The 54,453-nt window shown below is 71.3% G+C and carries 57 protein-coding genes, 2 tRNA genes, 2 pseudogenes and 1 riboswitch (1 of these 62 only partly in view); of the genes and pseudogenes, 33 read left to right on the top strand and 28 right to left on the bottom strand.

Translation table 11 applies throughout. The features are described from left to right. Positions 1–954 carry the 5' portion of a PTS transporter subunit EIIC gene (locus HW130_RS28205; RefSeq protein ID WP_177152561.1) on the bottom strand. The gene continues 306 nt to the left of window position 1, outside the view, so only the first 954 of its 1,260 coding nucleotides appear in the window; the start codon lies at positions 952–954; the stop codon falls past the left edge of the window. Positions 955–1,192: 238 nt separating this feature from the next. On the opposite strand from HW130_RS28205, the gene HW130_RS28200 reads away from it, so the two are divergent. From HW130_RS28200 to rdgB, 4 genes are all read left to right on the top strand, one after another. Beyond that, entirely contained in the window at positions 1,193–1,426 is a 234-nt protein-coding gene (locus HW130_RS28200) for a glucose PTS transporter subunit EIIB (protein ID WP_177152560.1), read from the top strand. A 169-nt stretch (positions 1,427–1,595) separates the two neighbouring features. Then, positions 1,596–2,333, top strand: a complete 738-nt coding sequence (gene rph, locus HW130_RS28195; RefSeq protein ID WP_177152559.1) for a ribonuclease PH — start codon at positions 1,596–1,598, stop codon at positions 2,331–2,333. Positions 2,334–2,451: 118 nt separating this feature from the next. Next, on the top strand, positions 2,452–2,835 hold the full coding sequence (locus HW130_RS28190) for a hypothetical protein (RefSeq protein ID WP_177152558.1): 384 nt from the start codon (positions 2,452–2,454) through the stop codon (positions 2,833–2,835). An 11-nt stretch (positions 2,836–2,846) separates the two neighbouring features. After that, on the top strand, positions 2,847–3,449 hold the full coding sequence (gene rdgB, locus HW130_RS28185; RefSeq protein WP_177152557.1) for an RdgB/HAM1 family non-canonical purine NTP pyrophosphatase: 603 nt from the start codon (positions 2,847–2,849) through the stop codon (positions 3,447–3,449). A gap of 63 nt (positions 3,450–3,512) precedes the next feature. Here rdgB and HW130_RS28180 read toward each other — a convergent pair. The 4 genes from HW130_RS28180 to bcp all read right to left on the bottom strand — a co-directional run bounded on the left by HW130_RS28180 (position 3,513) and on the right by bcp (position 5,605). After that, a tRNA-Leu gene (locus tag HW130_RS28180) sits at positions 3,513–3,596 on the bottom strand. Next, on the bottom strand, positions 3,596–4,312 hold the full coding sequence (locus tag HW130_RS28175; protein WP_177152556.1) for an HNH endonuclease signature motif containing protein: 717 nt from the start codon (positions 4,310–4,312) through the stop codon (positions 3,596–3,598). The genes HW130_RS28180 and HW130_RS28175 overlap by 1 nt, the downstream gene beginning before the upstream one ends. Then, positions 4,309–4,995, bottom strand: coding sequence for an HNH endonuclease signature motif containing protein (locus HW130_RS28170; protein ID WP_177152555.1), 687 nt, complete (start codon positions 4,993–4,995; stop codon positions 4,309–4,311). Before HW130_RS28170 ends, HW130_RS28175 begins: the two co-directional genes overlap by 4 nt. Before the next feature lie 142 nt (positions 4,996–5,137). After that, complete coding sequence (gene bcp / locus HW130_RS28165; protein WP_177152554.1) at positions 5,138–5,605, bottom strand: thioredoxin-dependent thiol peroxidase; 468 nt, start codon at positions 5,603–5,605, stop codon at positions 5,138–5,140. Positions 5,606–5,730: 125 nt separating this feature from the next. On the opposite strand from bcp, the gene HW130_RS28160 reads away from it, so the two are divergent. From HW130_RS28160 to HW130_RS28150, 3 genes are all read left to right on the top strand, one after another. Beyond that, the gene (locus HW130_RS28160) at positions 5,731–6,051 is read left to right on the top strand and encodes a DUF3618 domain-containing protein (RefSeq protein WP_177152553.1); all 321 of its coding nucleotides are present in this window, start codon (positions 5,731–5,733) and stop codon (positions 6,049–6,051) included. A 43-nt stretch (positions 6,052–6,094) separates the two neighbouring features. Next, positions 6,095–6,451: a co-chaperone GroES gene (locus HW130_RS28155; protein ID WP_177152552.1), complete on the top strand. Its 357-nt coding sequence runs from the start codon at positions 6,095–6,097 to the stop codon at positions 6,449–6,451. 59 nt (positions 6,452–6,510) lie between these two features. Beyond that, a riboswitch (guanidine-III (ykkC-III) riboswitch) is annotated at positions 6,511–6,579 on the top strand. Between the two features lie 31 nt (positions 6,580–6,610). Continuing rightward, entirely contained in the window at positions 6,611–6,931 is a 321-nt protein-coding gene (locus tag HW130_RS28150; protein ID WP_177152551.1) for a multidrug efflux SMR transporter, read from the top strand. Here the strand turns inward: HW130_RS28150 and HW130_RS28145 are convergent. Further along, positions 6,925–9,417, bottom strand: a complete 2,493-nt coding sequence (locus tag HW130_RS28145; protein WP_177152550.1) for a transglycosylase domain-containing protein — start codon at positions 9,415–9,417, stop codon at positions 6,925–6,927. The two genes, HW130_RS28150 and HW130_RS28145, sit on opposite strands and share 7 nt — an antisense overlap. Before the next feature lie 152 nt (positions 9,418–9,569). On the opposite strand from HW130_RS28145, the gene HW130_RS28140 reads away from it, so the two are divergent. Genes HW130_RS28140 through HW130_RS28125 form a run of 4 tightly spaced genes read left to right on the top strand, consistent with a single transcriptional unit; the run spans position 9,570 to position 12,880 of the window. Continuing rightward, positions 9,570–10,370, top strand: coding sequence for an ABC-2 family transporter protein (locus tag HW130_RS28140; RefSeq protein WP_177152549.1), 801 nt, complete (start codon positions 9,570–9,572; stop codon positions 10,368–10,370). After that, on the top strand, positions 10,363–11,166 hold the full coding sequence (locus tag HW130_RS28135) for an ABC transporter permease (RefSeq protein ID WP_309140605.1): 804 nt from the start codon (positions 10,363–10,365) through the stop codon (positions 11,164–11,166). Before HW130_RS28140 ends, HW130_RS28135 begins: the two co-directional genes overlap by 8 nt. A gap of 15 nt (positions 11,167–11,181) precedes the next feature. Further along, the gene (locus HW130_RS28130; protein ID WP_177152548.1) at positions 11,182–12,138 is read left to right on the top strand and encodes an ATP-binding cassette domain-containing protein; all 957 of its coding nucleotides are present in this window, start codon (positions 11,182–11,184) and stop codon (positions 12,136–12,138) included. Positions 12,139–12,151: 13 nt separating this feature from the next. Continuing rightward, on the top strand, positions 12,152–12,880 hold the full coding sequence (locus HW130_RS28125) for a DUF1707 domain-containing protein (RefSeq protein WP_375256599.1): 729 nt from the start codon (positions 12,152–12,154) through the stop codon (positions 12,878–12,880). A gap of 93 nt (positions 12,881–12,973) precedes the next feature. Here HW130_RS28125 and HW130_RS28120 read toward each other — a convergent pair whose 3' ends face one another. Then, entirely contained in the window at positions 12,974–14,218 is a 1,245-nt protein-coding gene (locus HW130_RS28120) for an SGNH/GDSL hydrolase family protein (protein WP_177152547.1), read from the bottom strand. 101 nt (positions 14,219–14,319) lie between these two features. Here HW130_RS28120 and HW130_RS28115 point away from each other — a divergent pair, with 101 nt between their 5' ends. Next, positions 14,320–15,906, top strand: a complete 1,587-nt coding sequence (locus tag HW130_RS28115; RefSeq protein ID WP_256356386.1) for a DUF445 domain-containing protein — start codon at positions 14,320–14,322, stop codon at positions 15,904–15,906. 260 nt (positions 15,907–16,166) lie between these two features. Here HW130_RS28115 and HW130_RS28110 read toward each other — a convergent pair whose 3' ends face one another. Next, positions 16,167–16,469 carry a hypothetical protein gene (locus tag HW130_RS28110; RefSeq protein WP_177152546.1) on the bottom strand — a complete coding sequence of 101 codons (303 nt, stop codon included), beginning with the start codon at positions 16,467–16,469 and terminating at the stop codon, positions 16,167–16,169. Between the two features lie 74 nt (positions 16,470–16,543). Then, positions 16,544–17,485: a CHRD domain-containing protein gene (locus HW130_RS28105; RefSeq protein ID WP_177152545.1), complete on the bottom strand. Its 942-nt coding sequence runs from the start codon at positions 17,483–17,485 to the stop codon at positions 16,544–16,546. Between the two features lie 180 nt (positions 17,486–17,665). Here HW130_RS28105 and HW130_RS28100 point away from each other — a divergent pair, with 180 nt between their 5' ends. Next, the gene (locus HW130_RS28100; protein WP_177152544.1) at positions 17,666–18,277 is read left to right on the top strand and encodes a hypothetical protein; all 612 of its coding nucleotides are present in this window, start codon (positions 17,666–17,668) and stop codon (positions 18,275–18,277) included. A 61-nt stretch (positions 18,278–18,338) separates the two neighbouring features. Here the strand turns inward: HW130_RS28100 and HW130_RS28095 are convergent, their stop codons facing one another. The 5 genes from HW130_RS28095 to HW130_RS28075 form a co-directional block, all read right to left on the bottom strand. Then, positions 18,339–19,520, bottom strand: coding sequence for an alpha/beta fold hydrolase (locus tag HW130_RS28095; protein ID WP_177152543.1), 1,182 nt, complete (start codon positions 19,518–19,520; stop codon positions 18,339–18,341). Between the two features lie 97 nt (positions 19,521–19,617). Continuing rightward, positions 19,618–20,823, bottom strand: coding sequence for an FAD-binding oxidoreductase (locus HW130_RS28090; protein ID WP_177152542.1), 1,206 nt, complete (start codon positions 20,821–20,823; stop codon positions 19,618–19,620). Between the two features lie 254 nt (positions 20,824–21,077). After that, complete coding sequence (locus HW130_RS28085; protein ID WP_177152541.1) at positions 21,078–21,854, bottom strand: amino acid ABC transporter ATP-binding protein; 777 nt, start codon at positions 21,852–21,854, stop codon at positions 21,078–21,080. Beyond that, entirely contained in the window at positions 21,851–22,834 is a 984-nt protein-coding gene (locus HW130_RS28080; RefSeq protein WP_177152540.1) for an amino acid ABC transporter permease, read from the bottom strand. The genes HW130_RS28085 and HW130_RS28080 overlap by 4 nt, the downstream gene beginning before the upstream one ends. Further along, positions 22,831–23,784 (bottom strand): ABC transporter substrate-binding protein, encoded by a 954-nt coding sequence (locus HW130_RS28075; protein WP_177152539.1) that lies wholly within the window; start codon positions 23,782–23,784, stop codon positions 22,831–22,833. The genes HW130_RS28080 and HW130_RS28075 overlap by 4 nt, the downstream gene beginning before the upstream one ends. 273 nt (positions 23,785–24,057) lie before the next feature. Between HW130_RS28075 and HW130_RS28070 the strand changes: the two genes are divergently transcribed. Beyond that, complete coding sequence (locus tag HW130_RS28070) at positions 24,058–24,996, top strand: LysR family transcriptional regulator (RefSeq protein WP_177152538.1); 939 nt, start codon at positions 24,058–24,060, stop codon at positions 24,994–24,996. Positions 24,997–25,035: 39 nt separating this feature from the next. Here the strand turns inward: HW130_RS28070 and HW130_RS28065 are convergent, their stop codons facing one another. The 6 genes from HW130_RS28065 to HW130_RS28040 form a co-directional block, all read right to left on the bottom strand. Then, complete coding sequence (locus HW130_RS28065; protein ID WP_177152537.1) at positions 25,036–25,242, bottom strand: hypothetical protein; 207 nt, start codon at positions 25,240–25,242, stop codon at positions 25,036–25,038. A gap of 56 nt (positions 25,243–25,298) precedes the next feature. Continuing rightward, positions 25,299–25,676 (bottom strand): hypothetical protein, encoded by a 378-nt coding sequence (locus tag HW130_RS28060; protein ID WP_177152536.1) that lies wholly within the window; start codon positions 25,674–25,676, stop codon positions 25,299–25,301. Between the two features lie 66 nt (positions 25,677–25,742). After that, positions 25,743–26,189: a hypothetical protein gene (locus tag HW130_RS28055; protein ID WP_256356385.1), complete on the bottom strand. Its 447-nt coding sequence runs from the start codon at positions 26,187–26,189 to the stop codon at positions 25,743–25,745. Between the two features lie 124 nt (positions 26,190–26,313). Further along, a complete protein-coding gene (locus HW130_RS28050) occupies positions 26,314–26,463 on the bottom strand; it encodes a hypothetical protein (protein WP_177152535.1) in 150 nt (49 codons plus the stop codon). Positions 26,464–26,477: 14 nt separating this feature from the next. Continuing rightward, the gene (locus tag HW130_RS28045) at positions 26,478–26,750 is read right to left on the bottom strand and encodes a hypothetical protein (protein WP_177152534.1); all 273 of its coding nucleotides are present in this window, start codon (positions 26,748–26,750) and stop codon (positions 26,478–26,480) included. A 294-nt stretch (positions 26,751–27,044) separates the two neighbouring features. Next, a complete protein-coding gene (locus HW130_RS28040) occupies positions 27,045–28,226 on the bottom strand; it encodes a helix-turn-helix domain-containing protein (RefSeq protein ID WP_177152533.1) in 1,182 nt (393 codons plus the stop codon). A gap of 101 nt (positions 28,227–28,327) precedes the next feature. On the opposite strand from HW130_RS28040, the gene HW130_RS28035 reads away from it, so the two are divergent. Then, on the top strand, positions 28,328–28,900 hold the full coding sequence (locus tag HW130_RS28035; RefSeq protein ID WP_375256598.1) for a flavoprotein: 573 nt from the start codon (positions 28,328–28,330) through the stop codon (positions 28,898–28,900). A 167-nt stretch (positions 28,901–29,067) separates the two neighbouring features. Here the strand turns inward: HW130_RS28035 and HW130_RS28030 are convergent, their stop codons facing one another. Beyond that, positions 29,068–32,202, bottom strand: a complete 3,135-nt coding sequence (locus tag HW130_RS28030; protein ID WP_177152532.1) for a DEAD/DEAH box helicase — start codon at positions 32,200–32,202, stop codon at positions 29,068–29,070. Between the two features lie 66 nt (positions 32,203–32,268). Further along, on the bottom strand, positions 32,269–33,273 hold the full coding sequence (locus HW130_RS28025) for an SEC-C domain-containing protein (RefSeq protein WP_177152531.1): 1,005 nt from the start codon (positions 33,271–33,273) through the stop codon (positions 32,269–32,271). Between the two features lie 112 nt (positions 33,274–33,385). Between HW130_RS28025 and HW130_RS28020 the strand changes: the two genes are divergently transcribed. Then, the gene (locus tag HW130_RS28020; RefSeq protein WP_177152530.1) at positions 33,386–34,117 is read left to right on the top strand and encodes a class E sortase; all 732 of its coding nucleotides are present in this window, start codon (positions 33,386–33,388) and stop codon (positions 34,115–34,117) included. A gap of 103 nt (positions 34,118–34,220) precedes the next feature. Here the strand turns inward: HW130_RS28020 and HW130_RS28015 are convergent, their stop codons facing one another. Next, a complete protein-coding gene (locus HW130_RS28015; RefSeq protein ID WP_177152529.1) occupies positions 34,221–35,309 on the bottom strand; it encodes a sugar ABC transporter substrate-binding protein in 1,089 nt (362 codons plus the stop codon). On the opposite strand from HW130_RS28015, the gene HW130_RS28010 reads away from it, so the two are divergent. From HW130_RS28010 to HW130_RS27995, 4 genes are all read left to right on the top strand, one after another. Further along, on the top strand, positions 35,200–35,457 hold the full coding sequence (locus HW130_RS28010; RefSeq protein WP_177152511.1) for a hypothetical protein: 258 nt from the start codon (positions 35,200–35,202) through the stop codon (positions 35,455–35,457). The genes HW130_RS28015 and HW130_RS28010 overlap by 110 nt on opposite strands. Before the next feature lie 104 nt (positions 35,458–35,561). Then, entirely contained in the window at positions 35,562–35,891 is a 330-nt protein-coding gene (locus HW130_RS28005; protein ID WP_177152528.1) for a DUF6412 domain-containing protein, read from the top strand. Positions 35,892–35,986: 95 nt separating this feature from the next. Next, positions 35,987–36,727 carry a YidC/Oxa1 family membrane protein insertase gene (locus tag HW130_RS28000; protein ID WP_177152527.1) on the top strand — a complete coding sequence of 247 codons (741 nt, stop codon included), beginning with the start codon at positions 35,987–35,989 and terminating at the stop codon, positions 36,725–36,727. A 133-nt stretch (positions 36,728–36,860) separates the two neighbouring features. After that, the gene (locus tag HW130_RS27995) at positions 36,861–37,721 is read left to right on the top strand and encodes a fumarylacetoacetate hydrolase family protein (RefSeq protein ID WP_177152526.1); all 861 of its coding nucleotides are present in this window, start codon (positions 36,861–36,863) and stop codon (positions 37,719–37,721) included. A 117-nt stretch (positions 37,722–37,838) separates the two neighbouring features. On the opposite strand, the gene HW130_RS27990 is transcribed toward HW130_RS27995, so the two are convergent. Both HW130_RS27990 and HW130_RS27985 read right to left on the bottom strand, forming a co-directional pair. After that, complete coding sequence (locus HW130_RS27990) at positions 37,839–38,351, bottom strand: heme-degrading domain-containing protein (RefSeq protein ID WP_177152525.1); 513 nt, start codon at positions 38,349–38,351, stop codon at positions 37,839–37,841. Further along, positions 38,348–39,436: a Gfo/Idh/MocA family oxidoreductase gene (locus HW130_RS27985; protein WP_177152524.1), complete on the bottom strand. Its 1,089-nt coding sequence runs from the start codon at positions 39,434–39,436 to the stop codon at positions 38,348–38,350. The genes HW130_RS27990 and HW130_RS27985 overlap by 4 nt, the downstream gene beginning before the upstream one ends. A 76-nt stretch (positions 39,437–39,512) precedes the next feature. On the opposite strand from HW130_RS27985, the gene HW130_RS27980 reads away from it, so the two are divergent. The 7 genes and pseudogenes from HW130_RS27980 to HW130_RS27950 all read left to right on the top strand — a co-directional run bounded on the left by HW130_RS27980 (position 39,513) and on the right by HW130_RS27950 (position 44,428). Next, entirely contained in the window at positions 39,513–40,643 is a 1,131-nt protein-coding gene (locus tag HW130_RS27980; protein ID WP_177152523.1) for an ROK family transcriptional regulator, read from the top strand. Between the two features lie 141 nt (positions 40,644–40,784). Next, the gene (locus HW130_RS27975) at positions 40,785–41,627 is read left to right on the top strand and encodes a hypothetical protein (RefSeq protein ID WP_218184054.1); all 843 of its coding nucleotides are present in this window, start codon (positions 40,785–40,787) and stop codon (positions 41,625–41,627) included. A gap of 30 nt (positions 41,628–41,657) precedes the next feature. Continuing rightward, positions 41,658–42,012, top strand: a pseudogene (locus HW130_RS27970) (GntR family transcriptional regulator); the annotation flags it as partial. Then, positions 41,996–42,217: pseudogene (locus tag HW130_RS27965) on the top strand (hypothetical protein); the annotation flags it as partial. The pseudogenes HW130_RS27970 and HW130_RS27965, both read left to right, overlap by 17 nt. Before the next feature lie 73 nt (positions 42,218–42,290). Next, complete coding sequence (locus HW130_RS27960; protein WP_177152522.1) at positions 42,291–43,070, top strand: HAD-IIA family hydrolase; 780 nt, start codon at positions 42,291–42,293, stop codon at positions 43,068–43,070. A 94-nt stretch (positions 43,071–43,164) separates the two neighbouring features. Further along, positions 43,165–43,743: a hypothetical protein gene (locus tag HW130_RS27955; RefSeq protein WP_177152521.1), complete on the top strand. Its 579-nt coding sequence runs from the start codon at positions 43,165–43,167 to the stop codon at positions 43,741–43,743. A gap of 1 nt (position 43,744) precedes the next feature. Continuing rightward, a complete protein-coding gene (locus HW130_RS27950; protein ID WP_177152520.1) occupies positions 43,745–44,428 on the top strand; it encodes a class F sortase in 684 nt (227 codons plus the stop codon). A gap of 58 nt (positions 44,429–44,486) precedes the next feature. Here the strand turns inward: HW130_RS27950 and HW130_RS27945 are convergent, their stop codons facing one another. The 3 genes from HW130_RS27945 to HW130_RS27935 all read right to left on the bottom strand — a co-directional run bounded on the left by HW130_RS27945 (position 44,487) and on the right by HW130_RS27935 (position 48,282). Further along, the gene (locus HW130_RS27945; RefSeq protein WP_177152519.1) at positions 44,487–45,032 is read right to left on the bottom strand and encodes a hypothetical protein; all 546 of its coding nucleotides are present in this window, start codon (positions 45,030–45,032) and stop codon (positions 44,487–44,489) included. A 20-nt stretch (positions 45,033–45,052) separates the two neighbouring features. Continuing rightward, positions 45,053–47,938: a DNRLRE domain-containing protein gene (locus HW130_RS27940; RefSeq protein ID WP_177152518.1), complete on the bottom strand. Its 2,886-nt coding sequence runs from the start codon at positions 47,936–47,938 to the stop codon at positions 45,053–45,055. Positions 47,939–48,208: 270 nt separating this feature from the next. Then, positions 48,209–48,282 (bottom strand) — tRNA-Lys (locus HW130_RS27935). 202 nt (positions 48,283–48,484) lie between these two features. Between HW130_RS27935 and HW130_RS27930 the strand changes: the two genes are divergently transcribed. The 6 genes from HW130_RS27930 (at position 48,485) to HW130_RS27905 (ending at position 54,381) form a co-directional block, all read left to right on the top strand. Continuing rightward, entirely contained in the window at positions 48,485–49,765 is a 1,281-nt protein-coding gene (locus tag HW130_RS27930; RefSeq protein WP_177152517.1) for a peptidoglycan-binding protein, read from the top strand. Positions 49,766–49,840: 75 nt separating this feature from the next. Continuing rightward, positions 49,841–51,025 (top strand): SPFH domain-containing protein, encoded by a 1,185-nt coding sequence (locus HW130_RS27925; protein WP_177152516.1) that lies wholly within the window; start codon positions 49,841–49,843, stop codon positions 51,023–51,025. A 120-nt stretch (positions 51,026–51,145) separates the two neighbouring features. Then, on the top strand, positions 51,146–51,733 hold the full coding sequence (locus HW130_RS27920; RefSeq protein WP_177152515.1) for a lytic polysaccharide monooxygenase: 588 nt from the start codon (positions 51,146–51,148) through the stop codon (positions 51,731–51,733). 105 nt (positions 51,734–51,838) lie between these two features. Further along, positions 51,839–53,095: a sensor histidine kinase gene (locus HW130_RS27915; protein ID WP_177152514.1), complete on the top strand. Its 1,257-nt coding sequence runs from the start codon at positions 51,839–51,841 to the stop codon at positions 53,093–53,095. Then, on the top strand, positions 53,074–53,724 hold the full coding sequence (locus tag HW130_RS27910) for a response regulator transcription factor (protein WP_177152513.1): 651 nt from the start codon (positions 53,074–53,076) through the stop codon (positions 53,722–53,724). Before HW130_RS27915 ends, HW130_RS27910 begins: the two co-directional genes overlap by 22 nt. A 174-nt stretch (positions 53,725–53,898) precedes the next feature. Continuing rightward, positions 53,899–54,381, top strand: coding sequence for a phospholipase (locus tag HW130_RS27905; RefSeq protein WP_177152512.1), 483 nt, complete (start codon positions 53,899–53,901; stop codon positions 54,379–54,381). Positions 54,382–54,453 lie beyond the last annotated feature (72 nt).

Below are 54,453 nucleotides of genomic sequence, written 5' to 3'. Positions count from 1 at the left end.
GATCGGCTCGGTCACGCCCGTCACAAACGACGTCAGGCCGACGGAGAACATCAGGCCGGCCACCCGCTTGCGGTGCTCCGGGCGGGCGCAGTGCGTGATGGCCAGGGCCGCCGCCGGCAGGCCGAACATCATGATCGGGAAGAAGCCGGACATGAACTGGCCGGCGGACGGGTCCTCGGCGAAGAAGCGCGTCAGGTCGCCCTGCACCACCGTGCCGTCCGGCTGGGTGTACTCGCCCGCCTGGAACCAGAAGAACGTGTTCAGGAACTGGTGCATGCCGATCGGGATGAGCAGCCGGTTCGCGACGCCGAAGATGCCCGCGCCCCAGGCCCCGAGATCGATCAGCTGCCTCGAGAACGAGGTCAGCGCGTCGCCCACCGGGTCCCACAGCAGCCCGAACAGCACGCCCAGGACGCAGCAGACGAAGGCCATGATGATCGGCACGAGCCGTCGGCCGTTGAAGAATCCGAGCCAGTCCACCAGCTTCGTGCGGTGGTAGCGCTGCCAGATGACCGCCGTCAGCAGGCCGATCAGGATGCCGCCGAGGACCCCGGGGTTCTGGGGCGTGCCCTCGGGCATCTCCTCGGTGACCGACCCGTCGACGGGAAAGGCCTTGAGGACGTTGTGGTAGACGAGGAAGCCCGCCACGGCGGCGAGCGCGGTCGAACCGTCGGACTTCTTGGCGAAGCCGATCGCGACGCCGATGCAGAAGAGCAGCGGGAGGCCGAGGTTGCCGTCGAGGATGCCGGTGCCGCCCTGGATCAGGACGTCGGACGTCTTGTCCCAGAAGTCGCCGTGGAGATACGCGGCGAACAGGTTGCCGAGACTGACGAGCAGGCCCGCGGCGGGCAGGACGGCCACCGGGAGCTGCAGGCTGCGGCCCACTTTCTGGAGCCCCTGGAAGAGCCCGCTCCGCCACTTGTGCCGCGGCGCGGCCGCGCTCTCGGTGCTCATCGGCGTCCTCCCGGAACAGCCCCTGTTTGGCAGGCGTCGCAGACTGGTGTAGACCAGTCGGCATACGGTTCCGGCGCCTCGCGAAGGGCAGGGCGCCGGTGATCGTCATCATTCGGTACGAGACGGTTACTCGCCCGTGAAGATGGGCCAACCGTGCGTTACCGTGACAAAGCGGACCGACCAGGATCAACGGTGGGCCGAGACAGCGCTCAGCGCGCTCGAACGCAGGGAGAATCACATGGCCAGCAAGGCTGAGAAGATCGTCGCCGGGCTCGGCGGGATCGACAACATCGAAGAGATCGAGGGCTGCATCACCCGTCTCCGCACCGAGGTCGCCGACCCCAGCCTGGTCGACGAGGCCGCGCTCAAGGCCGCCGGCGCCCACGGCGTCGTGAAGATGGGCACCGCGATCCAGGTCGTCATCGGCACCGACGCCGACCCGATCGCGGCCGACATCGAAGACATGATGTGAGGGACGCACGCGAGGCCGCCGGGGACGCGAGGCCGCCCGGTGCGGTCGACGACGATGCCGCCGACGCTTGAGCCGCGCCGGTCCCGGGCAGTCCGGCGCCGGACCGCGAGGGGCCTGATCCGGACCACCGGAACGGGCCCCTCACCCATGTGCCGATAGGCTCGGCACCATGTCACGCATCGACGGCCGAACCCCCGAACAGCTCCGCCCCGTCACCATCGAACGCGGCTGGAGCAAGCACGCCGAGGGCTCCGTCCTCATCTCCTTCGGCGACACCAAGGTCTTCTGCACCGCCTCCTTCACCGAGGGCGTGCCCCGCTGGCGCAAGGGCAGCGGCGAAGGCTGGGTCACCTCGGAGTACTCGATGCTCCCGCGCTCCACCAACACCCGCGGCGACCGCGAGTCCGTGCGCGGCAAGATCGGCGGACGCACCCATGAGATCAGCCGGCTCATCGGCCGCTCCCTGCGCGCCGTCATCGACTACAAGGCCCTCGGCGAGAACACCGTCGTCCTCGACTGCGACGTCCTCCAGGCCGACGGCGGCACCCGTACCGCCGCGATCACCGGCGCCTACGTCGCCCTCGCCGACGCCGTCACCTGGGCGCAGGGCAAGAAGCTGATCAAGCCCGGTCGCAAGCCGCTCACCGGTACCGTCGCCGCCGTCAGCGTCGGGATCGTGGACGGCACCCCCCTGCTCGACCTCTGCTACGAGGAGGACGTGCGCGCCGAGACCGACATGAACGTGGTCTGCACCGGCGACGGACGCTTCGTCGAGGTCCAGGGCACCGCCGAGGCCGAGCCCTTCGACCGCAAGGAGCTCAACGCCCTCCTCGACCTCGCCACCGGAGGCTGCGCCGACCTCGCCGCGCTCCAGGCCGAGGCGCTCGGAACCGGACAGCCGGCGTAACACTTCGCGTAGCGCCTTTCTCCCGGTGGCGCAGCAACCGGGAGCGCCCGCCGGGCGTCGTTAGAGTCACGGGCGCACGGGCCGAACCGTGCGCCCGTCCGTACCTGGGAGGACCTGCATGTCTGCGCGCCGCCGCATAGCCATCACGATCGCCACAGCCGCTCTGCTGGTGCCCGCAGCCGTCGGCTGCAGCGCACTCAACACGGCGATGGACTGTGTCGAGACCGCCGACGCCATCGCCACCAGCGTGGACAAGCTTCAGCAGGCCGCCTCCAGCGCGGCCGAGGACCCCACCCAGGCGCGGCAGGCCCTCGACGACATCGACCGCGAGCTGGACAATCTCGGCGACAAGACCGACAACGCCGACCTCAGCAAGGCCGTCGACGACCTCGCCGCCGGCGTCGACAACGTGCGCAAGTCCATCGACGGCGGCGACACGACTCCCGACCTGAAGCCCGTCACCGACGCGGCCGCCGAGATCGGCAAGGTCTGCACGCCGTAGATACTGGGGTCATGACGCGCCTGATTCTCGCCACCCGCAGCGCCGGGAAGATCACCGAACTGAAGGCCATCCTCGCCGACGCGGGCATCACCCACGACCTCGTCGGCGCCGATGCCTACCCCGACCTCCCCGACGTCAAGGAGACCGGCGTCACCTTCGCCGAGAACGCGCTCCTCAAGGCCCACGCGCTCGCCCGCGCCACCGGCCTGCCCGCCGTCGCCGACGACTCCGGCCTCTGTGTCGACGTCCTCGGCGGCGCGCCCGGTATCTTCTCCGCCCGCTGGGCCGGCACCCACGGCGACGACAAGGCCAACCTGGACCTGCTGCTCGCCCAACTCTCGGACATCGACACTCCGCATCGCGGCGCCCACTTCGCCTGTGCGGCCGCGCTCGCCCTGCCGGACGGCACGGAACGCGTGGTCGAGGGCCGCCTCCGCGGCACCCTGCGCCGCTCCCCGCGCGGGACCAACGGATTCGGCTACGACCCGATCCTCCAGCCCGAGGGCGAGACGCGGACGTGCGCGGAACTGACGCCGGAGGAGAAGAACGCGATCAGCCACAGGGGGAAGGCGTTTCGCGCGCTGGTGCCGGTGGTGCGGGAGTTGTTGGGCTGAGCTCGGACCGGCCGCATGAAACGGCCTGCGAATCGAACCTTCGATTCGCAGGCCGTTTGCGGGTGCGGCGGAAGGGATTCGAACCCTCAAGCCGTTTCACGGGCCACAGATCCTAAGTCTGCTGTGTCACCATTGCACCACCGCCGCTAGCCATATGTCATGTTAGCGGGCAGGCGGTCGCGGCGGTGCGGGTGGTCCCGGCGTGAGGCTTGCCGCTTGCTTCCCCGGCACCAGGTACCCGTGATCGCATGGCAGTTGGGGCACAGCAGCCGCAGGTTCTCGGCGCGGTCGTCGCTCCAGTCGCCGTTGATGTGGTCCACTTCCAGCGTCATCGGACGACCGAGCCATACGGGGCCGGTCCCGCACTCGTCGCATTGCTCGGGAACACCGATCTCGTGCAGCGCCCGACGGAGCGGTGCTGACCGGGTGCGGCGCTTTCCGTCGTGCTTCACGAGCAGCGCCTCGGCCTTCCTGCGGGGAGTCGTGCCCGGCTTACCCCGCTGATGCGCCTGCCCCAGGAAGTGCGAGGTGTCCACCCCCTCTTCCGTGAGCCACCGGCGAAGCAATGCCCGCTGCTGGCCGTTGTCAGGGCGGCCAAGCCGTCGCAGTGCTTCCGCAACGGAGAAGGAGTCGGCCACGACAGTGCGGAGCCGGTCGGCTGCCGGTCGTGTTTTCGCCGTATGGGGTCCGCAGTGACGGAAGTGCGAGACATCGATCCCGAAGTGTGCGAAGCGCCGCAGCAGATAGCGGCGCAGCTTGCCGTATGGACGGGTGCCTAAGAAGGTGATGACCTCGTCGATGTCCGCGCACCGCTCGGCCGCCTCGGCAAGCCGCTCTCGCGTGTACCGCTGCACCTGGCTCATCCGGCGTCACCGCCGAAGCGGGACGGCCGGGATGCGGCTGCGTGGCGCGCCTTGCCGCGGCCGCGGTAAGTGTCCGTACCCGAATGGCAGTTGGGGCAGAGAAGCCGCAGGTTCTCGATGCGGTTGTTTCGCCAGTTGCTGTCGATGTGGTCCACCTCCAAGGGGAGTGGATGGCCACGCCACGTTGGCTCGATGCCGCAGAGTGAGCATCGGTTTTCGACGCCGAGTTGCAGCATGGCTCGCTTGAGACGGCTGCTCTGCTCTCGGCGGGCTTTGGCCGGGTCCTGCTCCACAAGCAGTTCTTGGGGCGAGCGGTGTCGTCGCTTTTCAGACCTGCCTGGGCGGGAGTGCACGTGGAAGTGCGAGGTGTCGATGCCGAGCGCCTTTACCCGGCGGCTGATGTGAGTGTGGTGGCCTCCCACGACCTCCAGTCCGAGTCTGCGCAGGACCTCGCACATATTCATCGAGGCGGCCACAGCGGCCTCGAGGATTTCTTTGGTCCAGCGGGCCCCTTCACGCTCGAAGTGCGATGTGCCTACTTCCATTCGCTTCATACGCTCGTGGATGTAGCGCCGTGACGGCCCCTTCGGATCCACCCCCAGCTTCGTCAACGCCTCCGACAGCGTCCGTGACGAGCCCGCCGCCTCGGCAAGGCGCTCGCGCGTGTATGGACTGACCGGCATCGTTCGCCCCCCCGTCCCGGCCACGTGTTCGCGGCCTCGCACGGAGTAACGAACCGAATATCGGATGGTCACGTCCGAAATGCGGAACGGCCCGTGCCGCTTACTTGGGCAAGCGGTACGAGCCGTCCATGGCCGAGGCGCCTCAGATGCCCAGGTCCTTGATGATCTTCGCGACATGGCCCGTCGCCTTGACGTTGTAGAGGGCGCGCTCGACCTTGCCCTCCTCGTCGACAACGACCGTGGAGCGGATGACGCCCGTCACCGTCTTGCCGTAGAGCTTCTTCTCGCCGAAGGCGCCGTACGCCTCCAGGACCTCCTTGGAGGGGTCGCCGACCAGCGTGACCCTGAGGCTCTCCTTCTCGCGGAACTTCGCGAGCTTCTCCGGCTTGTCGGGCGATACGCCGATGACGTCGTAGCCGGCGCCGGCGAGCACCTCCAGGTTGTCGGTGAAGTCGCAGGCCTGCTTGGTGCAGCCGGGCGTGAGCGCCGCCGGGTAGAAGTAGACGATCACCTTGCGGCCTTTGTGGTCGGCGAGCGAAACCTCGTTGCCGTCGGCGTCGGGCAGGGTGAAGGCAGGGGCGGTGTCGCCGGGCTGGAGTCGCTCGCTCATGGTTCTCCTCGTCAGACACGGGGTGTACGCCCTCGAGCGTAATGGGGGTGCCGTGGGGTGCGGGCGACGGCGAGCTGACAGACTGTCGATGAAGGACTACCGGACACGACGACGGAGGCGGCGCGGTGTCGGACACCAGGACCCCAGCGCAGATCGAGGCGGACATCGTCCGCCGACGCGAGCAGCTCGCCGAGATGCTCGACGAGATCGGTGTGCGCATGCACCCCAAGACGGTCATCGGCGACGCGAAGGCGAAGGTCGCCTCCAGCGTGGACCGTACGGCGGGCCGTGCCTTCGTCGCCGTGAACCGCGCGGTGTCGGACCTGAAGGCGCAGTTCGTCACCGACGAGGGCGCGCCGCGGCTGGAGCGTGTGGTGCCGGTGGCGGTCGTCGCCGTGGGTCTGGTGGGCCTGCTGGCCGTGTCGGCCCGCAGGCGACGGGCGTGACCCGGCGGTGCACGAAGGGCTGAGGGGCAGGTAGGTTCGACGTGTGAGCACCAACAGTCATGAGCACAGCACCCAGCACGACAAGCTTCCGATCCGGATGCTGCACGACCGCGTGCTGGTCAGGACGGACATCCCGGAGGGCGAGCGGCGCTCCAGCGGCGGCATCGTGATTCCGGCCACCGCCGCGGTGGGCCGGCGGCTGGCCTGGGCCGAGGTCGTCGCGGTGGGACAGAACGTGCGCACGGTGGAGCCGGGCGACCGGGTGCTGTACGACCCGGAGGACCGGGCCGAGGTCGAGGTGCGGGGCGTGGCGTACGTCCTGATGCGCGAGCGCGACCTGCACGCGGTGGCGGCGGACCGTTTCCAGGGGTCGGAGGACTCCACGGGCCTGTACCTGTAGGCGAAGGGAGCCCCGGACGGGGCCGCAGGGGCTGGTGGCGGAGGTCACCAGCCCTTTTTGTACGCCCTTTGCTACGTTGGAGGGCCCGACGAGACGCGCCGTACCGGGTTACGCAAAGACGACGCACCCCGTGTTGTTCCGCGTCTCGGAGGTGCTGTCATGGCCTGGGTTCTGCTTGTTGTCGCCGGTCTGCTCGAGGTCGGCTGGTCGATCGGGATGAAGTTCACCGACGGGTTCACCAGGCTCTGGCCGAGCGTGTTCACCGGTCTCGGGATCGTCGCCAGCATGGTGCTGCTGTCCCATGCTGCGAAGACGCTGCCCATCGGTACGGCCTACGGCGTCTGGGTGGGCATCGGCGCCGCCGGCGCGGCCGTGGTGGGCATGCTGGTGCTGAACGAGCCGGTGACGGCGGCCCGGATCTTCTTCGTCTGTCTGCTGCTGGTGGCCGTCGTGGGGCTGAAGGCCACCTCGGGTCACTGAGGCGCGCCGGAGTGGTGGACGTCCGTCGGGCTGCCGGTGGCGGGTGTCCCGCCCGGCCCGCCCGCGGTGGGACCGGGTGTGCCGGGGGTGCCGCTCGGGCTTGCCGCGGTGGGGCCGGGGGTGCCGGGGGTGCCGAGGGTGGTGCTCGGGGTCCCGTCCGGGACGCCCGCGGTGGGGCTCGTGGTGACTGTTCCGCCGGCGCCCGGGCCTGTGGTGCCGGTGGCAGGAGCGCCCGTCACCGGCCCGCCCGTCACCGGCCCGCCGGCGCCCGGGCCGCCCGCCGAGGGGCCGGGGCTCGCCGGGCCGCCGCGCCCCCACGACCCGCCCTCGTTCCAGCCGCCCGTGCGGCCGCGGCCTCCGGGGTCCCGGGGCCCGGTCGCATCCCCGTCGTCCCGCGGGTCGAACGGGGGCCGGTTCTTCTCGATGTCCTCCACCACCTTCAGCTCGAAGTCCCGTACCGGGCTGCCCTGCAGTGCCGCGGCCGTGTACCGGGCCCAGATCTCGGCGGGAGCGCCGCCGCCGTTGATCCGGGTCTGCCCCAGCGCCCCGTACAGCGGCGTCTGCGCGCCGGTATCGGGGTTCTGGCCCATCACGGCGACGACGGTCACCAGATCGGGCGTGTAGCCCGCGAACCAGGCGGCCCGGTCCTCCTCGGCCGTGCCGGTCTTGCCCGCCGCCGGCCGGCCGGCCGCTCCGGCCGCCGTCCCCGTGCCGCCGTCGACGACGCTGCGCAGGATGGCGGTGGTGGTGTCGGCGGCCTCGCGGGAGACGACGCGGCGCATCCGCTGCGCGGGCAGGTCGACCTCGACGCCGTTCTTGGTGACCTTTTCGACCAGCGTGTACGTGCCGTGCCTGCCGTGGTTGGCGAGCGTGGCGTACGCCTGCGCCATGTCGAGGACGCTGGCGGTCGCCGTGCCCAGCGCGATCGACGGCGCGGCCGTCAGGTCCGGCGTGGTCGCGGGCAGGCCGAGGGCGACCGCCGTCCGCCGGACCCTGGCCGGGCCGACGTCCACGGCCATCTGCGCGTAGACGGCGTTGACGGACTCGTCGGTGGCGCGGCTGACGGTGACCCGGCCGTAGGACACGTCGTCCTCGTTGGCGGGCGCGTACGGCGCGCCGGTCCAGCCCTGGACGCGACGAGCGGTCGTGCCGTCGTAGACGGTGTTGGGCGTGATGGGGCGGCCCTCCTGGGTGGTGGAGCCGTGCTCGACGGCCGCGGTGAAGACGAACGGCTTGAAGGCGGAGCCGACCTGGTAGTCGCGGCGGGTGGCGTTGTTGACGAACTGCTTGGTGTAGTCGACGCCGCCGTACATGGCGAGGACCTTGCCGGTGGCCGGGTCGATGGAGACGCCGCCGACACGGACGTTGCGATCGGCCTCGCGGGCGGTGTCGAGCCGGGAGGTGACCTGGTCGTCGACGGCGTCGGTGAGGGCGTCCTGCTTGCCCGGCTCCAGGGTGGTGGTGATCCGGTAGCCCCCGGTGGCGAGGGTGTTCTCGTCGACGATCCCCTTGCGGCTGAGGTACTCCTCGACCGCCTGGACGACGTAGCCGCGCTGTCCTGACAGGCCGTCGGCGGCGCTGTCGCGCCGCGGCGCGGGGAAGGCCATCACGGCGCGCGCGGCCGGGCTCAGCCACTTCTCCTTGACCATGCCGTCGAGCACGTAGTTCCACCGGCCCTCTGCCGCGGGCCGGTTGCCGGGGTGGGTGGCGACGTCGTACGCGCTGGGCGCCTTGAGGAGAGAGGCGAGATAGGCGCCCTCGGCGGTGTCGAGGTCGGTGACGTCCTTGCCGTAGTACGCCTGGGCGGCGGCCTGGATGCCGTAGGCGTTGCGGCCGAAGTAGCTGGTGTTCAGGTAGCCCCGGAGGATCTCGCTCTTGCTCACCTCGCGGCCGAGCTTCACCGCGATGAAGAACTCCTTCAGCTTGCGGGTGACGGTCTGTTCCTGGCCCAGGTAGTAGTTCTTGACGTACTGCTGGGTGATCGTGGAGCCGGACTGCTTGCCCTTGCCGGTGGCGGTGTTCCAGGCCCCGCGGAGCATCGCCTGGGGATCGACCGCCGGCTTGGAGTAGAAGTCGCGGTCCTCGGCGGCGAGGACCGCTTGCTGGACGCCGAGCGGGACCTGGGAGAGGGAGACGTTCTCCCGGTTGATCTCGCCGTCGCGGGCGATCGGCGTGCCGTCCTTGTAGAGGTAGACGTTGCTCTGGGCGACCGCGGAGGCGTTGGCCGGGGGGATGTCGACGAGCAGGTACCCGGTCAGGAATCCGCCGATGAGCAGGAGCGCGCAGAGCAGGAGGGCGCCGAGCGTCATGCGCCAGGTCGGGATGACGCGGCGCCAGCCGGTGCGCCGGCGGGGGCGCTTGCCGCCGTCCTCCGTTTTCTCCGCCCTCTCCGGCTTCCCCGCCTTCTCCGTCTTCCTCGCGGGTGCTGCCGGCGTCGGAACTGTCGCGTCGCGGGGTGTCCAGCCCTGCTGCGGCTCGTCGCTCATTCCCCCATAGTGCCCTTTTTGTCCCGATAATCATCGCAACCCGGTGCTTCCGGCCGGAAAAGCACTCGCACCCCGGCGACGGGCTCGGCTAGTGTCGTGCGCTTTGGCGTCCGGCGGGGCAGGACGCATCGTCCGCGGGGGGAGGAGCTGTTGTGCGGCTGTACGCGGTCGTCGCGGCGGGTGGGTTCCGGCGCTATGCGACGTACCGGGTGGCGACGGCGGCGGGGGTGTTCACCAACACCGTCTTCGGCTTCATCGTGGCCTACACCTATATCGCTCTGTGGGACGAGCGTCCTCAGCTCGGCGGATACGACCTCTCCCAGGCCCTCACCTATGTGTGGCTCGGCCAGGCGCTGCTGATGACCTGCGCCATGATGGGCGGCGGCTTCGAGGACGAGCTGATCGAACGCATCCGCACCGGCGACATCGCCGTCGACCTCTACCGCCCCGCCGACCTCCAACTGTGGTGGCTCGCGGGAGACCTGGGCCGGGCGGCCTTCCACCTGCTGGGACGCGGCATCGTGCCCATGGTGCTCGGCTCGCTCGCCTTCGACCTGGTGATGCCCGCGTCCCCGCTGACCTGGCTGGCCTTCCTCCTCGCGGTCACGCTGGGCGTGATCGTGAGCTTCGCCGTCCGCTTCCTCGTGGCCCTGTCCGCGTTCTGGCTGATGGACGGGGCGGGGGTCATGCAGATCTGCTGGCTGGCGACGCTCTTCTTCTCCGGGATGCTGCTGCCCCTCAACCTCTTCCCCGGCGTCCTCGGCGAGGTGGCGCGGGCCCTTCCCTGGTCCTCTCTGCTCCAGGTCCCCGCCGACGTCTTCCTCGGCAGGCACACCGGCTGGGACCTGCTGGGCGCGTACGCCTTCCAGGCCGGCTGGGCGATCGCGCTGCTCGCCGCCGGACGCCTGCTGCAGTCGGTCGCGACACGACGGGTGGTGGTCCAGGGTGGCTGAGGCGCTGCGGGCGTACGGGCTGATCGTGGCCATGTGGGTTCGTTCCACGATGGCGTACCGTGCCTCGTTCGCGATGACGACGTTCGGCAACTTCGCCGCCACCGGCTTCGACTTCGTGACGATCCTGCTGATGTTCTCCCACGTCGACGCGCTCGGCGGCTACTCGCTGCACGAGGTCGCGTTCCTGTACGGGACCACCAGCACGGCCTTCGGCCTCGCCGACCTGGTCATGGGGTCGATGGACCGGCTGGGCCGGCGCGTGCGCGACGGCACGCTGGACACCCTGCTGGTGCGGCCCGTGCCCGTCCTCGCCCAGGTCGCGGCCGACCGGTTCGCGCTGCGCAGGCTCGGCCGCATCACCCAGGGGCTGCTGGTGCTCGGCTACGGGCTCGCGTCCCTCGACGTCGAGTGGACGGCCGTGAAGGTGGCGATGGTGCCCTTGATGGTGCTCAGCGGCGGGGCGATCTTCGCGTCCGTCTTCGTGGCGGGCGGGGCGTTCCAGTTCCTCGCGCAGGACGCCTCCGAGGTGCAGAACTCCTTTACGTACGGCGGGAACACCCTGCTCCAGTACCCGCCGTCGATCTTCGCGAAGGACCTGGTGCGCGGCGTGACGTTCGTGGTGCCGCTGGCTTTCGTCAACTGGGTGCCGTCGCTGTACGTGCTGGGCCGCGAGGACCCCCTCGGGCTGCCGGGCTGGCTGGCGTTCCTGCCGCCCCTGGTGGCCGCGGGATGCTGCGGGCTGGCGGCACTGGCCTGGCGTGCGGGCCTTCGTTCGTACCGCAGCACGGGAAACTGAGGGGCTGGTCAGGTCATGGATTTCATCGAACTCGACGGGGTCGAGAAGGTCTTCGACGTACGCCGCAAGGTGGGGCGGATGCGCCGCGAGCGGCACCGGGTGCGCGCCGTGGACGGCATCAGCTTCACCGTGCCGCGCGGCGAGATGGTCGGCTACATCGGCCCGAACGGCGCCGGGAAGTCCACCACCATCAAGATGCTGACCGGGATCCTCACCCCGAGCGGCGGCCGCCTGCGGGTCGCGGGCATCGACCCCTCGCGCGAACGCACCCGGCTGGCGCAGCGGATCGGCGTGGTGTTCGGGCAGCGCACCACCCTGTGGTGGGACCTTCCGCTGCGCGACTCGTACCGGCTGGTGCACCGCATGTACCGGGTCCCGGACGCCGTCTTCCGCGAGAACCTGGACCGCTGCGTCGAAATGCTCGATCTGGGCGAGCTGTTGGACGTGCCGGTGCGTCAGCTCTCCCTCGGTCAGCGGATGCGCGGCGACATCGCGGCCGCCCTCCTGCACGACCCCGAAGTGCTCTACCTGGACGAGCCGACCATCGGCCTGGACGTGGTCTCCAAGGCGAAGGTGCGGGAGTTCCTGCGCGACCTGAACGCCGAGCACGGCACGACGGTGCTGCTGACCACGCACGATCTCACCGACATCGAGCAGCTGTGCAAGCGTGTCATGGTCATCGACCACGGAAAGCTGATGTACGACGGCGCGCTCGCCGGACTGCACGAGGTGGGCGAGAGCGAGCGGACGCTGGTCGTCGACCTGGAGCGGGAGCTGCCGCCCATCACCCTCGACGCGGCGCGGACGGTGAAGGTGGAAGGCCCCAGACAGTGGCTGGCGTTCCCCGCCTCGATGTCGGCGGCGCCCCTCGTCGCGGCCCTGGCGGAGCGGTATCCGCTGGTCGACCTGTCGGTACGGGAGCCGGACATCGAGGCCGTGATCGCGAAGATGTACGCGGATCGATCCGCCTGACTAGTCTGGCGACATGACGAGCGAACCCTCCGAGATGCGTGCGTCCGACTCCGAACGGGAGCGCGTGGCCGAGCGGCTGCGCGAAGCCGTGGCCGAGGGGCGGCTCGACATGGAGGAGTTCGGGCAGCGCCTGGAGGCCGCGTACAGCGCGCGTACGCACGGCGAGTTGGTGCCGCTGGTGCGCGACCTGCCCGCCGCCGGGACGGTCGTGCCGGTCGACGCGGCCGCTCCCGCCCCGGCCTCCGGCGGCTGGGCGGAGCGCATCGGAAGGCCGGCGACCTCGAAGGGGGCGTTCGCCTTCTGGGGCGGGTTCGGGCGCAGGGGGACCTGGACCGTCGGCCGCCGCTTCACCGCCTTCACCCTCATGGCAGGCGGCGAGCTCGATCTGCGGGAAGCCCGGTTCGAGGACCGCGAGACGGTGATCACCTGCTTCGCGATCATGGGCGGCGTGCAGGTCGTCGTCCCGCCCGACCTGAACGTCGAGGTCAAGGGCATCGGCCTCCTGGGCGGCTTCGGCGAGCACGGCAGCGTCGACGGCGCACCGGACCCGTCCGCGCCGCGTGTGATCGTCAAGGGGCTGGCCCTCATGGGCGGCGTCGGGGTGGAACGCAAGCGCACCAAGGCCGAGAAGCAGCGCGTGAAGGCCGAGCGGGCCGAGCGCGCCCGGCTGGAGAAGGACAGGAAAAGCCGGGGCCACCTGGGGCACCACGGCCACCAGGGCCGCAAGGAACTGGACGACTGACCTCTCGCCGCGCGGGGGCACGGCGACCGGGTCACGGAGCCCGCGCGGGTCGGCGTGTCCGCGCGGGCGTCGCGGCGTCCCGGTCCGGCGCCGTCAAAGCGCCTTGACGTCCACCGAGGCGCCCATCCGCGCGTAGCCCGCGTCGCTCGGGTGCAGGTGGTCACCGGAGTCGTACACCGGGCGGAGCCGCTGCGGTGCGTACGGATCGCGCAGCGCCCGGTCGAAGTCGACGACCGCGTCGAAGATCCCGCCCGCGCGGATCGCCGCGTTCACCTCCAGGCGCTCGGCCTCCACCGCCGGGGTGCAGCGCAGGTGTCCGCCGCACGGCATGAGGGTCGCGCCGATCACGCGCAGCCCCTGGGCACGGGCGCGGCGGGACAGCTCGGTCAGGCCGGTGACGACGCCGTCGCCGGGCGGCGTGTACGGCGCGCGCAGCAGGTCGTTGATGCCGATGGCGACGATCACGGTCCTGGCGCCGGAGCGCGAGAGCACGTCGCGGTCGAAGCGGTCGAGGGTGCTGGGGCCCCGGTCCTGGCTGAGCAGCCGGTTGCCGCTGATGCCCTCGTTCAGCACGCCGTACCGTCCGGCCAGCCGGTCGGCGAGCACGTCGGGCCAGCGGCGGTTGGTGTCGGGCGTGGACGACACCCCGTCGGTGATCGAGTCCCCGACGGCGACGACGGCGCCGCGCGCCTCCGCGGTGAGGACGTCGACGGCGGTGACGTGGTGCCAGGAGCGGGTCTCCGTCCGGTAGGCGTCCCCGGCCTCGTCCCGCGTGTGGTCGCCCTCGGCGACGTAGGACGTCTGCCGGGCGTGGGTGTGGGAGGTCACTCCGCCCGGAGCGGGCGTGTGGACGGTGACCAGGAGATCGCCGTCGTAGGGGATGCGCAGCACGACCGGGTCGCTGACCAGTTGCCCGCCGGGGGCGACGGTGGCGCCGGTCGCCCGGCCGAAGGTGACGGGCCGCAGCGTCCCCCTCACGGCTTCCGGGCCGTCGTCGCCGGCGCGCACGGCGAGGGACACGGCGGAGATGCGCAGCGGCAGGGTGCCGTAGAGGTTGGAGACGGTGACGCGCGCGGCGGTGCCGCCGATGCTGGTGTGCACGACGTTGCGCACGGACCGGCCGTGCGATCCGCTGGGCGCGCCGGCGACGGTGGCGACGGGCGCGATGCCGACGGGGCTCGCCGCCCAGGTGCCGATCCACAGGGGCGTGGCCGCCGGGGGTTTGCGAACGGCCGGCTTGGCCTTGACGGCGCCGACCCCGAGGTAGATACCGCCGCAGATCAGGACGACTGCGGACACGAGGGCAGCGAGAGCCGCATACCCCGAACGCTTGCTCATGAACACATCATCGGCCATGCCCCGGGAACTCGACGTGCCCCCCAGGAGTACACGAGGTAGGGACAATGCGTACGGTACGCACGCGCGGACGGGTGGAGCGGATGGAACGCACAGAACCGGATGAGCCGGACGGCTCGGAGCGCGCCGGAGGCGTGAGGCCAAAGGACGCGGCCGGGTCCGGAGCCTCGGGCCCCGTGCACCGCGGGCTGGGCGCTTCGGGGGTCGCCTCCACGCCGGGCTCCGGCGGGACTTCGGGTGCCGTGCGAGCCGGTGACGGGGCGGATGCCGCGCTGCCGGACGCTTCCGGCGGCGCAGGCGCAGACGCGGCCGCGGCCGCGGCCGCGCGGGCCGACGGTGTGCGGACGGCCGTCTCGCCCCCGGCGCCGACCGCCCGGGCCGAGGCCCGCGCCGGCGCCGGGCTGCCCGGCTTCGCGTACACCGCCGCCGACGAGGAGAAGCGGCGGGGCGTGCGGCGCATGAAGGCCACCGCCACCGGCCTGCTCCTGCTCGTCGCGCTGATCTTCGTCCTCGCCACCTGGGCGAAGAACGAGGGACTCGGCCCCTGGGCCGGATACGTCGCGGCCGCGGCCGAGGCCGGCATGGTCGGCGCGCTCGCCGACTGGTTCGCCGTCACCGCGCTCTTCCGCCACCCCCTCGGCCTGCCCATCCCGCACACCGCGATCATCCCGAACAAGAAGGACCAGCTCGGCACGGCTCTCGGCTCCTTCGTCGGCGAGAACTTCCTCTCCGAGGACGTCGTACGCGCCCGCCTGCACGCCCTCGGCATCGGCGGCCGCCTCGGCGCCTGGCTCGCCGAGCCCGCCCACGCCGACCGCGTCACCTCCGAACTGTCCACCGCCCTGCGCGGCGCGCTCACCGTCCTGCGCGACTCCGACGTCCAGGCGGTCGTCGGTGAGGCGATCACCCGCCGAGCGGAGGCCGCCGAGATCGCGCCCGGTATCGGCAAGACGCTCCAGAAGGTCGTGGCCGACGGCGCCCACCACCGGGCCGTCGACCTCATCTGCGTCCGCGCCCACGACTGGATGGTCATCCACTCGGACTCCGTCATGGACGCGATCGAGGGCGGCGCCCCCGGCTGGACGCCCCGGTTCGTGGACCGGAAGGTCGGCGAGCGCGTCTACCGGGAGCTGCTGCGCTTCGTCACCGAGATGCGCGACATGCCGGCCCACCCGGCGCGCGGCGCGATCGACCGTTTCCTCGGGGACTTCGCGGCCGACCTCCAGTCGGACACGCAGACGCGGGAGCGCGTCGAGCGGATGAAGTCGGAGATGCTGTCGCGCTCGGAGGTGCAGGACGTGATCGCGTCGGCCTGGTCCTCCGTACGCGGCATGATCATCTCGGCGGCGGAGGACGACCGCAGCGAGCTCCGGCTGCGCGCCCGCGCCTCGCTGCTGTCGCTGGGCGCCCGGCTGGCGACGGACAGCAGGCTCCAGGCGAAGGTGGAGGGCTGGGTCGAGGACGCGGCGGTGTACCTGGTCACCACGTACCGCACCGAGATCACCTCGCTGATCTCGGAGACGATCGCGAGCTGGGACGCGGAGCACACCTCGCGCAAGATCGAGGCGCACATCGGCCGTGACCTTCAGTTCATCAGGATCAACGGCACGGTGGTCGGCGCGCTCGCCGGTCTGCTGATCTACACCGTCGCGCACGCGCTGGGCGCCTGACGGGGTCAGCCGTGCGGATGTGCGGGGGGCTTACGGGGCCGTCGCCGTCGTGCGGATGTGCAGTGGGCTTACGTTGCCGTTGCCGTTGCCGTTGCCGTTGCCGTTGCCGTTGCCGTTGCCGTTGCCGTCGTGCGGACGTGCGCTGGGCGCGTGACCGGTCCCTGCCGACGGTCACGCGCCCAGCGCTTCTAGGGGAGGTGTCATGGAATACGTACGGCGGGCCGGAAGCGTTCAGCGCTCCCCTCACCGGCTTCGCGGGCTCAGTGGCTCCGGCGGGTGACCGCCACGGAGGCGAGGGCCACACCGGCCGCCACGGTGAGGACGGCCGGCCAGGCGCCCACCTTCTTGGCCAGGGGATGCGACCCGGCGAAGGCGGCGACGTACGCGGCGCTCAGCCCGACGGCGGCCTTGGGCCCTGCGTCCTGATGCCACTGGCGGGCGGCGAGGGCACCGGCCGCGGCGAGGGCGACCCCGCCGAGGGGACGCTTCCCGCTGAAGCGGGCCACCGAGTACCCGCCCACGAGTCCGCCTGCCGCCACCGCTGCCGCGGGAACCTTGGCCATGGTGCTGCCGCCTTTCACTGTCGAACACTGATGCACCGAGCGTAGAACGCCCCCGTCGCCGGGGGCCTGCCCCCTCAGTGGAAGAGCTGGCCGCGCACCGCGCCGTCCGGGAACTTCTTGGTGTGGATGTTCGAGTAGAACGCCCACGGGTTGTGGCGTATCTCCTCCAGCAGCCCCTTGTGCTGGTCCTCCAGCCGCCCGGAGACGGCGAACAGGCCCTCGGGGACAGGCTTGTTCAGGAGCCCCAGCACCACGTCCCCGTTCTTCCCGAAACCGCCCTTGTGGATGTGCGCGGCCTGGGGCGCCTGGATGTCGACCCAGGCGAGCGAGAAGTCGACGCTGCGGCCGGCGGGGTGCAGGAAGGTCACCGCGTACCCGTCGTCGTCCCCCACCTTGTGCGGGTCCGTCACCGGCACCTCCTGCGCGCCGTTCGCCAGGGCCCGCAGCTTGCCGCCCTTGATGATGTGGAGCGGGTTGATGTTCCGCTTCAGGCGTTTCAGTTGCCCGCGCACGGCGCCGCCCGGGAACTCCTTGCTGTGCAGGTTCAGATAGAACCCGGACGGATGCTCGCGGATGCTGTCGGCGAGCGCGGCGTCCGTGAGGACCGTGTGCCCGGCCGCCGAGTGGATGGTGTCGGGCATCTCGGTGCCGAACAACGGGACCTTGACGTCGCCGTTCTGTCCGGCGGCGCCCTCGTGGATGTGCCCCTGGCTCGGCACGAACCCCTTCCACTGCATCGCGAAGACGACCCGGTCGCCCTTCACCTTGACGAGCGCGACGGCCTGGCCGTCGGGGTCGTTCACGGCGGGCCCGCCCTTCTCGGCGACCTCGTGCGCGCCGGTGAGGACGGCGGCGAAGGTGACGGCGTGGCCGCGGGCCGGTTTCGTGAACGTCACCGCGCCGCCCTTCGCCGTGCCGCCTCCGTGGCTGTCTTGCGCGGAGGCGGGGACGGCGCCCGCCGCGGCGGCGAGCACGAGGGCGGCGGCGGCCGAGACGGAGACATGACGCTTGTGCATGGCGGATGAACCTCCCGTTGGGGGCCGACCCGGTCGTGGCCGGTCGGCGTCAAGTACGGGGCTCCCCGGCGCCCCGTTCAACGGAAATCACCGCCAATCGGAGTGAACAGCCGGTCGGTCGGGCCCGTACATCCCGCCGTACGTTCCTTCCCGCAGACCGGAATCCGAGGGGATCTCACCATGCGCGGCACCCGCACCACAGCCCGGACCAGAACTCTGATCGTGGCCCCGCTGATCGCGTTGGCGCTGCTCACGGTGACGTCGTGCGAGGACTCCGGCGGTTCGGGCTCCGGGTACGGGGCGGGGCCGGTGTCCCCGAGCGCCGAACAGCCCTCGCCGGAGCGGCCGCCCGCCGACGCACCCGCCGGTGGGGAGGCCCCGGCCGACGCCGCCCCCGACCCCGCGCCGGAGCCCGCGCCCGCGACCGTCACGGTCAAGACCGCGGAGTCCGACCTGGGCACGATCCTCGTCGACGGCAAGGGCCGGACGCTCTACGGCTTCACCAAGGACAAGCCGGGTCAGGCCACCTGCGACGCCGACTGCATCGCGGTCTGGCCGGCCCTCATCTCCGCGACCGACGTGACGGCGGGCCCGGGCACCGAGGCCTCACTCCTGAAGGAGACCAAGCTGGGCACGGGCGCCGAACAGGCGGTCTACGGGGACTGGCCGCTGTACTACTACGTGGGCGACGTGACCCCCGGGGACGTCAACGGCCAGGGCCTGGACGACGAATGGTTCGTGATCGCGGCGGACGGCAAGCTGATCAAGGAGGAGGCGGAGACGGTGGTCTGAGCCGATCGCCCCGCACCTGGGATCGCAGCCGCGGTCCTGCCCGTGAGGGACGCCCGGCGCCTCAGGGACACAGGCTGCCCAGGAAATCCCGTACCGCCGCGCCGAATCCCGCCGGGTCCGTCTCGTGCACCGTGTGTCCGGCAGGGAGCCGGACGAGCGTGGTGCCGGGGCGGCGCGTGGCCATCTCCTCGGCGTGTGCGGCGCTCAGGACGTCGCTGTGGGCGCCGTGGACGAGGAGCGCCGGGCAGCCCGTCGCGAGCCAGTCCTGCCAGTGGTCGCCCCGCAACTGCTGTTGCGAGAGCACCATGTCCTTCGGCTCGAAGGCCAGACCCCACCCGTCGGCGTGCTCGCGTATCGCGTCCCCCAGATAGCGGGCGGACTCTCCCAGCCCCTCGACCAGCGCCGCACGCGTCGGCGCCCGGTGCGGCCAGGAGAGGCAGAACGACAGGTCGTCGTGGACCTCCGCACCGATGTCCTCGACGACCAGCGCCCGGACCAGCTCCGGCCGCCGCGCCGCGAGCCGGTAGGCGTTGACACCGCCCAGCGAGTGCCCGAGCACCACGACACCGCTGAGCCCGAGGTGGTCGAGCAGCGCCGCCGCGTCCCGTACGTACCCCTCGCGCGAGAAGTCCCCGGGCCGGTCCGAACGTCCGTGACCGCGCTGGTCGAGGGCGATCACGCGCCACGCGGGCGCGAGCGCGGCGGCCAGGTCCGCGAACGTGCGGCCCTCGCCGAAATGCCCGTGCAGCGCGAGCAGCGGGCGTCCCGGCCCGCCGAAGTCCAGATACGACAGCCGGTGGCCGCCGGCGTCGAAGGCGCGGCGGGAGGGCCCCTCCGCGGGCGGTCCGGGCAGGGGCCGGCCGAGGCGCGCCTCGACCCGGCCGCGCAGCAGCTCGTACTCCTCCGCACGCAGCAGCGGCCGCCCGGCCGGCCGTGGGACGATCCGCCGGCCGGTCACCGCCTGCCCGTCCCGGAACTGGTCGCGGGTGAGGTCGATCTCGACGCCGCGCGGCAGCACGTTCCACCAGTGGTGGCCGTGCTGCTCGTCGCCGAGAAAGACCTCGCCCAGCACCAGATCACCGCCGAAGACGTCGTGCACGACCAGCGCGGTGATGTCGCAGTGCCCCCAGGCCGGGTTGTCGTCGGTCCAGGCGGCGCGTGCCACGTCGTCGGGCGAACACGTGTCGGCGGCCCAACCGGCGTGCAGTGCCGCTTCGATGTCGGTCAGCGTGATCGAGGTCATGCCCGCCAGCATGCCGGTACCCACTGACAACGGCTCCCGCCGTGCGGACGTCGCCAGGTCCGCCCCCCAAGGGCGCCGGCGTCCGACCGTCCCCCGTTCAGGCCGCCGTGATCGCGGCCGCGCCGCTCATGACCTGCACGCTCTCGTCGAGTACGTCCGTGGCGGGGGTGCGGTCCGGACGGTAGTCGGCGAGTTCCTCGCAGGCGCGGCCGCCGACGATTTCGCGCGCGGCGAGCAGGCCGAGCGCCGGTGCCAGGGTGACACCGCTGTGCGTGACAACCGTGTAGAGACCGGGAGTTGCCTCTGCGCAGCCGACCAGGGGCAGCCCGTCCGCGGGCACCGGACGCACCCCGAGCCGTACGCCCGCCATCCCGGCGGCACGCAGCGGCGTGAACACCTCCCGGCCCAGGCGGTGCAGCTCCTGCTCCAGCGCCGGGTCGGCCTGCCGTGCCGCATCCGCCGCGCCCTCGGTGTCCGCCGCGCCCTCGGCATCCGGCGGCAGCAAGGCGTCCACCGGCCACGAGATCGACACGACCCGGCCGTCCGGCGCCGGCCGCAGGTCGACACCGGGCGTGGCCAGGATCGCGCCGAGCTGGTCGTGTTCGGGCAGCCGCGTGCTCTCGCCGACGAGCCCGGGCACCCGGTTCAGCGGCAGCGACGCACCCGCCAGCGCGGCGATGCGCCCCGCGTCCGGGCCCGCGCAGTTGACCACCCAGTCCGCATCGAACCGGCGCCCCTCGGCCACCACGCCGGTGATCCGCTCGCCCGTGCGCAGCACCTCCGTGACACGCAGCCCGAAGCGGATGTCCGCGCCGCCCAGAGCCGCCCGGTCGAGCAGTCGCCGCGTGAACAGCGGGGCGTCGTACCAGCACGCGTGCTCATGGACGACAAGTTCGTCGGCCCGGCAGGCGTCCGGGGAGACGCCCGGCGCCAGGTCGGCCAGTTCGGCGGGGTGGGCGGAGCGGCAGGCGTGGCCCCAGCCCCGCAGCCGCTCGGCCCGCTCGCGGATGACGTGCTGCTCCTGCTCGGTGTGGCCCCACTGCACGAGCGGAGCCGGGTGGCGCCAGTCCGCTCCGCCCAGTTCCTCGCCGAGCCGCTGGTGCAGTTCGGCGCCGCGCCGGTTCAACGCGTAGTAGCTGAACGGCGTCTTGAGGTGGGTGACGTCGATGGAGAAGGTGGCGCTGGACGTTCCGGCGGCCGGGCCGCCGGCGTCGATCACGGTGACATGGGCACCGGCCTGAACCAGATGGTGCGCCACGGAGGCGCCGAGCACGCCGGCTCCGACGACGAGGACACGAGGCATGGGTCTTTCCTTTGCGATACGGGAAGAAAGGGCGCCGCCGGGCAGCGAGCGGTACCGGGCAAGGGGCGGTACCCGAAGCGGGCGGCAGCGGAGAAGGGCGGCACGGCAGAGGACGGCGGCATCGGGAGAGCCGACCGGCGCGGGAAGCGCGGGCCGGCACCGGACGAGCCGACCCGGCGTCAGAAGAGACGACCGGCACCGGACGAGGGCCGGCGTCAGAAGAGCCGACCGGGGCAAGGGCGGCGCGGTACCGGTCAGCGGACCTTGCCGAGAAATGCCCGGGTGCGGGCGTGACGGGGAGAGCCCAGCACATCGGCCGGGTCGCCCGACTCGACGACGACACCGGCGTCCATGAACACGAGAGAGTCGCCCACCTCGCGGGCGAACCCCATCTCATGAGTGACGACGATCATCGTCATGCCGTCCTCGGCGAGCCCGCGCATCACATCGAGGACCTCGCCCACGAGCTCGGGGTCCAGCGCGGAGGTCGGCTCGTCGAACAGCATCAGATCGGGCCGCATCGCCAACGCCCGGGCGATCGCCACCCGTTGCTGCTGGCCGCCCGACAGCTGCGACGGGTAGGAGCCGGCCCGATCGGCCAGTCCGACCCGGGCGAGCAGGGACCGCGCACGCTCCCCGGCCTCGGCCTTGGACTCCTTCCTGACCTGGACCGGGGCCTCCATCACGTTCTCCAGCGCCGTCATGTGCGGGAACAGGTTGAAGCGCTGGAAGACCATGCCGATCCCACGCCGCTGCCGCGCGATCGCCGCGTCGGTGAGCTCGTGGACGCGGCCGTCGCGCTCCTCGTAGCCGATGAGCCTGTCGCGCACGTACAGCCGACCGGCGTCGATGGTCTCCAGGTGGTTGACGCACCGCAGGAAGGTCGACTTGCCGGATCCGGACGGGCCGACCAGGCACATCACCTCACCGGCGGCGACGGTCAGGTCGATGCCCTTGAGCACCTCCGTCCGGCCGAAGCTCTTGTGGACACCCTCGGCACGCACCACGGGTGATGCGGTGGTCGTCGTCATCGGTCCTCCTGCGGCGCGGGCTTCGGGCGTACGGGCTCCTGCGGGGCGGTCCGGCGAGCGGCGAGGCCGGTGCGTACGCGCTGCAGCGGTGTCGGCGGCAGATCGCGGCTCGCGCCGCGTCCGTACCGGCGTTCCAGGTAGTACTGGCCGACGCCGAGCACCGAGACGGCCAGCAGGTACCAGGCGCAGGCCACCGTCAGCAGCGGGATCTGCTGGAAGTTCCGGGAGTAGATCGCCTGGATGGAGGTGAGCAGTTCGGGCACGGCGATCACCGAGACCAGTGAGGTGGTCTTCAGCATGGAGATCACCTGGTTGCCCGTGGGCGGGATGATGATGCGCAGCGCCTGCGGCAGCACGATGCGCCGCAGGGTCTGCCGGCGCGTCATGCCGAGCGCGTGCGCCGCCTCCGTCTGCCCGTCGTCCACGGAGGCGATGCCGGAACGGACGATCTCCGCCATGTACGCGGCCTCGTGCAGCCCGAGGCCGAGCAGCGCCGCCGACGTCTGGGTCACCAGCGTGTTCGTGTCGAACTCGACGAACGTCGGCCCCCACGGCACCCCGAGTCCGACCTCCGGCACGATCGCGGCGAGGAAGTACCAGAACAGCAGCTGGACCAGGAGGGGTGTGCCGCGGAACGCCCAGACGTAGACCCAGCTCAGCCGCGACAGCAGCGGGTTGGCGGACCGGCGCATCACGGCCAGGACGACGCCCCCGGCGACGCCGATGGCCATGGCGGCCGCCGTCAGCCAGAGTGTCGTGGCCAGGCCCTCGAGGACGACGGGGGCGAAGAGATGGTCGCCGACCGTCGCCCACTGCATCCGCTCGTTCGCGGACCACCCCTCGAGGAGGAAGACCAGGAGGAACACGAGCGCGGCGGAGGCGAACCAGCGGCCCGGCCGGCGCACCGGCACCGCGTCGATCTCCCTGCGCCCCGCGCTCGTCTTGATCACATGGGCGGTGCGGAGCGTGGACTCGCTCATGCCGTCGCGCCGTTCACCGTGACCCGGTCGAGAGCGCCGGACTCGACGTCCCAGCGCCCCAGGATCTCGCCGTACGCACCGTTGTCGATGAGCTTCTGCAGGGCCTGCCGCACGGCGTCGACCAGGTTCTTGTCCTGCTTGTTCACCAGGATTCCGTACGGCAGGAAGCGGTACGGCTCGCCGACCTGGCGCAGCCGGCCGTTCGACTGCCCGGCCTGGTAGGCGACGGTCGGGGTGCCGCCCACGAAGGCGTCGGCGCGGCCGGTGGACAGCGCCTGGAAGCAGCCCACGGAGTCGGGGAAGACCAGCGCCTTCGCGGCGGGCTTGCCCGCGGCCTCGCACTTCTTCGCCTGCGCCTCGATGTCCTCGACCTGGGCGGTGCCGTTCTCGACGGCCGCCGTCCTGCCGCACAGATCGTCCAGGGAGCCGATCGACTTCGCGTTCTTCTGCTGCACGAGGATCGCGCTGCTCGTCTTGAAGTAGTCGACGAACGTGACGTGCTGCCGGCGTTCCGGCTTGTCGAGCATGGCCTGGATGGCGAGGTCGTAGCGGCGCGACTGGACGCCGCCGATGATGCTGTCGAAGCTGGCCTTGGAGAACTTGACCTCGACGCCGAGCACCTGCCCGATCGCCCGCATGAGTTCCGGCTCCATGCCGACCAGCGTCTTGTTGTCCGGACCGAGGGACACCAGAGGCGGATAGTCGTCCCCCTCCGCGACGACCAGCTCGCCGGAGTCCCGCACCTTCTTCGGCAGCAGCGCCGCCAGCTTCGGGTCCTTCTCCTGCGCGGCGGCCTGGCCGGATGCCGCTGCGGATCCCGGCCCGGTCGCACCGGCCGACGACGTGCCGCCGCACGCCGCCAGCAGCGGAAGAAGTCCGGCCAGCGCCACGCCGGCAGCTGCGGCGCGCCTCGTCCGGTGGGCTCGGAGCCCCGGGAGCCGTATGTCCATGGCAGTGCCTTTCGCTGGTGGGCCGGCCATGTTCGTGGCCGGTTCCTGCCGCTCGATGCCGCTCAATCTGCGACAGTCGAACCGGCGACACAAGATGAAACAGAATGAACATTGCCGCACACATCGTTCAGTTGACCTGTTGCTCGGCTCCGTCGGCGCACCCGCGCCCACCTGCGCAGCGAACCGCCGAGCGGCCGACACGCCGGCACAGCAGGGAACTTCGTCGAGGGCGACCTCTGGCGGCGACACCGGAGCCGTTGTTAAGTTCGGCTGATGCTGACCCCGACGCAGTTGCAGGCGATCCGCGATGTGGTCGCCACCGGTTCACTGCGCACCGCCGCCCGCCGCCTCGGCTACTCCCCCTCCGCGGTCTCCCAGCAGATAGCCTCGGTGGAACGGGCCCTCGGCGTACCGCTCTTCGAGCGCTCGCCGCGCAGTGTCAGGCCCACTGCCGCAGGCGCCCAACTCGCCCGGCGGGCAGCACGGCTGCTCGCCGACCTGGAGGCCGCCGAGGACGAGATGCGGTCCTTCGCGGCGGCCGAACGCGGCCGGCTGCATCTCGGCAGCTTCTGGTCGGCGGGCTTCCGCCTGATGCCGGCCGTGCTCACCGAGTTCCTGCGCGACCGCCCGCACGTCGACGTCCGCTACGAGGAGGGCGACCCGCCGGTCACCCTGCCCGCCGTCGCGGAGGGCAGGCTCGACCTCGCCGTGATCTTCGAGTACGGGACGGTGCCGCGCAACGACCCGCCCGACCTGGAGCGGACCCTGATCCTGGAGGAGCCGCTGTACGTTCTCGTGCCCAAGAGGCACCGGCTGGCCCGCCGCAAACGCATCCAGGTCAGCGACCTCTCGGCGGAACGCTGGATCTGCTACCGCGAGGACACCGACGCGGCCCGCTCCCTCTTCCACATCTGCGCGGCGGGAGGCTTCCGTCCCGAGGTCATCTTCCGCACGAACGACTACAACCTCCCGTTCGAGCTCGTACGGAACGGGCTCGGCGTCGCGATCGTCCCGGAACTGGCGCTCAGCAAGTCGGAGGACGTCCACCTGATCCGCCTCGCCAACCCCACGCACGTACGCCGCGTGTTCGCGGTCCGCCGCTCGGGCGACCCGAACCCGTTCCTGGACCAGGCGGTCGAGGTGCTGCGGGCGGCGGCGACGACGATCGACGAGGAACTGTCGGAGGCGGGGGAGATGCCGACGGCGGTGTGATGCTCCCGGCCCGGGGCCGGGCCGGGAGCGCCGGCTGACTCAGTCCACTCCGGAGCCCCGGGGTGCTGCCCGCAGCCGCCGGACATCGCGTACGAGGGTGATGCATTCGATGAGAAGCACGAGCGCCCCGGCCGCGATCCAGATGGCTGACGAGCCCGTCTGGTATCCGCGTACTGCGCCGATAAGGAGGAGGGAGGCGCAGAGAACGCCGAAGGCGGAGATGAGCGCACTGATGCGATCGGTCACGGGGACATCGTCCCTTGCTCCCGGCCTTTGTTCACAGGGGGGTGCCGGTGCGGTCGCTAGTCGATCGTGAGCGTGCCGGTGCGGAGGATGTCGTGGTTGGCGAACAGCGCATCGAGGTGGACGGTGCGGGTCAGTGCCGCCGTCCACTTGGCGGTGGGCAGGTCGCGGTGAAGGGGGGCGCGGCAGATCCGTGCGCGGGTGCATTGGGTGAGGATCCAGCGAGCCTGCGTCTGGGTGGTGGGTGGGTTGGCGTACATGCCGGCTGCGAGGTGCCACAACTGGTCGCCGGTGACGCCGTCGGGCTCGACGACAGCGACCACGGCGATGTCCCCGAGGCCGCGCCGGTCGCTGGACTGGGTGGTGTAGGCGACGGACAGGCCGTGCAGCGGGAAGACGGTGAGTCGGCTGACGCCGGTGATGTCGAGGGTGGGCATGGCTGCTCCGTGCCGGAGGACGGGCGCGGCCGCCGGGGCGGCGGCCGCGCAATTTGAACAGGGCGGCTACTTGCCGCCGCCGCATCCGCCTCCGTCGCCGCAGCAGGCCGGCGGATTGCACGTGGCCGCCGTGCCCCACAGTTCGTGGTCGACGACGAAGCCGGCGTCCTCGATGGCGGCGACGGTGGCCCGCATCTGTGCCCCGTCGTAGAGCTGCGGGGCGGGGAACGGGTTGTGATGGATGAACCGGCCGAACTGCCTTTGGCACCAGGCGGCGTAGTCGCGGGTGTGGAGCATGAAGGCGTGCCATCCGGGGTCCACGGCCTGGGACGGCGACAGGCCCTCGTCGCGGTGGGCGGACATGTGGAGGAAGGCGAGCGCCTGGTCCATGACGCGTTCGGCCCGCTCGCGGGTGATCTTCTCTTCCTGGACGAGGAAGTTCACGAGCCGGTTGAAGAGCTCAGGCCCGACGAGGCTGCGTCCGTGGGTCAGTTCTGTTGCGAGAGCGGTCATGCGATGCTCCTCCGGTACGTGCTCGGCGCGCGGCCTACCCGTGCGCCGTGGTGCGTGTAGGGCCCTTCGCGGGGCCCGCCCGTCCCGGACCCGGTCCTGCCAGGAATTGGTCCGGGACGGGAGTTCACATCGCGGAGCGACCAGGAGGGCGGCACTCGCGGTCGTCGTCGCGGTGGCTGTAGTCGTCCGGCCGAGCCCCGGTCGGTGCCCACAGTTGTGGCACCTTCTCGGCCTCGCCCTTGATCGGTAGGTCGCAGCGAATGCAGATGCGCATGCCGCTCATTGCGGTCACTCCGCTACCTCGGAGGCATACGGGTTGCCAGGGGCCGGGGTGACGCGCCAGAAACTGGTCTGGATCGCGCGGAAGCTGCGGTGCCCGGGGCGTTCGCCGGTGTGCTTGAGCGCCCACGCCTCGGCTGGCAACCGTCGGCCCTCGGTTGCGCCGGATGAGTGACCACAACTGGTGCACTGCGCCTCGAACAGAGGCTTCTCCGGGGCGCCTTCCTCGGTGTCGAGACCGAGGTTCCATGCCGCGGCTGTGATGATGATCCGCGGGGTCATGAAGCCCGCCCAGCAGACTGGACGATGCGGTACAGGATGGGCACGTGACGTGCCTGAGCACATGCCTTGTGCGCGTAGACCGTCGTGCGCGAGCCGCCGGAGACGGATTCGTGCACGCGCACGCAGCAGTCGGCACCCGCCCCTGGGCAGTAAGCGCAGTGCCGCAAGGATGTGCGGCCCGCCTCATGCAGCGCCATGGCATTCCCCCAACTCGTCCATTGATCGGGCATGGACCCAGGGTGGCGGCCGGTGAGAGGTGGAACGCTCACAGTTTTGTGAGCGTTGTGAGTACTGCTACAGGCCGATCCACGCGGCCATGAGGTTGAGCGTGTCGGGTGCACGGCGAGATGTGTGCAGCAGCCCGTTGACGGCTTCACGTGTACCGGGGTGGTAGCGGGTCTGTTCGGGTGCGGCATGCCGGGCTTCGACGAGGTGTCGCAGGGCAGCGTCGGTGTGCCCTGCCTCCATCTCCACAACTGCCCGGTCCACGAGAAATCGCGCACGCCGGGACGTGGGCGTCGACGGTGGCAGCTTCAGGTTGCGCGCCTGCTTCAGCGCCTCGTCGAACTGCTTCATGGCGACGGAAGCGCCCATCTCATGCAGAGAGATGTTGATGTGGCCGAACGACAGCCAGTGCACCTCGCCTGCCTCGCCTCCAATGCGGTCGGCGATGTCGCGGGCGGCAGCAATGTGAGCGGCTACGGCGGCGCGATCCCCTGCGCGGGCGGCGACGGCGGACGCTCCGAGGTGCAGCTGGCCGGCGACGGCGAGGGCCTCGCGCGAGGACTCGTCAGTGAGCAATTCATGACCGGCTCTGACGAGGCGGCGACCGAGGTCGTGCTCCGTCTTCTTGTGGCCGAGTGCCCGCTTGTACTGCCGAATGGCACCGAGACACGGGTCCGATGCCCTCTGGGCAGCCCACCCCATGCGATCAAGGGCGACCGTCGCCAGGTCTCGGTAACCGACCTTCAGGGCAATGTCGTGTGCGGTGCGGTACGTGGACGCAAGAGCCTGCCATGTGGCTGTTGTCGGGGTGGTCTGCGCAGCGCGGGTCAGGTCCGTGATGAGTCCGGGCAGCACTAAGGCAGCCTTACGGAGGTGCGTTGCCCGTACGGCCTGGCACACGCCATCGGCTGAGGCGATGAGCTCGGGGAGAGGCCGGCCCTGGCGCTCGGTGGCAGGCTCGAGGTCGAACAGGTCCAGGACTTCGCGAATGGGGCGCACGAGGGCAGCCAAACGACCTTGCTGAATCTCGGTGACGGACGCAGTTCCGGTGAGTACGGTGGCGTCGACCCGGAGTGCCGAAGCGACGGCGGCAACGAAACCGTCGGTGGCAGGGCGGGCTCCGCACTCCACTTGGTTGAGCAGGCTGTAGGAGTACGGGAGCCGGTCCGCGAGCTGCCGCTGGGTCAGGCGTGCCAACTTCCTCTGTTGCCTGATCCGGGAACCTGTGTGGTCGTCGTCGGCGAGGGACATACCGGTCTCCGTTCCTGACTGGTCATCTGGAACGGTACCGGCGCTCGGGGTGCGTGGGGCCTCGATCCGGCCTCAATCGCTCCTGGGACGAAGACGGTTGCATGTGGTCGGATGAAGGCATGACGAGGACTTTGTATCTGTTCTGCTCGGCCGCGCCCCCCGTCTTCGACGTCGCCAAAGTGATCGAGGCTGCTCAAGCCCGCGGATGGGACGTATGCCTCGGCTTGACGCCTACAGCGGCCCGATGGCTGCAGTCGAGTCTTGACGGCCTGGCCGCGCTCACCGGCCATCCCGTGCGCTCCGAGTACAAGCTGCCCGGCGAGCCGGACGTGTGGCCGAAAGCGGACGTGATCGTGTTCGCGCCCTCCACGTTCAACTCGGTGAATGAATGGGCGCTCGGGCTGACGACCAAGTTCGTCGTCGGAGTGGTCGCTGAGGGCATCGGGAAGGGAATCCCGACGGTGGCCATGCCATGCGTCAACGCCGCCTATGCTCAGCACCCAGCGTTCGAGCGGTCCGTGGAGACGTTGCGAGCGGCGGGCGTAACTGTGCTGTACGGAGAGGGCGGGTTCGTGCCCAACGAGCCGGGGCAGGGACGACCGAGCGAGTACCCGTGGGAATTGGCGCTGGACGCTGCGACAGCGGTCGGCCGCAGGCCTGATTCCGGTGTGTGAGTCCGACGTACAGAGCGGCCTGCATCTGGTCGCTTCCAGGGGCTGGCACAGAGAAGGTGAGGCGCACCAATGGAGGTCGTCGTTAGCCACCTCAACTCCTTGCAGAACCGATCGAGAAGCGCGGCTTACGTAGGTATGTCCAACGACTGGGCGCCGAGTAGTGGCTGTTAACCCGCGATCGCCGAGTACGTCAACACGTCCGCCGGGATCTCGTGCCGTAGGTCCCACGTGATCGCCATCGGCTTGCTACCGGTGTGCTCGACGTACTCGGCGGGTCCCAGAAGCATCCATGGCTGGGGTCCGCCGATGTCCGTCTTCTTGTAGCGGCGGACGAACAGCAAGACGTGGGAGCCGTGTTCTTTGTGGGTCTGGTAGCGGACGCCGGTAGGGGAGGTGTCTGATATCCGGTTCTGGGACTCCCAGTGGAAGCGGAAGTTGCTCATCGCGAAGTCCCGGTACCGCGTCTGGGGAGAGAAGTCCTTCTCGTCCTTCTCCAGCGTGATCAGCAGAGCGTCCGTCTGGATGTTCTCGCACCACTTCACGCCCTCCTGGAAGTGGCCGGGCATGGAGCCGCCGATGGAGGACTGGCCGAGTGCTGGCAATATCTCTTCGCGGCTGTACGACGCGTGGACAGTGAGCGGCAGGCCAGCCAGTCCGCCGAGGAGGGGGACCGGGACGTGGTCGGTGCGGTCGAGGTTGTAGGCCAGTATCTGGCGGACCTCGTCGCGGAAGGCACTGTGCGGGCGAAGTGAGTTCAGCGCTTCTGTATATGTGGCGAAGCCGCCGAGGGGCCAGAGCGAGAAATAGAGCATCCGGGCGTATGCCTGCTCACGTTCATCGAGCTCCTCATAGCTGGGAGCGTCATCCTCAAGGAGCTTCGTGTACCCAGCTACACGCTCCGGATCGTCGACGTGAAGGAATGCGGACACCCGCTTGAAGAGCGCGGCTTCACCCTCTGCGGCGGGGGACCTCAGCAATCCTGCTCTGCGGAGGAGTCCTGTCCAGGAGTTACCCGTGCCTCGGTAGAGCTCCTTCAACTCGCGGCCACTTTCTTGCAGATACGCCGTGAGTCGCTGCTCGCCGTACTTGCCGACCTCCCGTGCCAGCTGCGTGACGTTGACGCCGATCTGGCTACGGATGTTGTTCATGACCAGTTCTTTGGCCTTGGACTCAAGGATGATCTGGCAGCCGGACGGCAGCTGCGGGAAGTCATGCTCGATGTGGGCCAGGAGTCGGTTGCGGGTTAGGTTCGTGAGCGCCCGGAACTGCTCCTCGAAGCGGAACTCCTTGCGGTGTTGCCCAATGAAGTCCAGGACAGTGAGAACTGCCTTGCCCTCGCTGCGTCGAAGTCCGCGGCCAAGCTGCTGAAGGAAGACGGTGGCGCTCGACGTCGGGCGCAGCAGGAGGAGTGTGTCGACGTCGGGAACGTCAAGGCCCTCGTTAAAGAGGTCGACCGAGAAGATCACCTGCAGGTCGCCGGCCCTCAGCGCCTCCAGTGCAGATTTGCGCTGCTCCCGCGGGGTCTCTCCAGACAGGGCAACGGCATTGAGACCGGCCTGCTGGAAGAAGTCGGCCATGAACTGGGCGTGTGCGACGGAGACGCAGAAGCCCAGCGCACGCATTGAAGCGGGATCGGTCACCTTGTCGATGACGGCTTGCACCACAAGACGCGCTCGGGCGTGGTTGCCAGTAAGGAGATTGCTCAGTGCCGACGCGTCGTATGAACCGCGCTTCCATGTAAGGGCGCTCATGTCCGTGGTGTCGGTTACGCCGAAGTAGTGGAAGGGGCTGAGGAGTTCGTTTTCCAGAGCCTCCCAGAGCCGCATCTCCGCCGCGATGCGTCCATTGAAGAACTCGTCTTGGACGTTGCGGCCATCCATCCGCTCGGGTGTGGCAGTGAGCCCCAGGAGTTCGAGTGGTTGGAAGTGATCAATGATCTTGCGGTAGGTCGGCGACACTCCATGGTGAAACTCGTCGATGACGATGACGTCGAAGTGGTCAGGAGCGAACCGCTCCAGCGATCGGGAATTAAGGGACTGGACGCTTGCGAAGACATGCGTCCACTCGTCTGGATTGATCCCGCTATGGAACTCGCTGCCGAAGTTTGCATCGACGAGAACGTCTTGGTAGGTGCGAAGGGACTGCCGAAGGATCTCCTGGCGGTGTGCGACGAACAGCAAGCGCAGGTCACGGCCGTGCTGCTGGCGAAGGCGCTTGTAGTCCAGTGCAGCCATCACGGTCTTGCCGGTGCCGGTGGCGGCGACCAAGAGGTTCCGGTGCCGATCGTGCACCGTGCGCTCGACTTCGAGCCGCTCCAGCATGTCTCGCTGATGCGGGTACGGACGTACTTCCAGCCCAGAAAGGGTGACGCGGCGGCCTTCAAGACTGCTCGTGCCACGTCCTGCCAGCTGGAGCGCATCGTCCAGGCGACCAGCGTCGTGAACGGGGTCGTACCGCTCGAATGCGGAATCACTCCAGTAGGAGTCGAAGGTCGCTTCAAACTTGCGCAGCACATCAGGCGTTGCGATCGACGACAGACGGACGTTCCACTCCAAGCCGTCGAGAAGCGCGGCCTTTGACAGGTTAGAGCTGCCGACATACGCCGTGTCGTAGCCGCTGTGACGACGGAAGAGCCATGCCTTCGCGTGGAGACGTGTAGACCGCAGCTCGTAGTTGACCTTGACCTCGGCGTTGAACTTCTGGACCAACTTATCGAGGGCGCGGCGCTCAGTGGCGCCAATGTATGTGGTGGTGATGACGCGGAGGGGGACACCTCGGGCGTGCGCGGCTTCAAGAGACTGTTCGATTACACGGAGTCCGTGCCACTTAACGAAGGCGCAGAGCAGGTCTACGCGGTCAGCGGTCGCGAGCTCGGCACGCACCTCAAAGCCGAGGCTAGGGTCCTCAGGCGAGTTGGTGATGAGGGCGGTGTCGGAGAGCGGCGTAGCGGGCCGGATGGAGTAGACGCCCTTAGCTTCCTGCTCAGCAATGGCCAGCAGTTGGCGTGGGCCATCAGCCACGAGGTCAATCCACTCTCGCGCTCCCTCGATCGTGTTCATCGACTCAAGGATGTGGTTCGCGGCGTGGACCCGCTCAGACGCGGGCAGTTGCTCCAGCACGCGCCGCGTCGTGTCTGCTACATGCCGCGCGATGACGTGAGGCGATGACTCGGGTCCCACCAGCCCGTCGATCGCAAGCCACCGATCAGTGCTCAAAGTTTTGAGGTGAGTCTCGAGGCGCAGAGTGATCAGCTGCTCGTAGAGACCGGTGACCGGTCGGCTCGCATCCATGGGACCCGGCATCGCATTCCCTCCCCGTTTAGGCCCTGCCAGTGATAGCAGGCAGCACCGACAGCCAAGGCCGGAGGCCTACCCCCCGTGACACTCCCTGTACGCCCTCCCCGACCCGCACCAGCACGCCGCCCCCCGCGCCGGCGGCCACGCCACCGCACGTCCCCGGGCCGCCAGCGTCGTGGCGTACTGGGGGAGAAGGGAGACGTTCGACGGGGACGACGCCTCCGAGGCCGCGAAGGCCTCGTAGGACGGGACCGTGGCCGTCACGATGCCCAGGTTCTCCGTGCCCGTGGCGGCGAGGTCGCGCAGAGAGGACTCGATCGTCGCTAGGTGCGTCTCGTGCGAGGGGTACTCCGCCGTGAGCTCGGGGTACGCCTCCAGGAGTTCGGCCAGTTCGTCCGCCGGCCAGTGCAGGACCGCCACCGGGAACGGGCGCGACAGGGCCGAGCGGAACGAGCCAAGCTCCGAGCGCAGGCGGGCGATCTCGGCCTTCAGTTCCGCCGGGTTGTCCGAGCCCAGCGCCCACAGGCGGTTCGGGTCGTGGAGCTCGTCGAGCGTCACGTCCGGGGTGTGGGCCGTGTGGACCCGGTCGGCGAGGGAGTCGTGGTCGTCGTGGGGCAGGCCCAGCAGGCGGCGCACGCGGTGGCGGCCCGCGAGGAGCGAGCGCGTCGCGTACGGGACGTCGTCGTCCTCGGGCAGCAGCAGGGTCAGCGCCTCGGTGAAGCACTCGTGGGACGCCTCGAGCTCGTCGTGCGACTCCAGAGTCTCGGCGATGATCTCCCACGGCGCGGCCTGCGCCGGGGCCGCGATGCGGATGCCGGCGATCAGGGCGCGGGCCTCCGCCTCGTGGCCGTACTCCCACAGGTTGGCCGCCTGGAGGGCCTTGATCAGCTGCGGGTGCTCGGGCTCCGCGGCCAGCAGGCGGTCGTAGAGGCCGGACGCGCGGTCGCGGTCGCCGGCCAGTTCCAGATGGGCCGCTGCCTGGAGCAGCAGCTGTTCGTCGTCCTCGGGATACCGCGCTGCGGTGCGCAGCAGGCGCTCGGCTTCGGCGGTGTGGTCGGCAGGCGTGTCGGGGCGCATGCACCACACCGTACTGTGATCGGGTGTACGTGCGGTGTGCCGTATCGCGGCGAGCGGTACGGAGTCGCCCTCGGCACTGGTGAGTTGACGCCCCTGGCCCTACCCTGCGCCCGTGCGGCAGAGGCGCGGGGCAGGACGGCGGCGGGCGCGGGCGGCGCTCGCCCGCGGGCTGTGGGCCGCCGCCGAGGTGACCGTCACCCTCGGGGTCGTCGTCCTCCTCCTCGTCGTCCACCAGCTCTGGTGGACCAACCAGCAGGCCAGGCAGGGTGCGGAGCGCCAGGTCCGGGCCCTGGAGCGGGACTGGGGGCGGGAGGCCGGGGCTCCGGACGGGAGGCCCGCGCCGACGCGACGAAACCCGCAGGAATCGCCTGAACCGCCCGAAACGCCCCGTTGGGACCAGGCCTACGCCGTGCTGCGCATCCCCCGCCTCGGCGTCGTCGCCCCCGTCGCGCAGGGCATCGGCAAACACGGCGTCCTCGACAGGGGGTACATCGGGCACTATCCCGGGACGGCGCAGCCCGGTCAGGCCGGGAACTTCGCCGTCGCCGGGCACCGCAACACCCACGGCGAGCCCTTCCGGTACATTGACCGGCTGCGTACCGGCGACACCGTCCGGATCGACACCCGTGAGGGGGTCTTCGACTACGCCGTGGACCAGCGGCTCCCGCAGACGACGCCGCGCGACACCGGCGTCATCGCGCCGGTGCCGCGCAGTCTCGTGCGGCCGTCCGCCGGGTACGGCGAGCCGGGCTACTACCTCACCCTGACGACGTGCACCCCTGAGTTCAGCTCCCGGTACCGGCTGGTGGTCTGGGCGAAGCTGACCTCCATGCGGCCCCGGTGACGGGGCCGGGGCGTGGGCGGGTTCCGGCGTCGGTACGCCGGGCCCCGCGTTGGCCGGTACGCCGGGCTCGCGTCGGCCGTACGCCTTCGGTACGCCCCCGACCTCAGCCGATGGCCAGCTCCGCGCACGCGGCCGCGTACTTCGGGGTGCAGATCTCCTCGGCCGTGTAGATGCCGTCCCTGATGACCGTCTCCTCGATGTTGGCCTGGGTCAGGGCGATGACCGGGACCAGGACGGAGGGGATGTCCTTGGTGGTCGGGCTGTCCACGTGCGTCTGCGCGACGGTGTGGAGGGACTCGCCCTTGGCGAGCGCCACGGCCATCTCGGCCGCGGCGGCGGCCTCCGGTGCGTACGGCTTGTAGACGCTCATGTGCTGCTCGCCGGAGATGATGCGCTGTACGGCGGCGAGCTCGGCGTCCTGGCCGGTGACCGGCGGGAGTGGGGTGACGCCCGCGGCCTTGAGGGCGGCGATGGCGCCGCCCGCCATGCCGTCGTTCGCGGAGTAGACGCCGTCGATGGCGTCGGCGCCGAGTTCGTCGATGGCGGCCTTCATGTTGGCCTCGGCGTTCTCGGGGCTCCACTCCTCGGTGTCGTACTCCTTGCCGACCGCGACCTTGCCGTCGAGTTCGGCGTGGGCGCCCTTCTTGAACAGCGCGGCGTTCGGGTCCGTGAGAGCGCCGTTCACCATGACGATCCGGCTGTTCTTGGCCTTGTTGCCGAGGGCCTTCAGCAGGGCCTTGCCCTGGACGTGGCCGACCTCTTCGTTGTCGAACGAGGTGTAGGCGTCGATCGGTCCCTCGGCCAGGCGGTCGAAGGCGACCACCGGGATGCCGGCCTTCTCGGCCTTCGCGACGCTGCCGGCTATGGCCTTGGCGTCGACGGCGTCCAGGATCAGCACGTCGACCTCGTCCTCGATCATGTTCTCGACCTGGAGGGCCTGGAGCGAGGCGTCCTGGTTGGCGTTGGCGTAGACGACCTTGCCCTCGCCGATCGTCAGCCGGTCGACCTTGTCCTCGATGACCGGCCGGTCGAACTTCTCGTAGCGCGCTGCCTCCCGGTCCGGGAGGAGCAGGCCCACGACGATGTCGTTGCTGATCACACCGCTGTGCTCCTCGCTGCCGCAGCCGGACAGTGAGAAGGCGAGGACAGAGGCTGAAGCGGCCGCCACGGCACTACGCACACTTCTGTTCATTTGTGGAAACCAACCTCCAGGACAGGCCGCCAGTTTTCGGCCGACGTGGCGCAAAGCCAACTCTCTGCCACTGCTGGGCGTCAAGAGCCGCACACGTAACGTGATGGCAACGGTGTTGCGTGTTGAACAAGTGGCGAAGGTGTGGTGAAAGCGCTGTCCGTCGGCTTTCCGGGTGGCCGGGAACCAAGCGGTGCCGCCGCTCGTGTACAGGAACGGAAGCCTCGGACGTCAGGTACAGGAGAAGGGGGACGCGTGCCCGGTCGCACGACAAGCGTGTTCCGTCCCGCCGTGCTCCTGCTCTTCCTCCTCGTCGAGGTGCTCGTCGAGACGGTTCTCGTCGACGGCGACGGCCTCACCGCCGCCCTCGCGCTCGCCGCGACCGCCACCGCGGCGGCCGGTTCCGCGCTCGTCGTCTGCGCCGTCATCAGCGCGCGCTGCGCGCCCGTCGTGCCGCGCACCCGGGTGCGCACGGCGATCCGCGACCGCGAGCAGCGCACCGCCTTCCTCCCGCAGCGGGATCCCGACGCCCGGGGCCGCACGCGCCCCCGCGCCCCCGGCCGCCTCCTTCCGGCGGCCGTGTAGCGACAGATCCCTGAAGTCCCTCCACGGGCCGTCATGCCGCCATGCCCCGCATGACCCGTTCCCCGGCACGACACGACCCCTGGAGGGGCCCACCCATGTCCGTATTCGCCGATCTCGTCGAGCGCCTCGCCGACCTGCTCCACCCGTTGTTCGCCGCCTCGGCCACCGCCGCCGCCATCGTCGTCTTCACCGCGCTCGTACGGCTCGCCGTCCATCCCCTGTCCCGCTCCGCCGCCCGTGGTCACAAGGCCCGCGCCCGCCTCGCGCCCGAGCTCGCCGCGTTGCGCGAGAAGCACGGGGGCGACCGGGAACGGCTGCAGAAGGCCACGACGGAGCTCTACGCGCGGCAGAAGGTGTCGCCGCTCGAAGGCTGCCTGCCGTCCCTGCTCCAGCTGCCGGCGTTCTTCCTCATGTACCACCTGTTCTCCAGCGCGCGGATCGGCGGCGAGCCGAACGGGCTGCTCGACCACACCCTCTTCGACGCCCCGCTCGGCGGGCGCTGGGCGGACGCGCTGTCCGACGGCGGCGTGCTCGGCGGCGCCGGGCTCGTGTACCTGGCCCTCTTCGGGATCGTCGCCGCCGTGGCGACGTTCACCTACCTGCGCACCAAGCGGCAGATGGCGGCCGCGCCCACGGTGGCGGGGGAGCAGACGCCGGGTATGGGCGCGATGCTCAAGGTCATGCCGCTGATGCCGTTCGCCACGCTGATCACCGTCGCCGTCGTGCCGCTCGCCGCCGCGCTGTACGTCGTCACGAGCACCACCTGGTCCGCGGTGGAGCGGGTGTTCCTCTACCGGGACATGCCTGTGGCCGGGGCGTTGGCTACCGCCCCGTAAAGGTCCAGGTTGTGAACAGGGTCTTGCAGGGTGGTCGGATGTCTTGGAGGATCAGCCAACCCTTCGATCCTCCGACGGCCGCACCTGTCGGGCCGGGTCCGCACTCGACGCACTCGACCAGGGGAGACAAACCATGAAGCTGCTGCGTGTCGGTACGGCAGGCGCCGAGCGCCCCGCCCTGCTCGACGGGGACGGGGTGACCCTGCGCGACATGTCCGGTCTCGTCACGGACATCGACGGCCCGCTGCTCGCGGACGCCGCCGCCCTCGACCGGATCCGCGCCGCGGCCGAAGCCGGTGACCTGCCCGTACTCGACGCCGCCGGGCTGCGGATCGGGCCGCCGCTGGCCCGTGTCGGCAAGGTCGTGTGCATCGGGCTGAACTACCACGACCACGCCGCCGAGACCGGCGCCGAGCCCCCGGCCGAGCCCGTCGTGTTCCTCAAGGCGGCGGACACGGTCGTCGGCCCGGACGACACCGTGCTCGTGCCGCGCGGCAGCCGCAAGACCGACTGGGAGGTCGAGCTCGCGGTGGTGATCGGACGTACGGCGCGCTACATCGCCGACGACGAGGACCCGCTGTCGTACGTCGCCGGGTACGCGGTCGCCCACGACGTCTCCGAGCGCGAGTTCCAGATCGAGCGCGGCGGCACCTGGGACAAGGGCAAGAACTGCGAGACGTTCAACCCGCTCGGGCCCTGGCTCGTGACCGCCGACGAGGTGGCCGAGCCGCAGGCGCTGCGGCTCAGGCTCTGGGTGAACGGCGAACTCAAGCAGGACGGCACCACCGCCGACCAGATCTTCCCGGTGGCCGATGTCGTCCGCTACCTCAGCAGGTTCATGACCCTGTACCCGGGCGACGTCATCAACACCGGTACGCCGGCGGGCGTCGCGCTCGGGCAGCCGGAGCCGAAGCCGTTCCTGCGCGCCGGCGACGTGGTGGAGCTGGAGATCGAGGGGCTCGGGCGGCAGCGGCAGGAGCTCAAGGACGCGTAGCCGCCGACCGGGCCGGCGGCATCGGTGGATGCCGCCGGCGGCGGGCCTGCGCACGGCTCGCCTCGCGCCGGCGGGACGGGCGGCTGCCGAGGCGGACGCGGCGGGCGGTGCGGCGGGTCAGGAAGGCGGCCCGGCCGTACCGCTCGAACCGTCGGCGTGCGCGGCGAACCGCTCCAGCGCCTCGACGACCATCGCGTGGTCGTCGGCCTGCGGCAGGCCCGAGACCGTGACCGAGCCGACGACGCCGACCCCCTCGATCGTGATCGGGAAGGAGCCGCCGTGGGCCGCGTACACGTCCGGGTCCAGCCGCGAGGACTCCTCGAACGTCGTGCCCTTGGCGCGGTGCCGTGCCCCGACGAGGTACGAGCTCTCGCCGTAGCGCTCGACGACGCGGCGCTTGCGGTCGATCCACGCGTCGTTGTCGGCGCTGGAACCCGGCAGGGCGCAGTGGAACAGCTGCTGGGCGCCGCGCCGGATGTCGATGGCGACGGGCGCGTTGCGCAGGTGCGCCATCTCGACGAGCAGGCTCCCGAGCTTCCAGGCGTCGTCGTGCGTGAAGTGGTGCAGCGTCAGCCGCCGCTCCTGCTCGACGATCTCGTCGACGGTGAGGTGGTGGCGGGGGGTGCTCATGCGGTGATCTCCACGGTGACGCCGTCGCGGGCGGAGCGGCGGGCGGCTTCCAGGACGTCGAGGGCGGCGGCCGCCTCGAGCGCGGTCACCGGCGGGGTGGTCTTGTCGCGCACGGCGGCGGCGACGGCCGCGTAGTAGGCGGGGTAGTCGCCGGGCAGGGTCTCGACCGGGGTGCCACCGCCGGTGACCGGGGACTCCCCGGCGCCGACGCGGCCCCACAGCGCCTCCGGCTCCACGCCCCAGGGCTCGCCCGCGGCCGGCAGCCTGCCGTCGCGAAGGTCGGCCTCCTGCGGGTCCAGCCCGTACTTCACGTACCCGGCCTTCGAGCCGAGAACCCGGAAACGGGGACCGAGCTGGGCGGTGGTCGCGCTCACGTACAGGTGGGAGCGGACGCCGCCCTCATGTGTGATCGCGATGAAGGTGTCGTCGTCGGCCGCGGCGCCGGGGCGGCGCACATCGGACTCCGCGTACACCCGCGCGGCGGGGCCGAACAGAGTCAGCGCCTGGTCGACGACGTGGCTGCCCAGGTCGTACAGCAGGCCGCCGATCTCGTCCGGGTCGCCCGACTCGCGCCAGCCGCCCTTGGGCTGCGGACGCCAGCGCTCGAAACGGGACTCGAACCGCTGGACGTCGCCGAGCTCGCCGTCGGCGACGAGGCGGCGGAGGGTGAGGAAGTCGTTGTCCCAGCGGCGGTTCTGGAAGACCGACAGCATCAGGCCGCGCTCGTCGGCGAGGGCCGCCAGGGCGCGCGCCTCGGCGGCGGTGCCGGCGACCGGCTTGTCCACGACCACGGCGAGACCGGCCTCCAGGGCGGCGGTCGCGATCGGGACGTGCGTCCTGTTCGGCGAGGCGACGACGACGAGATCCAGCTCGTCCGCCCGCTCCCACAGCTCGTCGGGGGCCGCCGCGAAGCGCACGCCGTCGCCGAGGGCGGCGCGGGCCTGCGCCCGGCGCTCCTCGCTCGACGTGACGACCGTGTCGACGACGAGGCCGTCGGTGGTGGCGATCAGCGGGGCGTGGAAGACGGAGCCCGCCAGGCCGTAGCCCACGAGTCCGACGCGGAGGGGGGAGCCGGATCCAGTCATGGCTCCACTTAAGCAACGCTGTTGCCAAAGTGCAACCGCTGCGGAGAATGGGAGGGTGACGAGGGTGGAGGCGGGCATGAGACGAGGCGACGGCGCCGACCCGAGGGGCGGCGGGGCCGGAGTGAACCTTCCCGCTCTGCGCAGCCACAACGCGGCGCTGGTGCTCGACCTGCTGCGAACGGCCGGAGAGGCGGGCATCAGCCGCATTGAACTCGCCGAGGGCACCGGGCTGACCCCGCAGGCCGTCAGCAAGATCGTCGGGCGTCTGCGCGAGGAGGGCCTGGCCGCGGAGGCCGGCCGGCGCGCCTCCACGGGCGGCAAGCCGCGCACGGTGCTGCGCCTGCTGCCGGCGGCGGGCCACGCGGTGGGCCTGCACCTGGACCGCGACGAGCTGACGGCGGTCCTGCTGGACCTGTCGGGCGCACGTGTCGCGACGCGCACGGCCCCGCTCGACCTGGGCGCGGGAGCGGACGCGGTGCTGGCGGGGGCGGCCGGGGAGGTACGGGAGCTGATCGCCGGGGCGGGGCGCGGTGGCGGCGGGACCCGGGTGCTCGGCGTCGGCGTGGCCATGCCCGGGCCGCTCGACCACGCCACCGGAGTGCCGCACCGCGTCACCGGCTTCCCCGAGTGGGACGGCTACCCGCTGCGCGACGAGCTCGCCGCGCGGCTGCGGCTGCCCGTGGTCCTCGACAAGGACACCAACGCCGCCGCGCTGGGCCTGGCGCTGCGCGGCCCCGGCGACTCCTTCGCGTACCTCCACCTCGGTACGGGACTCGGCGCCGGACTCGTGCTCGGCGGCGAGCTCTACCGGGGCGCGCGGACGGGGGCGGGGGAGTTCGGGCACCAGGTCGTCCAGCTCGACGGGCCGGAGTGCGGCTGCGGCAACCGCGGCTGCGTCGAGGCGCTGTGCCTGGCCGCCGTCGCCCGCGGCGACATCGCGGGCGCGGCGCGCGTGCTCGGCGTCGGTGCCGCCAACCTGGTCGGGCTGCTCGACATCGACCGGGTGGTGCTCGGGGGCCGGGTGGTGGACGCGGCGCAGGACGAGTTCGTCCGCGGAGTGGGCGCGGTGCTCGCGGCGCGCAGCCGGGTGCCGGTGACGACGGCGGGCGGCGAGGGGCGCACGGTCGCCGAGGGGGCGGCGCAACTGGTGCTGGCTCCGGTCTTCGGCCGGGCGCGGGCGGCGTTCGCCGCGCACGAGGGTGAATGAGAAAGCGCTGACGGGAGGGGTGCGAGGCCGCTGTTCGGCGGTACGCGACCGTACACGGCGGGCCGCCCCGGGCAACGATGGCAGAGCCCGCGCCACGGCGCAGGCGTCCCCCGGCCGTACGCGAGCAAGCAAAGGCCCCTCATGCGACTGCGCAACGCCCTCGCCCTCACAGCCACGACAGCGGCGCTGACGGCCGTCTGCCCCGCGACGGCCCTCGCCGCGCCTGCCGCCCATCACGCGGCAAAGACCGCTCCGGCGGCCGCTCCCGTACGGGGCGTGCCCCGCGCCGAGGACGCCGGTCGCGTCGGCGGCGCGCCCGTGGGCGAGGACCGGCCCGGGGATCTGCCCGCCGACCAGCAGCCCACCTGCGGCAACGAGGCCGACCCCGACTTCCCCATCCGGACCCGGATCCACGGCGGCCCGCGCACCGTCCGTCCCGGGGGCGGATTCCAGAGCGTCGGGCTCGATCTCACCAACACCACCCGGGAGTTGTGCCACCGCATCCACCCCGTGGTCATCCTCACCGGCCGCGGCCCCGGGCTCACCGCCGACAAGGTCCACGTCCAGTTCCGCGACGAGGACGCCGGACGCTGGCGGCCCGTCACGCTGGAGCGCTCCAGCGAGGACGAGATCATCGGCGCCTTCGACGACGGCTTCCGCGGCTTCGTCGTGCCGGCCGGGAAGACCGTCACCGTCAAGGTCCGCCTCGCCCTCGCCGCCGGCACCGCGCCCGACACCGTCACCGTGAACGCCGCCGTCGTCCAGCGCAGGGGCAACGACGGCGACTGGGTCGGCGCGTCCGGCGACTACCGCTTCGACGTCACCGAGGCCCCCGAGGACTCGGCCCTCGCCCGCTCCCTCGACGAGCTCGCCACCACCGGCTCCCGGACCGCCGTCCGCGTCGCCGCCGCGGGCGCGGTCATCGCGATCGGCACCGGGCTGCTGCTGCTGGTGTCCCGCCGCTTCGGGACCCGCCGGCGCTGACCGTTCACCCACGTCTGCAAGCATCCTCGCGTGGACTACCCGAACGACCAGGCGCCCGGAGCCCCCGTCCGCTCCGGCATTCCGGAGCACGGCCGCATCCCCAAGTACTACGCCGTCAAGGCCCGTATCTCGCAGGTGATGGACGAGTTGGGCGAGGGCGGGCTGCTGCCCACCGAGCGTGATCTCGCCGTGCGCTACGAGGTCTCGCGCGAGACGGTGCGTCAGGCGCTGCGCGAGCTGCTGCTGGAGGGGCGCCTGCGCCGGCAGGGGGGCCGCGGAGGTCGTCGCCGGTCCCAAGCCGGAGCAGTCGCTGTCGCTCGCGAGCTCCACCGAGGGCGTACGGCGGCAGGGCCGCAGGCCACGCCACCGCCATGGGCTGCGGCGGCATGACCGATTGGCGCGGCTGGGCCTTCGCCACCGACGAGTCGCCGGCCCTGGTCAAGAGCTACACCGCCGACGTCCTGTCCCAGCCGCAGTCCCCCACCGTGAACGTGCCCGCAGGGGCCTCGAACGTGAGCTTCCGCTTCCGTTACACCGGTTCCAACAACTGGTACTGGGTTATCGACGGGGTCAAGATCCAGGCTTCCTGATTAGGCTGGGGGCGTCGCCACAGTGCTGTCGCGGCGCCCCAGCACGCACGTTTGCACGGCAGGAGTCCGCCACATGGCAGAGCGCAAGCCGATCGAGTCCTGGCTCACCGACATGGACGGTGTCCTCATCCACGAGGGCGTACCGATCCCGGGCGCGGACGCCTTCATCAAGAGGCTGCGGGAGACCGGGAAGCCGTTCCTGGTGCTCACCAACAATTCCATCTACACGGCGCGCGACCTGCACGCCCGGCTCGCCCGCATGGGCCTCGACGTACCCGTCGAGAACATCTGGACCTCGGCGCTCGCCACCGCCCAGTTCCTCGACGACCAGCGCCCCGGCGGCACCGCGTACGTCATCGGCGAGGCGGGCCTGACCACGGCGCTGCACGACATCGGCTACGTGCTCACCGACCACGAGCCGGACTACGTCGTGCTCGGCGAGACGCGCACGTACAGCTTCGAGTCGCTGACCAAGGCGATCCGGCTGATCAACGCGGGCGCCCGGTTCATCTGCACCAACCCGGACAACACCGGACCCTCCGCCGAGGGCCCGCTGCCGGCGACCGGCTCCGTGGCCGCGCTGATCACCAAGGCGACCGGCAAGGAGCCGTACTTCGCGGGCAAGCCCAACCCGCTGATGATGCGGACCGGGCTCAACGCGATCGGCGCGCACTCCGAGACCAGCGCCATGATCGGCGACCGTATGGACACCGACGTGCTCGCGGGCCTGGAGGCCGGCATGGAGACGTTCCTGGTCCTCACCGGGTCCACGACGCCCGCCGTGGTGGAGCAGTACCCGTTCCGGCCGTCGAAGGTCGTCGACTCGATCGCCGACCTCGTGGATCGCGTCTAGGCAGGTCAAAGGCCCCTTCGGGGACGTGGCGGCACCCTCTGCGGATGCGGGATCGGCCCGCGCGCGTGACTCTTGGCCTATCAGGAGGTTCACGATGCGTGCAGGTTCGATTGCTCTCCGTTCTGCCGGGGTGGCCGCCGCGCTGATCCTGGCCCCCGCAACGGCGGCCGTCGCGGACGACTCCGCCAAGGCGGTCCTCGCCCCCGCCACGACGGCGCCCGGAGGCCAGGTCGGCATCAGCGCCACCGGCTGCACGGGCTCGACCGCCACCGCGAGATCCGAGGTCTTCGCGACGGACGCGCAGCTGACGGCCCGGCAGGGGTCCCGCGGCCTGACCGGTGAGGCGAGCGTGCGGTCGGACGTCCGGCCCGGCGCCTACGACGTCCGCGTCCGCTGCGACGGCCGCGAGTACCCCTCCTCCGGCCGCCTCGAGGTCGTCGGCCGGCTGCCGGGGACCGCCGAGCCCGTGACAGCGGCGCACGCGTCCCCCGTGGCGCCCGTCCGCGCGGGTGGCGGCGGAACGGTGGCGATCGCCGCGCCCGTCGCCGCCGTCGAACAGGAGGACGCCGGCCCCAGCGCCACCCAGACCGTGATCGGCCTCGTGCTCGCGGGCGCCGCCGCCGTCGCGGTCGCCGTCCGCAGCGTGCGCCGCCGCCGTACGGACTCCGACTGAGATGTCCGGCACACGGCCGCGCGCACGGCTCGCCATCCGCGGCTCGGGCACCGTCCGGGCGGTCGTCGGCGTGCTGTGGGCGTTCCTCGTGCTCGTCCTGTGGCTCTGGGGCGGCGGGGCCCCCGGCGGAGCGGCCGGCAGGTCGGCGCTCACCACGGGCGACATGGCGGCGGTCGGCCGTCCGCCCGGTGTCCCGATGCCCCCCGCGCACGCCCCGTTCGACGCCGCCGAACCGCGCCGCGTCGAGATGCCCGCTCTCGGCCTGTCCGCCCCCGTCGTCGTGCGCGGTCTCGACGAGCGGGGCGGCGTCGCACCGCCGCCCTTCGATACGCCGGACACCGTGGGCTGGTACGGCGGGGGCGCGCGGCCCGGCGAGCGGGGCGCGGCGCTGCTCGTCGGTCATGTGGACACCGAGACACGGCCCGCCGTCTTCTACGACCTGAGCACGGCCAGGCCCGGCGAACGGATCCGGGTGACGGGGGCAGACGGCAGGATCGCCGAGTTCACCGTGGACGACGTGCGGGTCTTCGGCAGCGAGCGGTTCGACGCGCGCGCGGTCTACGGGCCCCGCGAGGAGGGGCGGGCCGAGCTGCGCCTGATCACCTGCGGCGGCGCCTTCGACCGGGCGACCGGCAGCTACACGGCGAACGTCGTCGTCTCCGCGTACCTGACGGGCACGCGCTAGCGACGCGACAGGCCCCCGGCGTCACCCGCCGGGGGCCTGCGGTCACACGGTCATGCGGTCACGCGGTGCGGACGGTGAAGCCGCACCAGGCGGTCCACTGCGAGACGGCGTCGCCGTCCTGGACCCGTACCCGCCAGCGGTAGTCGCCGTCGGCGAGCCGGCCCTCGGCCACTTGGAGCGCGGCGTTCTGGCTGGTCTCGCTGACCGTCTGCCGGCGCAGCACCGGCTTTCCGTCCGCCTCCTCGACCTCGAAGACCACCTTCCGGCCGGGTGCCGCCTCGCCGGGCTTCTCGACCGTTCCGGGCGGGGCCACCGACTCCAGCGTCGCGGCGAGCGTCGCGGAGCCCGAGGTGACGACCGGCTGCTGCGGCGCGCCGCAGAACTGGAAGCCCGCGTACGGGCCGTCGGACACGCGCGGGTTGTCCGGGGTGCCCAGCAGGTCCCCGGGCGTACCGGCTTCCGCGCCGGCGGCGGTGGTCCGTGTCCCCGGGTTCGGGTCGGCCATGGACAGCGGTGCCGCGACCGCGGCGGCGGCCAGCGCCGCCACGACCGCCGTGACGAGCCGCGTGGGCCGCACGCCGGACACTCTGTTGAACAGACGCATCGCTTCTGTCTCCTCCTCGGCTACTTGACGTAGAGCACGTGGTCGGGGCTGGTGGCGGGCGAGACCGCCACGCACTGGTACGCGTTCCAGCGGTGCTCGGCCACGAGCCGCTTGCCGACCGCGTCACAGCCGCCGAGGTTGTGCAGATCCCCGAACTTCACCCAGTTCGCAGCCGTGTTGGCCTTCAGCCTGGTCGCCGCGACCTGCTCGCCGATCTGCCGGCCGGAGGCGACTCCGTCCGTACCGTCCCACCGGTAGTGGACGCCCAGCCACACGCGGCCGACGGCGTTCTCCTCGGCGGCGGCGGAGAAGCTGGTGAAGGTGCGGGTCACGCCGAGGGCGTGCGGGTCCTCGGTGGTCGCGGTGAAGGTCATGCTGTCCGTGCCGAACCACTTCTCCATGGCCTTGGCCCACGCGCCGCCGAAGGTGGCGTGCCCGGAGACGTACGCCGGGAAGTTGGGCGAGAAGTGCGTGCCGGTCCGGTCCTGCGACAGAGGCTGCCAGTCGGGATCGGCGACCGTCCCCGCGTTGCCGTCCCCGTCGGCCCGGATCGCGGACTCGGGCCGCCACAGGTCGATGTCGGTCCGGTACTTGGCGTCCCAGGCCGAGATGCCGGCATCGGCCATGGAGAAGGCGGCGAGCGCGAACAGCTTGGCGTTGCCGGCCACGGTCAGGCGCTGGTCCCGCGAAAGGATCTGGGTCAGCTCGAAGAGCTGGCCCGGCGGCTTGTACGTGCCGTCGAGGTCGTTCGCCCAGAACAGGGCGGCCTCGCGCTGATCGGCCGTACGGACGGTGGAGTCGCTCTTGCCGAGGTCCTTCACGTCCTTGACCTGGGTGGCGTACGCGGGGCTCTTCAGGAGGCTGTCCATGACCGTGTGCCCGGCGGGCCCGGCGGGCCGGAACTGCGAACCGGAGGTCATGGCGAACGGCTTCACGAGGCCCCAGTCGGGCGTGGCACCGGGCTTGCCGTCCGTCGGACGCCAGTAGCCGGGGGTCTGGCTGCCGGTGTACTGCGCTGTGGACGCCGAGCCGTCGCCCTGGCGGGCACTGATCATGGCCGCTGCGGCCTGCTGCCCGACGGACGTGCCGGCCGCGCGCTGTTCCGCGCTCACCGCGGGCGGGATGGTGGCGCGTGCCGCGGCGATCTCGTCGTCGAAGTTCGCCCCCGGGTAGACACTGCGCAGCACGTCGAAGGCCGCGTGGTCGATGGCGCTGTTGACGTCGGGCACGGCGCCGTTGCTCGCGGTCGCCTTGATCAGATAGGGGTCGCCGAGGCAATGGACCGAGCCCTCGGCGCACTTGGCCGAGTTCACCGCGTCGTAGATCGCGCCGTGCATCATGGCGCCGGCGCGGGCCAGCGGACCGGGGGCGCCGCCGACCTCACGGAAGGTCTGCTGGAGGACGTCGTTCCAGTACACGACGTGGTCCTTGACCGGGTCGGCCGGGGTCTCGTACGTGACCAGGACCGACGGCGCGTGGGCGGCGTCATCGGCGGACGCGAAGATCTTGAACGCCTTGTAGTCGGTTTCGTCCGTGGCGCGCAGGCCGACGGTGTCCACCGTCCGGTCCACCTGGGACCACTGCTTGACGATCGGGGTGATGTCCTGGGAGACCCAGCGCGGTCCGCAGTCGGTGTGGCCGTGCGTCGCGGTGGAGGTGCCCGCCTTCGTGCGCCAGGCCGGCTGGCTGCTCCAGCGGGTGGCGGTGGAGACGGTCCCGGTGTCCCACACCTCCCAGGCGCGGGCCTCGCACGAGTCGGACCACACCGCGTAGAGGTTCAGCTCGGCGTTGAGGATGTCCTGGCCTGTCACCGAGGCGTCGCGCGGGAACTGGATGAACGAGCGCGCCTCGTTCTTCTGCCACTCGCGCCCGACCCGGAGGCCGACGTCGCCGGAGAGGTCGGCGGTCCCGCCGTTGACAACGGTCGTGTCGAAATTCGTACCGAAGTAGATCGCCGGGTCGATGGTGACCGGGTACGTCGTGTCCTTGTCGGCCAGGAAGCCGCGGTCGGCGCTCACGTCGAGCCTGTAGCCGCCCTTGGCGGCGCTCACGTCGAGACCGACCGGCGCCCGGTTGCTCCCGGACAGACCGCGCGGGTCACGCGAGGCGTCCCACATCACGGGCGTCGGCAGCTTGCCCACGGTCCTGTTCGTCGCCGTGTCCGTGAAGGTGACCGAGGTGTCGGCGCCCTTCTCGGCCTTCAGGCCCTCGGTCCGCAGCGGCATGCTGACGTCCGCGGCGCGCTCGGCGGCCGCACGGTTCTTGACGACGAGGAACTGCTCGAACCCGGTCCGTGTGGCCTCGACCACGAGGTCGGTGCCCGGCAGCGCGTCGACGTAGGTGGCCTTGTTGCCCTTCAGTACGGGCCGGGGCAGAGCGCCCTGCCACCCGAGGGCGACGGACCGGTCCGTGCCGCCGAGGGTGACCAGGGTGCCGCCCTGCGCGCCGGTGCCGCCCGCGAGCCGGAGCCCGCGCGGATGGGCCTTCGGGCTCACCGAGCCGTCGGCGTTGCGGACGAGCGTGGTGTCCACCGCGACCCACGCACCGTTCTTGCGGAAGCGGACGGGGCCCGAGTGGGTCTCCAGCGACATGGTCCCGTCGGGGTTGGCCCACAGGGTGGTGTTCTCCGTACGGGCCCCGGTCACCTCGATCCGGCGGTCCTGCGCGGCGGCGGTGAGCCGGGCCGCGGCCTCCTCGGTGATCCGTGCGTCGTTCTGCTGTGAAGGAGCGGCCTGGGCGGCGGCGGGCGGCCGGGGTGCGGCTTCGGCAGGAGAGACGGCCGCTGCGATCAGGCCCGCCTCGGCGACAAGGACCAGGGACAGCGGGACGGCGAACCGTCCGGGCCGCTTGCGGGAGCCGGCGCGCCGCCCTGTTCTGCCGTCGGGCAGGTGGGTCGATCTGTGCACGTGGTTCAGCCTCCGGAACAGTTGCTGCATGAGAACTGCCTTAGAACTGGCATACGAATCGTGGCAGTCGGCGCCCCGCCGCGTCCTGGATCTTCACGAGTCGGGGATGTGATGGTGATCATGGCCGGAATGAGGAACTCCGGTGTCCGGAGCGGCAGTTGAAGGAAGATCGACTTCGGTGGCGGTCGCGTGCCCGGCCGAGCGTTCCGCGCTCCCGAGGGAGTGACAGCACGAGGCCCTCGTCCGTCGGACGAGGGCCTCGTGTGCCGGTGCGCCGCCAGGGACTCGAACCCCGGACCCGCTGATTAAGAGTCAGCTGCTCTAACCAACTGAGCTAGCGGCGCCTGCTGACCTGGAGAACTCTACCCGATTCCCGTGGGTGCTCCGTGTCGTCGCACTCTCGTTCCCTCGCCGCGCCCGGCCTGTCGGATCATCGCTTTTACCCTTCTATCGGTCAAAATGCATCAGGTCATGGCATTGGGGACACTGATGCCCGTGAGAGACCGTCAGAAGATCTTGTCGACTGCAGCTGCGGAGGGGACGCGTATGGCCGTGCCGGTCTTCGAGGAGTACGAGCCCGCCGGTGACTGCGCCTGCGCCGGATGCGCTTGGCGGCACAGGGCGTCCGCCGCCGGAGCACACCCGTCCGCCCACGGCTGCCGCCGCGCACTGGTGCTCGTCACCGCCGTCGGGCTGGTCCTCGGCGGAGCGGGGGCGGCGACGGCAGCCGAGTACGTCCCCGGGGCCGCGCGGACCGCGCCCTCCTCCGACCCCGGGCCGTCGACCGAGCAGGGGGCCGAAGGTCCCCTGTACGGGCCGTCGGGCAAGCCCGCTCGGGACCAGGTCCTGCGGGCGTCGACCCGGGCGCAGATCATCAACCGCGCGAAGAAGTGGGTCAGCGCCAAGGTGCCGTACAGCATGTCGAAGTACTGGTCCGACGGCTACCGCCAGGACTGCTCCGGCTATGTGTCCATGGCCTGGAACCTCGGGAGCAACGAGTGGACCGGCAGCCTGGCGGAGTTCGGCGACCGCATCCTCCGCGAGGACCTGCAGCCCGGCGACATCCTGCTCTTCCACAACCCCGACGACCCCACCAAGGGTTCGCACGTCACGATCTTCGGCGGCTGGACCGACTACACGCACTCCTACTACGTCGCGTACGAGCAGACCAAGCCCCACACCCGCAAACAGGCCACACCCATGGCGTACTGGAACAACTCCGCGAGCTACGTCGCCTACCGCTACAAGGGCGTCGTCACCTCGGCGCCGGCACGGGGCTCCGCGAGCCTGGCCACGCCCTACCCGGGTGATGCCTCCTTCGGCCCCGGCGCCGCCAACCAGTACGTCAGCGAACTCCGGAAGATGCTGATGGCGCGCGGAGGCAAACGCTTCTACGCCGACGGCCCGGGACCGCGCTGGTCCGACGCCGACCGGCGTGCCACCGAGGCGTTCCAGCGGGCCCAGGGGTGGCGGGGCGCCGAGGCGAACGGACTGCCCGGGCCCCACACCTGGCGGCTGCTGACGAAGACGCAGGGCAAGGACATTCCGGCCGCGGTGCTCGGCGGCTCCAGAGCGGCGCGGCCGCCCGCCTTCCCCGGGCGCGACCACTTCCGTCCCGGCCGGTCCAGCGGCCACATCAGCCGGCTGGGCACGCAGCTCGTCCAGCGCGGCTACGGCAGGTACGACACCGCGGGCCCCTCGTCGCGCTGGAGCGAGGCCCACCGGCTGGCCGTCCAGGCGTTCCAGCACGCACAGGGCTGGCGGGGCGGTGAGGCGGACGGCTACCCGGGCCCCGAGACCTGGCGGCGGCTCTTCGCCGCCGGCTGACCGGGCGGGCCGGTCCCGCCACCGATGCGTCATGAGTACGAGCTGACACGAGCAACGAGCGAAAGCCGAGGCGGCATGAACAGCACGATGTCGGAGCCGGAGGGCACGGTCCCGTCCGACGGCCAGCGGCGCAGCCCCGTCATCGCGGGCGAGACGACGACCGAGATCCCGGTGCACCTGCTCTTCCGGGACGACAACGGGCCGCTCAAGCTGCCCCCGGACCTCAGACCCGCCGTCGTCTCCCGGCGGCAGGGCACCGGCGAGCAGCCGAGGATCGGCCGCTCCACCCCGCCGCCGGCACCGCCGCCGGTGGCGGCTCCCGAAGCGTCCGTGCCGCCGGTCGACCCGTCCTTGGCCGAGCGTCCCGGACCCGTACTGCCCGGCTGGACCGGGCTCGTCGCCGGGACCTTCTCGCTCGCCGGGATCGGCGCCGTGCTGTGGGGGACGGGGGCCGTGCCGGATGTGGTCGCGGCCCTGATCGGGGTGACCCCGCCGCCGTACCGGGGCATCGGCATCGGCCTGTGGTGCCTGCTCGCGCTCGGTGTCCTGCTCGCGCTGTTCGGGCTCGGCGGACTCGGCCGCGGGACCGTCGGCCACGCCTGGGTCCTCACCCTCTGCGGCGACTACCGGGGCAGCGTGCGCCGTACGGGACTGGTGTGGATGAGCCCGCTGGTGCTGCGCCGCCGCGTCGACGTACGGCTGCGCCACTGGCGCAGCGAGCCGATGCCCGCCCGCGACGCCGAGGGCACGGCACTGCGGGTGGTGGTGCTCGTCGTGTGGCGCGTCAAGGACGCCGCGCGGGCGGTGCTCGGTGTCGAGGACCACGAGGCGTACCTCAGGGAGCAGGTCGAGCTGGCCACCACCCGGGTGCTCTCGCAACTGCCCGCCGACGCTTTCGGGGAGGCGGTCCCCACGCTGCGCGACGCCGAGAAGGTGGGGGCCACGCTGACGAAGGCTCTCGCGGCCGAGTGCGCCCCGGTGGGCATCGAGATCTTCACGGCCCAGCCGACGGCGATCGACTACGCACCCGAGGTGGCGGACGCCATGCAGCGCCGCCGGATCGCGGCGATCGACGAACGCCATCGCGACAGCGTCCTGACCTCGGTGGTCGACGCGGTGGACGACACGGTGAGCCGGCTCACCTGCCGGGGGCTCATCGAGCCGGACGACTACGAGCGCAAGGCGCTGGTGAAGGACCTGACCGTTGCCTTCTACACGGGCCGGGCCGAGGGCGCGGTGCGGTGGCACGCCCCTTCGTGATTGGTCTGGACATGGTGAACTCGCGTCAATACATTGGAACTTGGTCTAGACCGGAATAGGTACTACCGCACGCGTGCCGCACGTCCCACAGAACTCCCCCACGTTCTTCCTGGAGCCAGCATGCGAAAGAAGATAGGTGCGGCCGTGGTCGGCCTCGCCGTGACGGGCGCCACCCTGCTCGCCACCGGCAGCGCCAGCAGCCACGGCTACACCGACTCACCCATCAGCCGCCAGAAGCTCTGCGCCAACGGCACCGTGAGCAACTGCGGTCCCATCCAGTGGGAACCGCAGAGTGTCGAGGGCCCCAAGGGCTTCCCCGCCGCGGGCCCCGCCGACGGCAGGATCTGCTCGGCGGGCCTGTCGCAGTTCGCCCAGCTCGACGACCCGCGGGGCGGCGCCTGGCCCACGACCAGGGTCGGCTCCGGCCAGAACTACACCTTCCGGTGGCAGTTCACCGCCCGGCACCGCACCACCGACTTCAAGTACTTCATCACCAAGCCCGGTTGGAACCCCGGCCAGCCGCTGACCAGGGCCGCCCTGGAGTCGCAGCCCTTCCTGACCGTGCCCTACGGCGGTCAGCAGCCGCCGGCGACGCTCTCCCACTCCGGCAACCTGCCCCAGCGCAGCGGACGCCATCTGATCCTGGCGGTGTGGACCGTCCACGACACGGCCAACGCGTTCTACGCCTGCTCCGACGTCCAGTTCTGAGGGGACGTCGCCTGGCGGTCCGTCACGGGGGTAGGGCAGGCCCTACCCCCGTACACCCCCTGGGCACATGGCCCGCGCCGCCGCGCCGCGCCTACCGTGTGCGCCATGGACGGTGTACGTAACCCCTGGCAGGCGCTGAGCCGGCGGGACTTCCTGCTGAGCGGATGGCCCTGGCGGGCCGCCGCGTACCTGGCGAGCAGCGCCGTCACCGGAGTCGTCGCCCTCTCCGCCCTCGTCGTGCTCGCCGCGTTCTCTCTCGTCCTCGTCGGGCTGCCGCTGCTCTTCCTCGGCGGGACCGCCCTCGCCGTCGTCGAGCGGCGCAGGCTGCGGATCGCCGACCGCGAGAGCGCGCCCAGTCCGCACCGCACTCCCGGTACGCCCGGCCTCGCCGCCTGGCTGCGGGTGCGCCTCGGCGAACAGGCGACCTGGCGGGAGTTCGCCTACGGGCTGATGCATGCCCTGGTCCTGTGGCCGCTCGACGTGCTGGCCGTGTGCGTCGGGGTCGGACTGCCCGCCGGGCTGGCCGCGGCGCCCCTGCAGCTCGCGCTCGACGGCGAGGAGGCGCGCGTGGTGAAGACCGTGCTGGTCACCACCTACCCGCAGGCGTTGGCGGCGGCCGCCGCCGGGCTGCTGCTCCTGCCCGTCCTGCTGTACACGCTCGCCGCACTCGCCGGGGCGCGCGCCCAGCTCACCCGGCTGCTGCTCGCCCCGCGCGAGGGTGAGCTGCGGGAGCGGCTGACGGAGGTGACCCGGTCGCGGGCCCGGCTCGTCGCCGCCTTCGAGGCCGAACGCCGCCGTATCGAGCGCGACCTGCACGACGGCGCCCAGCAGCGGCTCGTCGCTCTCACCATGACCCTGGGTCTCGCCCGGCTCGACGCACCCGAGGGGCCCCTCGCCGCCCGGCTCGCCGCCGCGCACGACGAGGCGAGCCGCGCCTTGACCGGGCTCCGAGAGCTGATCCACGGCATCCACCCGCAGGTTCTCACCGACTACGGGCTCGGCGCCGCGCTCGAGGACGCCGCCGACCGCTCGGCCGTCCCGGTCGACACCGGCATCGCACTGCCCCGGTTGGAGGGGGCCGTGGAGAGCGCCGCCTACTTCGCCGTCTGCGAGGCCCTCGCCAACGTCGGCAGGCACAGCGGCGCGGCCCTGGCCCGGGTGGACGCGCGGCACACGGGCGACCGGCTCGTCGTGGAGGTGCACGACGACGGCCGCGGCGGCGTGGAGCCCGAGCGGGGCACCGGGCTGACCGGTCTGGCCGATCGGCTCGCCGTCCTCGATGGCACACTGACCGTCGACAGCCCGGAGGGCGGGCCGACCCTGCTGCGAGTGGAGATCCCTTGCCGAGCGCTCTCCGGATAGTCCTGGCCGAGGACGGTGTCCTGCTGCGCGAGGGGCTGATCGCGCTGATCGGCCGCTTCGGCCACGAGGTCGTCGCCGCGGTCGGGGACGCCGGCGCGCTGCGCGACGCGGTCGCCGCCCATGATCCGGACCTCGTCGTCACCGACGTCCGGATGCCTCCCGGCTTCCAGGACGAGGGACTGCGCGCCGCCGTCGCCCTGCGCGCCGAACGCCCCGCCCTGCCGGTGCTGGTGCTCAGCCAGTACGTGCAACGGGAGTACGCGGCCGAGCTCCTCGGCACCGGCGACGGCTCGGGCGTGGGCTACCTGCTCAAGGACCGCATCGGCCAGGTCGAGGAGTTCCTGGCTGCCCTGACACAGGTCGCAGCGGGCGGCACGGTCGTCGACCCCGAGGTCGTGCGGCAGCTCCTGCGCCGCCGCCGGGATCCGCTCGCCGCTCTCACGCCGCGCGAGCGGGAGGTCCTCGCGCTGGTCGCGGAGGGGAAGTCGAACGCGGCGATCGCGCGGCAGCTGGTCGTCACCGAGGCGGCCGTCGGCAAGCACATCGGCAACATCCTCGCCAAGCTCGACCTGCCGCCGGCCGAGGACACCCACCGCCGGGTGCTCGCGGTGCTCGCCTACCTCCGCTGACGCGGCGTCGTGTCCCTTCCCGAACGGCCCACGCGTGACGGGTCGTCGGGATGAGTTCACCCTTTCGACCGGCGCGTACACGCTGTGCAGGACGCGCGTCGAGCGGGACTCTGGATCCGCCGTGGACAGGCCACGTGCGTGCACCAACTCCCGCTCTTCGCCAGGAGGTTCTGCATGCGTCGCCGACTTGCCCTTTCCCTCGTGGCCACCGCTCTCGCGGTGCCCGCCGCGCTCCTGCCGGCATCCGCCGCGTCGGCAGCGCCGGCCGACAAGCCCCAGGTCCTCAGCTCCTGGACGCAGACCAGCGTCACCAGCTACCACGCCTGGGCGGCCGCCCGCGCGAACCCGAGCGCCTGGAGCGCGTACGGATTCAACTGGTCCACGGACTACTGCTCCTCGTCCCCGGACAACCCGTTCGGCTTCCCCTTCAGGACGGCCTGCGCCCGCCACGACTTCGGCTACCGCAACTACAAGGCGGCCGGCACGTTCGCGGCCAACAAGACGCGGCTGGACTCGGCGTTCTACGAGGACATGAAGCGGGTGTGCGCCCGGTACTCGGGCGCGACGCGCACCTCGTGCCGTTCGACCGCCTGGACGTACTACCACGCGGTGGCAGTCTTCGGCGTGACGGCGCCGGCCGAGGCCCCCGTGACCTGAGCATGCCGAAGGACCCCTCGCCGGGCGAGAGGTCCTTCGCTGTGCGTGCGCCGCCAGGGACTCGAACCCCGG

This window comes from Streptomyces sp. PKU-EA00015, from assembly GCF_013387495.1.
In the GTDB taxonomy this organism is placed as follows: Bacteria; Actinomycetota; Actinomycetes; order Streptomycetales; family Streptomycetaceae; genus Streptomyces.
Note: the sequence above shows the minus strand (reverse complement) of the source record. Positions and strands in the feature narration are given on the sequence as shown.

Coding starts and splice junctions, on each gene's coding strand:
- HW130_RS28010 (WP_177152511.1), top strand. CDS start 35,200: ATGTCGTTGCTGATCACACCGCTGTGCTCCTCGCTGCCGCAGCCGGAC.
- HW130_RS28100 (WP_177152544.1), top strand. CDS start 17,666: ATGCGCGGCACCCGCACCACAGCCCGGACCAGAACTCTGATCGTGGCC.
- rdgB (WP_177152557.1), top strand. CDS start 2,847: ATGACGCGCCTGATTCTCGCCACCCGCAGCGCCGGGAAGATCACCGAA.
- HW130_RS27975 (WP_218184054.1), top strand. CDS start 40,785: ATGCGACTGCGCAACGCCCTCGCCCTCACAGCCACGACAGCGGCGCTG.
- HW130_RS27955 (WP_177152521.1), top strand. CDS start 43,165: ATGCGTGCAGGTTCGATTGCTCTCCGTTCTGCCGGGGTGGCCGCCGCG.
- HW130_RS28190 (WP_177152558.1), top strand. CDS start 2,452: ATGTCTGCGCGCCGCCGCATAGCCATCACGATCGCCACAGCCGCTCTG.
- HW130_RS28045 (WP_177152534.1), bottom strand. CDS start 26,750: ATGACCCCGCGGATCATCATCACAGCCGCGGCATGGAACCTCGGTCTC.
- HW130_RS28130 (WP_177152548.1), top strand. CDS start 11,182: ATGGATTTCATCGAACTCGACGGGGTCGAGAAGGTCTTCGACGTACGC.
- HW130_RS27960 (WP_177152522.1), top strand. CDS start 42,291: ATGGCAGAGCGCAAGCCGATCGAGTCCTGGCTCACCGACATGGACGGT.
- HW130_RS28060 (WP_177152536.1), bottom strand. CDS start 25,676: ATGCCCACCCTCGACATCACCGGCGTCAGCCGACTCACCGTCTTCCCG.
- HW130_RS27985 (WP_177152524.1), bottom strand. CDS start 39,436: ATGACTGGATCCGGCTCCCCCCTCCGCGTCGGACTCGTGGGCTACGGC.
- rph (WP_177152559.1), top strand. CDS start 1,596: ATGTCACGCATCGACGGCCGAACCCCCGAACAGCTCCGCCCCGTCACC.
- HW130_RS27905 (WP_177152512.1), top strand. CDS start 53,899: ATGCGTCGCCGACTTGCCCTTTCCCTCGTGGCCACCGCTCTCGCGGTG.
- HW130_RS27915 (WP_177152514.1), top strand. CDS start 51,839: ATGGACGGTGTACGTAACCCCTGGCAGGCGCTGAGCCGGCGGGACTTC.
- HW130_RS28090 (WP_177152542.1), bottom strand. CDS start 20,823: ATGCCTCGTGTCCTCGTCGTCGGAGCCGGCGTGCTCGGCGCCTCCGTG.
- HW130_RS28110 (WP_177152546.1), bottom strand. CDS start 16,469: ATGGCCAAGGTTCCCGCGGCAGCGGTGGCGGCAGGCGGACTCGTGGGC.
- HW130_RS27980 (WP_177152523.1), top strand. CDS start 39,513: ATGAGACGAGGCGACGGCGCCGACCCGAGGGGCGGCGGGGCCGGAGTG.
- HW130_RS28035 (WP_375256598.1), top strand. CDS start 28,328: ATGTGGTCGGATGAAGGCATGACGAGGACTTTGTATCTGTTCTGCTCG.
- HW130_RS27920 (WP_177152515.1), top strand. CDS start 51,146: ATGCGAAAGAAGATAGGTGCGGCCGTGGTCGGCCTCGCCGTGACGGGC.
- HW130_RS28050 (WP_177152535.1), bottom strand. CDS start 26,463: ATGCGCATCTGCATTCGCTGCGACCTACCGATCAAGGGCGAGGCCGAG.
- HW130_RS28015 (WP_177152529.1), bottom strand. CDS start 35,309: ATGAACAGAAGTGTGCGTAGTGCCGTGGCGGCCGCTTCAGCCTCTGTC.
- HW130_RS28175 (WP_177152556.1), bottom strand. CDS start 4,312: ATGAGCCAGGTGCAGCGGTACACGCGAGAGCGGCTTGCCGAGGCGGCC.
- HW130_RS27995 (WP_177152526.1), top strand. CDS start 36,861: ATGAAGCTGCTGCGTGTCGGTACGGCAGGCGCCGAGCGCCCCGCCCTG.
- HW130_RS28105 (WP_177152545.1), bottom strand. CDS start 17,485: ATGCACAAGCGTCATGTCTCCGTCTCGGCCGCCGCCGCCCTCGTGCTC.
- HW130_RS27930 (WP_177152517.1), top strand. CDS start 48,485: ATGGCCGTGCCGGTCTTCGAGGAGTACGAGCCCGCCGGTGACTGCGCC.
- HW130_RS28145 (WP_177152550.1), bottom strand. CDS start 9,417: ATGAGCGACGAGCCGCAGCAGGGCTGGACACCCCGCGACGCGACAGTT.
- HW130_RS27990 (WP_177152525.1), bottom strand. CDS start 38,351: ATGAGCACCCCCCGCCACCACCTCACCGTCGACGAGATCGTCGAGCAG.
- HW130_RS28030 (WP_177152532.1), bottom strand. CDS start 32,202: ATGCCGGGTCCCATGGATGCGAGCCGACCGGTCACCGGTCTCTACGAG.
- HW130_RS27950 (WP_177152520.1), top strand. CDS start 43,745: ATGTCCGGCACACGGCCGCGCGCACGGCTCGCCATCCGCGGCTCGGGC.
- HW130_RS28115 (WP_256356386.1), top strand. CDS start 14,320: ATGGAACGCACAGAACCGGATGAGCCGGACGGCTCGGAGCGCGCCGGA.
- HW130_RS28025 (WP_177152531.1), bottom strand. CDS start 33,273: ATGCGCCCCGACACGCCTGCCGACCACACCGCCGAAGCCGAGCGCCTG.
- HW130_RS28170 (WP_177152555.1), bottom strand. CDS start 4,995: ATGCCGGTCAGTCCATACACGCGCGAGCGCCTTGCCGAGGCGGCGGGC.
- HW130_RS28080 (WP_177152540.1), bottom strand. CDS start 22,834: ATGAGCGAGTCCACGCTCCGCACCGCCCATGTGATCAAGACGAGCGCG.
- HW130_RS28200 (WP_177152560.1), top strand. CDS start 1,193: ATGGCCAGCAAGGCTGAGAAGATCGTCGCCGGGCTCGGCGGGATCGAC.
- HW130_RS28150 (WP_177152551.1), top strand. CDS start 6,611: ATGGCCTGGGTTCTGCTTGTTGTCGCCGGTCTGCTCGAGGTCGGCTGG.
- bcp (WP_177152554.1), bottom strand. CDS start 5,605: ATGAGCGAGCGACTCCAGCCCGGCGACACCGCCCCTGCCTTCACCCTG.
- HW130_RS28000 (WP_177152527.1), top strand. CDS start 35,987: ATGTCCGTATTCGCCGATCTCGTCGAGCGCCTCGCCGACCTGCTCCAC.
- HW130_RS27945 (WP_177152519.1), bottom strand. CDS start 45,032: ATGCGTCTGTTCAACAGAGTGTCCGGCGTGCGGCCCACGCGGCTCGTC.
- HW130_RS28070 (WP_177152538.1), top strand. CDS start 24,058: ATGCTGACCCCGACGCAGTTGCAGGCGATCCGCGATGTGGTCGCCACC.
- HW130_RS28055 (WP_256356385.1), bottom strand. CDS start 26,189: ATGACCGCTCTCGCAACAGAACTGACCCACGGACGCAGCCTCGTCGGG.
- HW130_RS28125 (WP_375256599.1), top strand. CDS start 12,152: ATGACGAGCGAACCCTCCGAGATGCGTGCGTCCGACTCCGAACGGGAG.
- HW130_RS28095 (WP_177152543.1), bottom strand. CDS start 19,520: ATGACCTCGATCACGCTGACCGACATCGAAGCGGCACTGCACGCCGGT.
- HW130_RS27925 (WP_177152516.1), top strand. CDS start 49,841: ATGAACAGCACGATGTCGGAGCCGGAGGGCACGGTCCCGTCCGACGGC.
- HW130_RS28085 (WP_177152541.1), bottom strand. CDS start 21,854: ATGACGACGACCACCGCATCACCCGTGGTGCGTGCCGAGGGTGTCCAC.
- HW130_RS28120 (WP_177152547.1), bottom strand. CDS start 14,218: ATGAGCAAGCGTTCGGGGTATGCGGCTCTCGCTGCCCTCGTGTCCGCA.
- HW130_RS28075 (WP_177152539.1), bottom strand. CDS start 23,784: ATGGACATACGGCTCCCGGGGCTCCGAGCCCACCGGACGAGGCGCGCC.
- HW130_RS28040 (WP_177152533.1), bottom strand. CDS start 28,226: ATGTCCCTCGCCGACGACGACCACACAGGTTCCCGGATCAGGCAACAG.